At 47.1% G+C, this 57,671-nt stretch carries 56 protein-coding genes, 1 pseudogene and 1 riboswitch (2 of these 58 running past the window's edge); of the genes and pseudogenes, 26 read left to right on the forward strand and 31 right to left on the reverse strand.

Annotation, left to right across the window (positions count from 1 at the left end):
* Positions 1-430, forward strand: partial view of a hypothetical protein gene (locus tag KNP91_RS10700; RefSeq protein WP_012371779.1) — the 3' portion only. It extends 80 nt beyond the left edge of the window; the window shows 430 of its 510 coding nt (coding positions 81-510); its start codon lies off the left edge, out of view; its stop codon occupies positions 428-430.
* A 233-nt stretch (positions 431-663) separates the two neighbouring features.
* Here the strand turns inward: KNP91_RS10700 and KNP91_RS10705 are convergent, their stop codons facing one another.
* The 4 genes from KNP91_RS10705 to KNP91_RS10720 all read right to left on the reverse strand — a co-directional run bounded on the left by KNP91_RS10705 (position 664) and on the right by KNP91_RS10720 (position 4,580).
* Positions 664-2,157 carry a peptide MFS transporter gene (locus KNP91_RS10705; RefSeq protein ID WP_214767577.1) on the reverse strand — a complete coding sequence of 498 codons (1,494 nt, stop codon included), beginning with the start codon at positions 2,155-2,157 and terminating at the stop codon, positions 664-666.
* Between the two features lie 235 nt (positions 2,158-2,392).
* Entirely contained in the window at positions 2,393-3,028 is a 636-nt protein-coding gene (locus tag KNP91_RS10710) for an NAD(P)H-binding protein (protein WP_012371781.1), read from the reverse strand.
* Positions 3,028-4,254 (reverse strand): glutathionylspermidine synthase family protein, encoded by a 1,227-nt coding sequence (locus KNP91_RS10715; RefSeq protein ID WP_012371782.1) that lies wholly within the window; start codon positions 4,252-4,254, stop codon positions 3,028-3,030. The genes KNP91_RS10710 and KNP91_RS10715 overlap by 1 nt, the downstream gene beginning before the upstream one ends.
* Complete coding sequence (locus tag KNP91_RS10720) at positions 4,251-4,580, reverse strand: hypothetical protein (RefSeq protein ID WP_012371783.1); 330 nt, start codon at positions 4,578-4,580, stop codon at positions 4,251-4,253. The genes KNP91_RS10715 and KNP91_RS10720 overlap by 4 nt, the downstream gene beginning before the upstream one ends.
* 142 nt (positions 4,581-4,722) lie before the next feature.
* Between KNP91_RS10720 and KNP91_RS10725 the strand changes: the two genes are divergently transcribed.
* The 4 genes from KNP91_RS10725 (at position 4,723) to KNP91_RS10740 (ending at position 7,963) form a co-directional block, all read left to right on the forward strand.
* A complete protein-coding gene (locus tag KNP91_RS10725; protein ID WP_214767574.1) occupies positions 4,723-5,169 on the forward strand; it encodes a hypothetical protein in 447 nt (148 codons plus the stop codon).
* An 86-nt stretch (positions 5,170-5,255) separates the two neighbouring features.
* The gene (locus KNP91_RS10730) at positions 5,256-5,429 is read left to right on the forward strand and encodes a hypothetical protein (RefSeq protein WP_012371785.1); all 174 of its coding nucleotides are present in this window, start codon (positions 5,256-5,258) and stop codon (positions 5,427-5,429) included.
* 27 nt (positions 5,430-5,456) lie between these two features.
* Positions 5,457-7,013, forward strand: a complete 1,557-nt coding sequence (locus KNP91_RS10735) for an ABC-F family ATP-binding cassette domain-containing protein (RefSeq protein ID WP_012371786.1) — start codon at positions 5,457-5,459, stop codon at positions 7,011-7,013.
* A gap of 164 nt (positions 7,014-7,177) precedes the next feature.
* Positions 7,178-7,963 (forward strand): alpha/beta hydrolase family protein, encoded by a 786-nt coding sequence (locus KNP91_RS10740; protein ID WP_214850062.1) that lies wholly within the window; start codon positions 7,178-7,180, stop codon positions 7,961-7,963.
* Between the two features lie 14 nt (positions 7,964-7,977).
* On the opposite strand, the gene KNP91_RS10745 is transcribed toward KNP91_RS10740, so the two are convergent.
* From KNP91_RS10745 to KNP91_RS10755, 3 genes are read right to left on the reverse strand one after another with little or no spacing between them, the layout of a single operon-like run.
* Complete coding sequence (locus KNP91_RS10745; protein WP_012371788.1) at positions 7,978-8,553, reverse strand: ferric reductase-like transmembrane domain-containing protein; 576 nt, start codon at positions 8,551-8,553, stop codon at positions 7,978-7,980.
* Positions 8,541-9,431: an FAD:protein FMN transferase gene (locus KNP91_RS10750; protein WP_214850065.1), complete on the reverse strand. Its 891-nt coding sequence runs from the start codon at positions 9,429-9,431 to the stop codon at positions 8,541-8,543. Before KNP91_RS10750 ends, KNP91_RS10745 begins: the two co-directional genes overlap by 13 nt.
* 13 nt (positions 9,432-9,444) lie before the next feature.
* Positions 9,445-9,765, reverse strand: coding sequence for a hypothetical protein (locus KNP91_RS10755; protein WP_012371790.1), 321 nt, complete (start codon positions 9,763-9,765; stop codon positions 9,445-9,447).
* Between the two features lie 110 nt (positions 9,766-9,875).
* Here KNP91_RS10755 and KNP91_RS10760 point away from each other — a divergent pair, with 110 nt between their 5' ends.
* From KNP91_RS10760 to KNP91_RS10770, 3 genes are all read left to right on the forward strand, one after another.
* Positions 9,876-10,553: a response regulator transcription factor gene (locus KNP91_RS10760; RefSeq protein WP_214767566.1), complete on the forward strand. Its 678-nt coding sequence runs from the start codon at positions 9,876-9,878 to the stop codon at positions 10,551-10,553.
* Complete coding sequence (locus tag KNP91_RS10765) at positions 10,546-11,718, forward strand: sensor histidine kinase (protein ID WP_012371792.1); 1,173 nt, start codon at positions 10,546-10,548, stop codon at positions 11,716-11,718. The genes KNP91_RS10760 and KNP91_RS10765 overlap by 8 nt, the downstream gene beginning before the upstream one ends.
* 74 nt (positions 11,719-11,792) lie before the next feature.
* Positions 11,793-12,206 carry a DUF2231 domain-containing protein gene (locus tag KNP91_RS10770; RefSeq protein WP_012371793.1) on the forward strand — a complete coding sequence of 138 codons (414 nt, stop codon included), beginning with the start codon at positions 11,793-11,795 and terminating at the stop codon, positions 12,204-12,206.
* Positions 12,207-12,258: 52 nt separating this feature from the next.
* Here KNP91_RS10770 and KNP91_RS10775 read toward each other — a convergent pair whose 3' ends face one another.
* From KNP91_RS10775 to KNP91_RS10795, 5 genes are all read right to left on the reverse strand, one after another.
* On the reverse strand, positions 12,259-13,491 hold the full coding sequence (locus tag KNP91_RS10775) for a DEAD/DEAH box helicase (protein WP_012371794.1): 1,233 nt from the start codon (positions 13,489-13,491) through the stop codon (positions 12,259-12,261).
* Positions 13,492-13,593: 102 nt separating this feature from the next.
* Entirely contained in the window at positions 13,594-13,893 is a 300-nt protein-coding gene (locus tag KNP91_RS10780; protein WP_012371795.1) for a DUF3817 domain-containing protein, read from the reverse strand.
* A 77-nt stretch (positions 13,894-13,970) separates the two neighbouring features.
* Entirely contained in the window at positions 13,971-14,936 is a 966-nt protein-coding gene (locus KNP91_RS10785; RefSeq protein WP_012371796.1) for a ring-cleaving dioxygenase, read from the reverse strand.
* A 126-nt stretch (positions 14,937-15,062) separates the two neighbouring features.
* Complete coding sequence (locus KNP91_RS10790; protein WP_012371797.1) at positions 15,063-15,263, reverse strand: cold-shock protein; 201 nt, start codon at positions 15,261-15,263, stop codon at positions 15,063-15,065.
* Positions 15,264-15,528: 265 nt separating this feature from the next.
* Positions 15,529-17,913 (reverse strand): immune inhibitor A domain-containing protein, encoded by a 2,385-nt coding sequence (locus tag KNP91_RS10795; protein ID WP_012371798.1) that lies wholly within the window; start codon positions 17,911-17,913, stop codon positions 15,529-15,531.
* Between the two features lie 282 nt (positions 17,914-18,195).
* Between KNP91_RS10795 and KNP91_RS10800 the strand changes: the two genes are divergently transcribed.
* The 3 genes from KNP91_RS10800 (at position 18,196) to KNP91_RS10810 (ending at position 21,855) form a co-directional block, all read left to right on the forward strand.
* Positions 18,196-19,689: an HD domain-containing phosphohydrolase gene (locus KNP91_RS10800; RefSeq protein ID WP_214767226.1), complete on the forward strand. Its 1,494-nt coding sequence runs from the start codon at positions 18,196-18,198 to the stop codon at positions 19,687-19,689.
* A gap of 21 nt (positions 19,690-19,710) precedes the next feature.
* Positions 19,711-20,142, forward strand: coding sequence for a GyrI-like domain-containing protein (locus KNP91_RS10805; protein ID WP_012371800.1), 432 nt, complete (start codon positions 19,711-19,713; stop codon positions 20,140-20,142).
* A 177-nt stretch (positions 20,143-20,319) separates the two neighbouring features.
* Positions 20,320-21,855, forward strand: coding sequence for a M4 family metallopeptidase (locus tag KNP91_RS10810; protein ID WP_114596692.1), 1,536 nt, complete (start codon positions 20,320-20,322; stop codon positions 21,853-21,855).
* A gap of 98 nt (positions 21,856-21,953) precedes the next feature.
* On the opposite strand, the gene KNP91_RS10815 is transcribed toward KNP91_RS10810, so the two are convergent.
* From KNP91_RS10815 to KNP91_RS10830, 4 genes are all read right to left on the reverse strand, one after another.
* Positions 21,954-22,820 carry a hypothetical protein gene (locus KNP91_RS10815; protein ID WP_131973519.1) on the reverse strand — a complete coding sequence of 289 codons (867 nt, stop codon included), beginning with the start codon at positions 22,818-22,820 and terminating at the stop codon, positions 21,954-21,956.
* Positions 22,821-22,891: 71 nt separating this feature from the next.
* Positions 22,892-23,875, reverse strand: coding sequence for a YhdH/YhfP family quinone oxidoreductase (locus tag KNP91_RS10820; RefSeq protein ID WP_214767228.1), 984 nt, complete (start codon positions 23,873-23,875; stop codon positions 22,892-22,894).
* Positions 23,876-24,161: 286 nt separating this feature from the next.
* Positions 24,162-24,668 (reverse strand): hypothetical protein, encoded by a 507-nt coding sequence (locus KNP91_RS10825; RefSeq protein ID WP_214767230.1) that lies wholly within the window; start codon positions 24,666-24,668, stop codon positions 24,162-24,164.
* Positions 24,669-24,733: 65 nt separating this feature from the next.
* Positions 24,734-25,495, reverse strand: a complete 762-nt coding sequence (locus KNP91_RS10830) for a hypothetical protein (protein WP_214767232.1) — start codon at positions 25,493-25,495, stop codon at positions 24,734-24,736.
* Between the two features lie 146 nt (positions 25,496-25,641).
* Here KNP91_RS10830 and KNP91_RS10835 point away from each other — a divergent pair, with 146 nt between their 5' ends.
* A complete protein-coding gene (locus KNP91_RS10835) occupies positions 25,642-27,279 on the forward strand; it encodes a glycosyl hydrolase family 28-related protein (RefSeq protein ID WP_214767234.1) in 1,638 nt (545 codons plus the stop codon).
* A 46-nt stretch (positions 27,280-27,325) separates the two neighbouring features.
* On the opposite strand, the gene KNP91_RS10840 is transcribed toward KNP91_RS10835, so the two are convergent.
* The 3 genes from KNP91_RS10840 to KNP91_RS10850 all read right to left on the reverse strand — a co-directional run bounded on the left by KNP91_RS10840 (position 27,326) and on the right by KNP91_RS10850 (position 30,111).
* Positions 27,326-28,147, reverse strand: coding sequence for a DUF1028 domain-containing protein (locus KNP91_RS10840; protein ID WP_214767236.1), 822 nt, complete (start codon positions 28,145-28,147; stop codon positions 27,326-27,328).
* A gap of 110 nt (positions 28,148-28,257) precedes the next feature.
* A complete protein-coding gene (locus KNP91_RS10845) occupies positions 28,258-29,664 on the reverse strand; it encodes a YfcC family protein (RefSeq protein ID WP_012371808.1) in 1,407 nt (468 codons plus the stop codon).
* A gap of 165 nt (positions 29,665-29,829) precedes the next feature.
* Positions 29,830-30,111 carry a putative quinol monooxygenase gene (locus KNP91_RS10850; RefSeq protein WP_131503551.1) on the reverse strand — a complete coding sequence of 94 codons (282 nt, stop codon included), beginning with the start codon at positions 30,109-30,111 and terminating at the stop codon, positions 29,830-29,832.
* Positions 30,112-30,255: 144 nt separating this feature from the next.
* Between KNP91_RS10850 and KNP91_RS10855 the strand changes: the two genes are divergently transcribed.
* The 5 genes and pseudogenes from KNP91_RS10855 to KNP91_RS10875 all read left to right on the forward strand — a co-directional run bounded on the left by KNP91_RS10855 (position 30,256) and on the right by KNP91_RS10875 (position 36,526).
* Positions 30,256-30,741 carry a cupin domain-containing protein gene (locus KNP91_RS10855; protein ID WP_214767240.1) on the forward strand — a complete coding sequence of 162 codons (486 nt, stop codon included), beginning with the start codon at positions 30,256-30,258 and terminating at the stop codon, positions 30,739-30,741.
* Between the two features lie 94 nt (positions 30,742-30,835).
* On the forward strand, positions 30,836-31,726 hold the full coding sequence (locus tag KNP91_RS10860) for an aldo/keto reductase (RefSeq protein WP_251136010.1): 891 nt from the start codon (positions 30,836-30,838) through the stop codon (positions 31,724-31,726).
* A gap of 12 nt (positions 31,727-31,738) precedes the next feature.
* Complete coding sequence (locus tag KNP91_RS10865) at positions 31,739-32,671, forward strand: aldo/keto reductase (protein WP_214767242.1); 933 nt, start codon at positions 31,739-31,741, stop codon at positions 32,669-32,671.
* A 105-nt stretch (positions 32,672-32,776) separates the two neighbouring features.
* A pseudogene (locus KNP91_RS10870) lies at positions 32,777-33,211 on the forward strand (OsmC family protein); the annotation flags it as partial.
* A gap of 156 nt (positions 33,212-33,367) precedes the next feature.
* Positions 33,368-36,526, forward strand: coding sequence for a DUF3427 domain-containing protein (locus KNP91_RS10875; protein WP_214767246.1), 3,159 nt, complete (start codon positions 33,368-33,370; stop codon positions 36,524-36,526).
* Here KNP91_RS10875 and KNP91_RS10880 read toward each other — a convergent pair.
* Positions 36,501-36,908, reverse strand: coding sequence for a (deoxy)nucleoside triphosphate pyrophosphohydrolase (locus KNP91_RS10880; protein ID WP_012371815.1), 408 nt, complete (start codon positions 36,906-36,908; stop codon positions 36,501-36,503). The genes KNP91_RS10875 and KNP91_RS10880 overlap by 26 nt on opposite strands.
* Before the next feature lie 340 nt (positions 36,909-37,248).
* On the opposite strand from KNP91_RS10880, the gene KNP91_RS10885 reads away from it, so the two are divergent.
* Positions 37,249-38,436, forward strand: coding sequence for a class I SAM-dependent rRNA methyltransferase (locus tag KNP91_RS10885; protein WP_214850068.1), 1,188 nt, complete (start codon positions 37,249-37,251; stop codon positions 38,434-38,436).
* A 93-nt stretch (positions 38,437-38,529) separates the two neighbouring features.
* On the opposite strand, the gene KNP91_RS10890 is transcribed toward KNP91_RS10885, so the two are convergent.
* On the reverse strand, positions 38,530-39,525 hold the full coding sequence (locus tag KNP91_RS10890; RefSeq protein ID WP_214767250.1) for a zinc-binding dehydrogenase: 996 nt from the start codon (positions 39,523-39,525) through the stop codon (positions 38,530-38,532).
* A gap of 107 nt (positions 39,526-39,632) precedes the next feature.
* Between KNP91_RS10890 and pepT the strand changes: the two genes are divergently transcribed.
* Positions 39,633-40,868, forward strand: a complete 1,236-nt coding sequence (pepT, locus tag KNP91_RS10895; RefSeq protein WP_012371818.1) for a peptidase T — start codon at positions 39,633-39,635, stop codon at positions 40,866-40,868.
* A 102-nt stretch (positions 40,869-40,970) separates the two neighbouring features.
* On the opposite strand, the gene KNP91_RS10900 is transcribed toward pepT, so the two are convergent.
* A complete protein-coding gene (locus KNP91_RS10900; RefSeq protein ID WP_012371819.1) occupies positions 40,971-41,843 on the reverse strand; it encodes a prohibitin family protein in 873 nt (290 codons plus the stop codon).
* A 301-nt stretch (positions 41,844-42,144) separates the two neighbouring features.
* On the opposite strand from KNP91_RS10900, the gene KNP91_RS10905 reads away from it, so the two are divergent.
* Both KNP91_RS10905 and KNP91_RS10910 read left to right on the forward strand, forming a co-directional pair.
* Positions 42,145-43,770, forward strand: coding sequence for an ABC-F family ATP-binding cassette domain-containing protein (locus KNP91_RS10905; RefSeq protein ID WP_012371821.1), 1,626 nt, complete (start codon positions 42,145-42,147; stop codon positions 43,768-43,770).
* An 85-nt stretch (positions 43,771-43,855) separates the two neighbouring features.
* The gene (locus tag KNP91_RS10910) at positions 43,856-44,221 is read left to right on the forward strand and encodes an NUDIX domain-containing protein (RefSeq protein WP_214767252.1); all 366 of its coding nucleotides are present in this window, start codon (positions 43,856-43,858) and stop codon (positions 44,219-44,221) included.
* Between the two features lie 79 nt (positions 44,222-44,300).
* On the opposite strand, the gene KNP91_RS10915 is transcribed toward KNP91_RS10910, so the two are convergent.
* The 6 genes from KNP91_RS10915 to KNP91_RS10940 all read right to left on the reverse strand — a co-directional run bounded on the left by KNP91_RS10915 (position 44,301) and on the right by KNP91_RS10940 (position 49,991).
* Positions 44,301-44,759 carry an SRPBCC family protein gene (locus KNP91_RS10915; protein ID WP_214767254.1) on the reverse strand — a complete coding sequence of 153 codons (459 nt, stop codon included), beginning with the start codon at positions 44,757-44,759 and terminating at the stop codon, positions 44,301-44,303.
* 102 nt (positions 44,760-44,861) lie between these two features.
* On the reverse strand, positions 44,862-45,809 hold the full coding sequence (locus KNP91_RS10920; protein ID WP_214850072.1) for an ATP-grasp domain-containing protein: 948 nt from the start codon (positions 45,807-45,809) through the stop codon (positions 44,862-44,864).
* On the reverse strand, positions 45,806-46,864 hold the full coding sequence (locus tag KNP91_RS10925; protein WP_214850076.1) for an LLM class flavin-dependent oxidoreductase: 1,059 nt from the start codon (positions 46,862-46,864) through the stop codon (positions 45,806-45,808). Before KNP91_RS10925 ends, KNP91_RS10920 begins: the two co-directional genes overlap by 4 nt.
* 71 nt (positions 46,865-46,935) lie before the next feature.
* Positions 46,936-47,041: riboswitch (SAM riboswitch) on the reverse strand.
* Positions 47,042-47,149: 108 nt separating this feature from the next.
* Positions 47,150-47,788 carry a DUF975 family protein gene (locus KNP91_RS10930; RefSeq protein WP_214850078.1) on the reverse strand — a complete coding sequence of 213 codons (639 nt, stop codon included), beginning with the start codon at positions 47,786-47,788 and terminating at the stop codon, positions 47,150-47,152.
* A gap of 67 nt (positions 47,789-47,855) precedes the next feature.
* On the reverse strand, positions 47,856-49,121 hold the full coding sequence (locus tag KNP91_RS10935; RefSeq protein WP_214850080.1) for a DUF2325 domain-containing protein: 1,266 nt from the start codon (positions 49,119-49,121) through the stop codon (positions 47,856-47,858).
* Between the two features lie 90 nt (positions 49,122-49,211).
* A complete protein-coding gene (locus tag KNP91_RS10940) occupies positions 49,212-49,991 on the reverse strand; it encodes a DUF817 domain-containing protein (protein WP_214767264.1) in 780 nt (259 codons plus the stop codon).
* A gap of 150 nt (positions 49,992-50,141) precedes the next feature.
* On the opposite strand from KNP91_RS10940, the gene KNP91_RS10945 reads away from it, so the two are divergent.
* From KNP91_RS10945 to KNP91_RS10965, 5 genes are all read left to right on the forward strand, one after another.
* Positions 50,142-50,810, forward strand: a complete 669-nt coding sequence (locus tag KNP91_RS10945) for a YczE/YyaS/YitT family protein (RefSeq protein WP_214767266.1) — start codon at positions 50,142-50,144, stop codon at positions 50,808-50,810.
* 148 nt (positions 50,811-50,958) lie between these two features.
* The gene (locus KNP91_RS10950; protein ID WP_012371830.1) at positions 50,959-51,414 is read left to right on the forward strand and encodes a MarR family winged helix-turn-helix transcriptional regulator; all 456 of its coding nucleotides are present in this window, start codon (positions 50,959-50,961) and stop codon (positions 51,412-51,414) included.
* Between the two features lie 15 nt (positions 51,415-51,429).
* Positions 51,430-52,065 carry a nitroreductase family protein gene (locus KNP91_RS10955; RefSeq protein WP_012371831.1) on the forward strand — a complete coding sequence of 212 codons (636 nt, stop codon included), beginning with the start codon at positions 51,430-51,432 and terminating at the stop codon, positions 52,063-52,065.
* A 55-nt stretch (positions 52,066-52,120) separates the two neighbouring features.
* On the forward strand, positions 52,121-52,756 hold the full coding sequence (locus tag KNP91_RS10960; protein WP_012371832.1) for a nitroreductase family protein: 636 nt from the start codon (positions 52,121-52,123) through the stop codon (positions 52,754-52,756).
* A 75-nt stretch (positions 52,757-52,831) separates the two neighbouring features.
* On the forward strand, positions 52,832-54,142 hold the full coding sequence (locus KNP91_RS10965; RefSeq protein WP_214850082.1) for an NAD(P)/FAD-dependent oxidoreductase: 1,311 nt from the start codon (positions 52,832-52,834) through the stop codon (positions 54,140-54,142).
* 33 nt (positions 54,143-54,175) lie between these two features.
* Here the strand turns inward: KNP91_RS10965 and KNP91_RS10970 are convergent, their stop codons facing one another.
* From KNP91_RS10970 to KNP91_RS10980, 3 genes are all read right to left on the reverse strand, one after another.
* A complete protein-coding gene (locus KNP91_RS10970) occupies positions 54,176-55,621 on the reverse strand; it encodes a DEAD/DEAH box helicase (protein ID WP_214850085.1) in 1,446 nt (481 codons plus the stop codon).
* Between the two features lie 147 nt (positions 55,622-55,768).
* Positions 55,769-56,842: a dual-specificity RNA methyltransferase RlmN gene (gene rlmN, locus KNP91_RS10975; RefSeq protein WP_012371835.1), complete on the reverse strand. Its 1,074-nt coding sequence runs from the start codon at positions 56,840-56,842 to the stop codon at positions 55,769-55,771.
* A gap of 144 nt (positions 56,843-56,986) precedes the next feature.
* Positions 56,987-57,671, reverse strand: partial view of an ABC transporter permease subunit gene (locus KNP91_RS10980; RefSeq protein ID WP_214850088.1) — the 3' portion only. It continues 122 nt past the right edge of the window; 685 of the gene's 807 nt are visible here — the last part of the coding sequence; its start codon lies off the right edge, out of view; it ends in the stop codon at positions 56,987-56,989.

The raw sequence follows: 57,671 nt of genomic DNA on the forward strand, positions 1-57,671 counted from the left end.
GGCCTTAAGTGGAAATGAAGGTACTTATTTCTATTATACTCCTGCAGCATCTCCTGTTTATAAATCAAAAAGTTATGGTGCATGGAAAGCAGAATCCAAGACAATGCACGGTCCACAAAAAATGAGTATATCCGAGAAAGTAAAAACTAGCTGGAGTGTTACTGGAGCAGGTGAAATTTCAAGGGGTTCTATTAAGGGGTCTTTAGAAGGGTTCTTCGGTAAAGATAAAACTATAACGGTGAAGTCTGAAGAATACATTCCAAAAGGTAAAAAAGGTACTTTTAAGACGCGTGTTGTGTACAAAAACTATACACAGAAATACAATCAATGGTTTACCACAGATGGTCATCGTAGCAAAACAGGCAAAACAAAAACAATTAAAATCAAGAAAAAATATAATGTAGAAGGTAAAATCAGTATTACGAAATAACAGTTTACACAGAAAACTTATAAAACAACTCCAGTATGAATATGGAGTTGTTTTTTTATCTATTTTGGAAGTAAACTATTCATCACGAAAAATAAAAAATACCTACTATGACAGACAGTTTGATTGTTTCAACTGTCTGTCATAGTAGGCGTTATACAGCGCTACTTTTTTTATTTGTTCGATTGATTCTCATAATGAAAACAGACGGTTTTCCATACCTTATCAGTATAGGATCAACGGATTCCTTTCATAAGTACTTGGAGCTTTTTCGAAAAAACAAGCAGTAATAATCCGAAGAAAACGGCAACTAAGCCCGTGATACCAAAATACATTACTTCCGTATCACGATCATAAAACTTAACGATTTGGGCATTGACAGCCTGTCCAGTAGCATTTGTCATGAACCATAAACTCATGGTCTGTGCCGAAAATGCAGATGGAGCAAGTTTTGTCGTCGCAGATAAACCGACCGGAGAAAGGAGAAGTTCACCAATCACGACTAACAGAAAACTAAATACTAACCAAAGGGGACTGACCAACCCTTCCGTTCCGAACAATAGACCTGGAACCATCATGACGATGAAGGATAAGCCGGCAAATACTAAACCAAACGAAAACTTTTGAAGCGTTGTCGGCTGACGATCCCCAAGCTTAATCCATATACTTGCAAAGACTGGTGCCAGTGCAATAATAAACAGCGGATTGACCGATTGGAAAAGTGCCGGACTGAATTCATATCCGAAGAAACTTAACTCAGTGCGTTGATCGGCAAATTTAGATAACACATACGTTCCTTGTTCTTGAATGGCCCAAAAAATAACAGCCGCCAAAAACAATGGAATGTATGCATACAATCTTGATTTTTCGTCAGAGGTAATTTTAGGACTACGCAACATGAAATAGAAATAAAAGATCGGAATGATGACTCCAAGAATCGTTACAACAAACGAAAACGTATTGATTGTCAACCAACCAATTGTTGAAGCAATCCAGCCAAGAACTACAATACCAACTAAGGAAAAAGAAGCTACTTTATAAAAACGTACTCTTTCTTCTTTAGGCATCGGATTTAATACATACTGACCAGCTTGTCCGAGATTTTTTTTCTTCGTCAATACAAAAACAACTAATCCCAAAAACATACCTACTGCCGCAACAGCAAATCCAGCGTGGAAACCTGCCTGCAAACGTACTCCGTCTACGATAATTGGAGATAAGAATGCACCTGCATTGATTCCTGTATAAAAAATACTAAAACCGGCATCACGTCGATTATCCGTTTTACTGTACAGATCACCTACAATATTCGAAACGTTTGGTTTCAATAACCCTGTCCCAATTACGATTAAGCCCATTGAGAAGAACAGTGCTGTAGCACCTGCTGGTAAAGACAGAACAATATGTCCGGTCATAATCAATACACCGCCGTAAAATACGGTCCGTGATGTTCCGAGCAAACGGTCTGCTATCCATCCGCCGATGACACCAGACATGTAAACTAGTGATCCGTAGATCGCCATTATGGAAGACGCCATTTTCTCGTCGATTCCAAGACCACCATCTTTTACAGAGTAGTACATATAATAAATGAGGATGGCGCGCATCCCGTAGTAGGAGAACCGTTCCCAGAACTCTGTGAAGAAGAGCGTGAACAATCCTTTCGGGTTTCCGAAGAACCCTTTCTGCGGAACAGTCTTGTAGACCTGATCGCGATCAAAATCTGCCATAATGAAGGCTCCTTTCGTCTACCGTTGAATTCGTGCATGGTCTAAAATCTTTTTCCCGCTTTCCCCAAATGATAAGCGTCACTTAACCGATTAAAAGATTTGCACCATTTTGACTGAATTGTCTCACTTCTTTTTATATATGAGACAGCACTATATCATTCAACCGTAAATCATTTGACGAGTCAAATATTAATTTCCGCCCACAAAAAAAGAGTGACACGAAAAATCCGTTCACTCAGGTCTGCATCTCTTTTGATTCCACAATCGTCACGCCCGGCGGTTCATGCAAGGTATGATGAATCATTGCCTGTGCGACCTTTGCCGCTTCAATCGGTGCATACGGACTGCGCCGCAACAAGGGGCGTAATACGGTCGACACCCGGGCCGCCGCCTGTTCACCGAAGCGGAATTCGTCCCGATCTCCTAATAACAATGAAGGTCGGAAGATCAGCAAGGCATCATAGCCGAGCACACGTAATCCGTTTTCCGCATCGCCTTTGACACGGTTATAAAATGTTTTCGCATTCGGATGCGCACCAAGTGCTGAAATCAGGGCGAATCGAGTGGCTCCCAGATCAAGCAATTCCCGCCCTACTTCAATCGGATACGTGTAATCCACGAGACGAAACGCTTCTTGCGATCCGGCCTGTTTAATCGTCGTCCCCAGCGCACAGTAGACGTGATCCACTTCCGGTAATTCGATTTCCGTCACATGATCAAAATCAATTACCCATTCTTCGAGTTTTTGATGAAATCGATTCATCGGACGACGTACGAGAACATGTACTTCCTGATACGCATCATGCGCCAATAGTTGATCGACCAGTTCTTGCCCCACTAAGCCGGTCGCGCCTAAAATAGCTGCTTTCATCATCCATCCTCCTCTTGATTTTCACGTTGCCCGATCGGTAAGAAATAGGATCGATTGCCCGTGATCCGTTCACCTGCCCGCACCCCGACAGCACTTGGTCGCCCGCCAAGCACAAACACGCCAAACATGTATGCGACTTCTGTTCCATCTTCTAATGACCACATCGGTAATTCCTGATACCGTTGATACACGGCCGACTGATTGCTGAATGAACGTTGTTCGTTACTGAACAGAACCGTCCCGTCCCCTTGACGGACGGTCACGGTATCCCCTTCCCGTCCGAAGATCGGTTTTTCGACGAAAGCCTGGTGCTGACGTAAAAACGGCTCCGGACTCAAATAGGTCGGCAGGAAATATGCCGCAATGACCTCATGATCGTGTCCGGTCAAATAAGGATGATCGGTTTCATGCAGGAGCCAAATCAATGCCAGGACCGACTTCGCCTGCATCAGGAAAGCCGATGGTGGATTGATGATTTCAAGCAGTCCCATCTCGACGAGCTGAAGCAATAAACGTCCGAGCTCTGTTCCGTCTTCATCACGGTCGAGTAAAGCCATCTCGATCGGAAACGTCTGCCTGTAAAGAATATCGATTCGTCGTCCCTGCTGGTCATACAATCCATCTTCTGCCCGTATCTCAAGTTCGTCAAGAGGACAGTATGTAGCACCGGCAACAAATTGTTGCAGATACTCTGTCGTCCACCGGTCTTCGATGTTGTCTCCGTGTGAAGTAAACACGACATGCGGATTTTCGTGATGGATCCGGTGGCTTGCCGCCTTCACCGCACGATCAACGCTGTCCGCCAACTGTTTCGCCTGCCCGTCATTGTACGATCCCAATCCCACTTTCCGTGCAATCCGGTCGTTGACTTCAAAACATTCCTTGATGAACGTCGGCGTATCCGCATTCCATTCCATGACCGATATCCGATTGCCTGTGACAATGAAATCAAAACGGCTGATGACCGATAAAGGCCGCATCGTCTGTAACCGTAAAAAGGACAGGGCAGCTTTCGGAAAACCGAGTTCAATCAATCCGTCGTCATCCATTGTCCAAAGAATCGGAATCACTTTTTCAAAGATGGTATAGGCTTCCCGAGCCGCCGTGCGTAAGGCTTCGATCGTTTCTTTCGGAACAGGCATCACTTCTGCCAAGGCATACGTTTCACCGTCGAGCACATCCCAAAAAGCGTCAATATCCCCGTAGAGTTCCTGCCGTGTCCTCATCCGCCGAAGAAGCCGGACGATGATCCCGTCCCAAATCCTTTTGTCTTGCTGTTATAACTTTTGACGTCTTTTGACCGGGGTGTATACCCTTTCGTCCGCATCGCACTATGCATCAAGGCACGTGAAGCAAAATAACTTCCTCCCCAGTAAAAGAACCCGGAGTGTGTCGAGCTTGAATCATCGCAATACCAAACACCTTCATCATTATCATATTCATAATCGTCACAATCCGGATCATCCGGACGCTCCGCTTTTGCATTATCCGATCCACACCCGCTGAGCGTCGTTCCGACCAACAATGTAGCTGCAAGTGTCGCCTGTTTCATCCAACTCACATCGCATACCCCTTTCATCACAATTTGTTATTCTAAGTATACGCTTTTTCCAGCAAAAAAGTTTCTAAGTCGTTCCGGAACTTTTTTCGTTAATGCCAGTAGAATAACGAAGAAGACTTGAGGAGGAATTCAAATGTCACTTGCCTATTATGTCGAAGATCAAAATGAATTTAAATCCATTTATCAATACAGCCGTTTCGCCATTGATCCGGAAGAAATCATTGCGCATCAACTCTGCGAATTCCATATCATCGAAGGGCACTTATACGAGTTGCGGTCCAATGAAATGGACGGGGAATATGACCAGTTGATTGTCGATCATGTCGAGGCTTCCCCCCGTGATCCAGCGGACCGTGTCTATCCGCCGCACCAGATTCATCTCGAGTTCCGGCGCTTCCAGGCAGGCGGTTCACATCCCGTCATCAAGACAGTGACAGTCCCGAATCATATTCAGGCCATGCGCTTTTTGGTCAAAGATAAACTGAGTGTACCGGATCACGGGGTCTTTGAGCGAGACAGCTGTGAAGTCGATTTAGACCGAAACTGTTACGTGATTTATTTAGGTGAAGAAATCATTTAATGAGAGAATTAAGTATAGTTCGTTTTCAAGACACGTTTTTTTTGGCATACTAGAGGATAAGAACGAATTAATCGAGGTGAACACACATGAGCGAACAACCAAAAAAATTGTCTCTTCAAGAAGCAATGATTGAACAATTAAAAGCAAAAAAACAATCACAGACAAAACGTCCGACCGGTTTGCGCGGAACAGAAACAAAACAAATGACAAGCCAAAAAACGAAAAAAACGAACAACCAGAAAAAACGGACAGGCGTCTAATTGAATTCGTGAAATAAGGGAGTAACTATGAGTATTTTAACGGTATCAAACTTAAGCCATGGTTTTGGCGATCGTGCGATTTTCGAAGATGTCTCGTTCCGTCTGTTAAAAGGGGAACACATCGGTCTCGTCGGAGCGAACGGCGAAGGAAAATCGACGTTCATGAACATCATTACTTCGCAGCTTGAACCAGACGAAGGAAAAGTCGAATGGGCAAAACACGTTCGGGTCGGCTATCTGGATCAGCACGCTGTTCTTTCCAAAGGACTCACGATTCGTGATGCCTTAAAGGGAGCATTCCAATATCTGTTCGACATCGAACAGGAAATCAATGATCTGTATACAAAAATGGGCGAAGTCGAACCAGACGAACTCGAAAAAATGTTAGAAGAAGTCGGTGTCTTGCAAGACATCTTGACGAACAATGATTTTTATACGATCGATGCGAAAGTCGAAGAAATTGCACGCGGTCTAGGTCTTGATGAGATCGGTCTCGATCGTGATGTCCAGGAACTCAGCGGCGGACAGCGGACAAAAATTCTGCTTGCCAAACTGTTGCTTGAAAAACCGGATATCCTTTTACTCGATGAGCCGACCAACTACCTGGATGTGCAACATATCGAATGGTTGAAACGTTACCTTAATGATTACGAAAATGCGTTCATCTTGATTTCACACGACATTCCATTCCTGAACAGTGTCATCAACTTGATCTACCATATGGAAAACCAAGGACTTAACCGTTACGTCGGTGATTACGACAACTTCCTGACTGTCCATGAGGCGAAGAAGAAGCAACATGAGTCAGCCTTTAAACGTCAACAGCAGGAAATTTCCGAGCTGAAAGATTTCGTCGCCCGCAATAAGGCCCGTGTCTCGACACGTAACATGGCGATGTCGCGTCAGAAGAAGCTTGATAAGATGGACGTCATCGAACTCGCGCAGGAACGTCCAAAACCTGAGTTTCATTTCCAGACAGCCCGGACACCAAGTAAGTTGATGTTCGAAGCAAAAGGACTTGTCATCGGATACGATGAGCCGCTTTCCCGTCCGCTTGATTTGATGATCGAGCGCGGTCAAAAAATCGCGTTGCACGGAGCGAACGGTATCGGGAAGTCGACTTTGCTGAAAAGTCTGCTCGGAGAGATTCCTTCGGTTTCCGGTACAGTCGAACGCGGGGAAAATCTTCACATCGGCTACTTCGAACAGGAAATTAAAGAAAAAAATTCGAATACGTGTATCGAAGAGATCTGGGGTACATTCCCGTCTCTGACACAGCAACAGGTCCGGGCCATGCTCGCGAAATGTGGTCTGATGACGAAACACATCGAATCGAAAATCGAAGTGCTCAGTGGTGGCGAAAAAGCGAAGGTCCGCCTTTGTAAATTGATGAACACGGAATCCAACATTCTGGTTCTCGATGAGCCGACTAACCACTTGGACGTCGAAGCAAAAGAAGAACTCAAACGTGCGTTACAGGAATACAAGGGAACCGTTCTGTTGATTTCACATGAACCTGAATTTTATGAAGCCGTCGCAACGGATTTATGGAATTGTGAATCATGGACGACTAAAGTATTCTAAAGGCAAAAACGATTGGACGGAAGACGGAACCCGATTTTACATCGAGTTCCGCGTTCCGTCTTTTTTTGTGTTCTCATTTAATTCATAGACTTAATCATTGCCTTGTTCATCGATTTGTATCAAACTAAATGGCAGATGCAACTTTTTCTGAAGGAGTGGATGTCATGGAAACCATTACTAAAAAAGCCAACTTATCATTACTCGAACTGCCGAGCGGCGGAGAGGAGTCTTTATTTTGCCGGCTTTATTCCCCGGCACTCGCCGGTCCCGCTCCACTCATCGTTCTGTTCCATGGATTCCCCGGGAAACAATTGAACATGGATTGGGCCGTTCAATTACAAAACCTTGGTTTTCATGTCCTCGTGACGTCTTACCGCGGAACGATCGGCAGTCCGGGTGCATTCCGTTTCCGGCATGTTCTTGAAGACGCGACCGCCGTCATGCAACATGTCGTTTCTCCTGAATTTACGCAGGCACATGATATCTCAGCCGATCAGATTTCAATCGTCGGTCACAGTATGGGCGGCTTTGCCGGACTCCACGCCTTCATTGATGTTCCGGACATTGCCCATTACATTGGAATCTCTCCGTTTAACTTCGGTTTGATTGGTCAACTCGTACTCGACTATCCGGAACACGAAGAAGCGTTGCAGGGTGTGTTGAGTCGTGGTGCCACGTTCCTGTCCCATACCGACGGCGACATACTGCTCGACGAACTAAAACGACATCATGCGACGTGGAACCTGCTGTCACTGAAAGAACAACTCGGAACACGTTCCGCCTTGCTTGTGACGTCGGAACGTGATGAGACGTCCATCAAATCACTTCATCATGACTTGCTTCAGGATGCCAGTGCCTTTGAACAAATCATCGTGGACAGTGACCACAATTATATCGAAAATCGGGAAGATGCCTTCCGGGCTTGGACCACATGGTTAAGACGACGTTAAAAAAACGAGCGTCCTCATTTTATCAGTGAGGACGCTTGCTTTTTAGGTGTTGCTGTTTTCGGACGGACCTGCATCCGGTACAAAATCAGCGTGAACAGCGTTAATGTGGAACAGGCATACCAAATGGTCGTGAAAAGTGTTCCTGTATCCGTTCCGATGAAAATCCCGTGAAGTGTCATCAAGAGCCAGGCCGGCAGGACAAGCCAGTGCGTTAATTTCCATAATGTTTTTCCGAGCGCCTCTTTCAAGAAATCAGAAGTAACCAAGACAAAACCAAACAGGTACAGACTGATCGTTCCAAAGGCATTCCAAAGCGGCTCATAGGATGCCGTTCCCGGAATCAGAATTTCAAGCAAACTCAGAGGAGCATACGTATCGACGACGATCAGCGTCGCATGAAGCACAATCGCCAATAATCCGGCCCAGCCACTGTACAGGTGAATGTTATGCAGACGTGCCTTTTGTTTTCTCAATGCCGGGAATGAACCGAGTAGACCGGCTAACACCGATAGTGTCAAAAAGAAATGTCCGCCCAACCCGCTCAAACGAATCATCGTCCACGTTGAAAATAACCACTTTATCCAGTCCATATGGCTTGTCCTCCTTTCTCTTCCGCTACCATTTTTCCTGACTCATCCATCAATAGTAATCGTCCGTTCGGAAACCACTTGAACAGTTTGTTCTGTCGCTCGGATTCTGTCATCTGAAAAGCGAGTTTCGTCATCACTTCTGCCTCATAAAGTTGTGGCGCAGACGCCGTGATTTGGACGAATCGGCTTTCAATCGGACGCCCTGTCTTACCACTTAACAAATGATGGTTCGTCCTGTCGCCCACTTTCCAGGAACGATACATCCGGCTCGAGGTCGCGACAGCTCCTTGCCGTAACCGGATTTCTGCAATCTCAGTTTCTGTCTTCGGATCTGTGACGGCAATTTTCCACGGCTCGTCATCAGACCAGACAATGACGTCTCCTCCAGCCTCAATCAATCCGCGTGGCTGGTTCTTCCGTAAACGTTGGGCAACCATCATTGCCGCTGCTCCCTTGCCGATTCCGCCTAAGTCAATCGTTCCTCCCCCTACCCGCGTCACTTCACATCCTTCGACTAAAAACGGACTGATTTCAGGCGGCGGGATTGCTTCTGATTCAACGGCCTGTCGGAAAGGAAACGATCGGTCGTAACCGTTTGCGCGCTGCTGTTCAAGTAGGAAGGGCGAAAAGTAATGTTCGGTCTGTTCAAAATAATGGATTGCCCGCTGCAACAGTCGTGCAAGCGGTAACGATACCGTCAGCGTCTGCCCAATCAGCAGTTGATTCAACTGACTGACTTCGCTGGACGAACTGAATCGTGACCATTGCCGGTCCACATAATGAAAGAACTGCTCGATGTCCTGCCATTCCTTTTCTTCGATCCTTTGGTTCGTGATAAAACGAATGTTATTATGCATCGAATAGAGTTGCCGCTCCATTTCGTTTCACCTCCTATTTCGAATGACTGGACTGACCGTCACTTCCGCCGCTCGGTTGATTAAATCCGGAAGAATCGTTGCTTTGCCAATTACCGTCATCGTCGTCATCCTCTTCGTAGTAATATCCGTTGTCTTCATCTGACTCTCCCCATTCATCGTCATCACCGTTAGACGGCTGACTCGGGATTGTCGTCTCGTTCGAATAAGAATCTCCTGTATTGATGGTATTCGCCGGCTGATCGTTTGTCGCAACGGTCAACTGACCAATCGCAAGTCCTAAAAAGACACTGCTGCTCAGTCCCACAATCCATTTCGCGAACGGTTTCGGTTTCACATTTTTCCTCTCCTCTCGTTTCCTGTTATCTTTACTGTATCGATAAAAACTGACAACTAGCTGATGACAACTGTGGGATAATAAGAAAAAACAAACCGGGAGGAACAAGGATGCGGATTTTGATTGCAGAGGATGACAAGCGACTTGCCAAAATGCTGCGGCTTCATTTGGAACGTGCCGGCTATCAGGTAGATGTGGCTCATGACGGACTCGAAGCCATCGAGCGATGTCAGACTTTTCGTTATGATTTATTGGTCCTCGACTGGATGATGCCACATAAAAGCGGGATTGAAGTAGCGACTGAATTGCGCGGGGAACGCTTTGAAGGCGGGATTCTGATGTTGACGGCCCGTGATACGGAAATCGATTTGGTACACGGACTCGACAGTGGTGCCGATGATTATCTCGTGAAGCCCTTTCAGGCAAACGAACTGTTAGCACGCCTCCGCGCCTTGAGCCGGCGTCAGAAAAAGGCATTCGTCTCGACTGTTTCGTATCAGGAACTCGAACTTGATATCACGACTCAGACGATTTCCTATGCCGGACAGTTACTTGAGCTGACACGTCGTGAATTCGAATTTCTGTCGCTCTTGCTCCGCCGCCCGGAGCAGGTCATGGGACGTGAGCTGATCATTGAAGTCGTTTGGGGAATCGGCGCAGATATCACCGATAATGCACTCGACGCACTCGTTCGGCTCGTCCGGAAAAAGCTCGATGCTGCCGGTGCACCGGCTTTGATTCAAACGGTTCGCGGATTCGGTTATCGGCTCGGAGGTCCTCATGCTTGAAACCATTCGAAAACGGCTGACGCTACTATTCAGCGGAACGTTTTTACTGTTGTTGATTCTGATTTTAGTCGGTGTTTACTTCACGACCGCCCGGCTGCTCGATCAAACCGAGCTGAACCAATTAAAGTCAGTGTCCGACCGCGATCTGTTCGAACGGATCGAGCACGGCGAAGACCGGTTAATCCGCAATCCGATTTACTTTCAGATTATGAATCCGGACGGTTCAGTCCGCTTCACATCGCTTCCTGACGACTTACCGGCGAAGACCCTTCAGCGCTTTATGACCGCAGATGAAGAAACTCAAAAAGTCGAATTCGACGACCGGCACTATCTGCTTTATCAACGGGATAATGATGAACAGGGTATGATTGTTCTGATGAAAGACATCTCTGCCACACAGGATACACTCCAGCGCCTGATCGCCATGTTAGCCGGCATCACGATTTTGTCGACCCTTGTCTTGATGGGTCTCAGTTACGTACTCGCCGGTCGTTCCGTCGTTCCCGTTCAGCAAGCCTTTGACCGACAGCGCCGTTTTACATCAGACGCTTCTCATGAACTAAGGACGCCGCTGACGATTTTATACAGCGGCATCGAGTTACTCGAGACCGAGCCGCTCAGCACGGAAGGAAAAACAATCTTATCGGATTTGAAGGCAGAGACGGCCTCGATGCAGTATTTAGTTTCCGACTTACTGTTGTTGGCCCGGGAAGGTCAACCCGGATCCATGAGCCCGATTGATTTAAGTACACTCGTCACACAGACTTCTGAACGGTTTAAACATACGTTAGTCGACCGGACATTGGCCTTATCTGTCGCGCCCAATTTGTTGATCAAGGGCGATCCTAACCAGTTGATCCGTCTGTTGACGATCTTTCTAGAAAATGCCGCTGCCTACAGCGATGCTAATATTGAAGTTTACCTGCAACAGACGTCAACCGATGTTCGATTAACCATCGCTGATCACGGAATCGGCATTCCACCGGAAAATTACGATAAGATATTTGAACGGTTCTTCCGCGGTGATCACTCTCGCCATGGTACCGGAACCGGGCTCGGGCTCGCCATCGCCAAATCGATTGCCGATGCACATCAAGCCACTATCTTTGTTGAATCCACACCCGAAACCGGAACACGCTTCACGATTCTTTTTCCAATTTCTTAATGACCGTCAGCTAACTGTCAGATAACCCGGTTAAAGTAACAGTATGTTCCATTACTTATCAAGGAGGTTATCTTATGTTAGGTGGCGTACCGCTTCATCCCCTGCTCGTTCATGCACCGATTGCTCTTTTACTGTTCGCAACACTCTTATTACTGTTCAGTTTCAAATGGGTCCAGTTAAAATTATTTGTCCTCATCACGTTATTTGCCGGTCTGCTGTCCGGCGTCGCAGCGTATTTATCGGGTGACGGGGCTGAAGAATATGCAGAAACCAATCTGAGCAGTGCAACACACGCGGCCATCTCGAATCATGAAAATTTCGCCTTGTTCAGCCTCGTTGCCTTTGGAATTGCCTTTGTCCTCCTGTTGCTCGGCTACCGTTCCAACAAAAAAACAATGCTTATGCTAAGCCTGCTCGTCGCAATCGTCGGAAGCGGTTTACTCGCTTATACCGGTCATCTCGGCGGACAGATGGTATACGCCAAATAAAAAATCCCCTTTCCTCCAAATAATCCATGGAGAAAAGGGGATTTTCACTTACTTATTTATGATGATCACGGCCCGGACGGCGGTTGCTCGAGCGGCGTGTGTTACCGCGGCCTTCCGCCGGTTTTTTCGTTCCTTTGCTTTGATCGTGCTGTGCACGAATCATTTCATCCGAAAGTTCGACGACAATCGGTGTCACTTCGACACCCAGTTCGCGTTCCATATCACGGAAACTGCGGCCGTCGCGTGGGGTAACGATTGAAATCGCTACGCCGTCGTTTCCGGCACGGCCTGTCCGACCAATCCGGTGAACATAACTTTCCGCATCGTCCGGTAAATCGTAGTTGAAGACGTGCGTGACACCCGTCACGTCAAGACCACGTGATGCAACGTCTGTTGCAATCAGGAATGGTGTTTTTCCTTGATAGAACTTCGCCATCGCTTTTTCACGTTTCCCTTGTGTCAAACCACCGTGCAATTCATCCGTCGGATACCCTTGCATCTGTAATTCTTCATTCAGCTTGCTGACACGGCGTTGTGTCCGGCAGAAGATGATTGCGGCATACGGACGCATCTCGTCAAGCATCGTCCGGAGTGTCGCCTGTTTCCGGCGATCCGTCGTTTCGACGACGAACTGTTCGATGGCGTCGACTGTTACTTTTTCTGCCTCGACTTGGACTTCAATCGGATCACGCAAATACGTTTTCGCGAGTTGCTCGACTTTTTCCGGCATCGTTGCTGATAACATGACGAACTGACGATCAACCGGTGCTGCTGCGATGATATCTTCGATTTCCGGTAAGAATCCGATTTGCAGCATCTGATCCGCTTCATCCAGGACAAGCGTCTTCAATTCACTCAAATCAAGTGTTCCACGACCGACGTGATCCAAAATCCGACCCGGTGTCCCGATGATGATTTGTGGCATGCGACCGAGACGTTGGATTTGTTTGAAGACATCCTGTCCACCGTATACAGCCAGCGCACGGATATCTTCCATGTTCCGGATTAACTTGTGTGTTTCATCTGCAATCTGACGTGCGAGTTCACGTGTCGGTGCGACGATCAACGCTTGAACCGTTTTGCTCTCTAAATCGATTTGTTCGAGAATCGGCAGAAGAAACGCCAGTGTCTTCCCTGTTCCGGTTTGCGCTTTTCCTATTAAATCACGACCGGCGAGCAAATGCGGAATCGCCTGCTCTTGAATAGGCGTTGGTTGTTTGATGCCTTGTTTTTGTAATTTCTTGACCCATTGTTCTTGAATGTGTAGTGCTTCAAATGTTGACATAGTATCCTCCTAAAAATTATCCACAGAAAAAAGCTGTGGATAATCTGCTTCGAATCGACAAAAACAGTTATCCACAGCCGTGCTTTTTCTAGTATACACAATTTACGCGTTTGTTGCTTCCTGTTTTAACTTTCGATCGAGTACAAATGTCCCGAATGGAATGAACGAAGCGATAAAGGCGATTCCTGCTTTTACAAACGACCAACGGTATTTGAATTTAACGACAGCAAGCCATAGCGCATACATGACGAATAAAACACCGTGCATGGCTCCGACGACGGAAACGGCTTCCGGAATGCCTGCCATATACTTTAAGGGCATGGCAATCAACAGTAAGACTAAAAATGAAATACCTTCTAAAATCGCAATCAATCGAAATTGACCTAACGTAGTTCCTAACATCCCGTCACTCCTTTTTTCTGGTTCCTGTCTTTAGTATACGGGACGCCCGTCAGTCTGTGACCTGTGTCACAGGATTGTCAGATTTCGAGTGGGCGAAGACGGGCTTCAATCTCTTGGCGCTTTGGCTCAAGGAACGGTGGAAGTGCCAATGTCTCGCCGAGCGTTTCGACCGATTCATCCGTTGCGAATCCCGGTGTATCCGTCGATAATTCAAACAAAATATGATTCGGTTCGCGGAAATAGAGCGCCTGGAAATAGTGACGGTCGACTTTCCCTGAGTTTGGCAGACGGTATTCTTTCAATCGTTTCACCCATAAGTCATACTCTTCACTGTTCGGGACACGGAACGCTACATGGTGGACGCCGCCACGTCCGAGACGTTCCCGGTCGAGATCCGGACGAGCTTCGAGATGCACTTCTGCCCCGATTCCGCCTTGTCCCGTCGAGTAGACATCAATCTCCGCAAAATCACCGGCCAGCGATGGATAACTGCCGATTTTCTTAAAGCCGAGGACTTCCGTTAAGACAAGAGCCGTCGGTTCCGGATCATTGACGGTCAGCGTCACGGCACCTAAGCCGACGATGGCATGTTCAGCCGGAATCTCATCGTGTTTCCATGGCACACCTCCTGCGACCCCCTGTTCGCCGTCTTCTGCGACAAGAATCAACCGGGTTCCTTCCTGATCACGGAACGCCAGCGTCTGACGCCCCGCCCGTTCGACAATCGCATCATGGTCCACGCTTTGTTGTATAAAGCGGTCTCTCCAAAACTGAAGGGACGCTGTTGTTTTGACACGGAGTGATGTCGACGAAATGCTTGACGCACCGGGTACACCGGTCCCTAAATGCGGGATATCAAAAAACGTCAGATCCGTTCCCGGATTGCCTTCCGCATCTCCGTAAAAGAGATGATATGACGTCGTATCATCCTGATTGACCGTTTTTTTGATCAGACGCATCCCGAGAACCTGTGTATAAAATTGATAGTTGCGTTCTGCCATCCCCGTTAAAATGGATACATGATGAATACCGAGTAATTCCATGTTTGCCACGTCCTTTTCTGAATGAATAGTTTGTATCGTCAGTATAGCGCACATATATCTTGAATTCAAGATATTAACTCATTAAAAAAATCGCCCTTTCGAAAAAGGACGATTGAAAAGTTAAGATTAAAGTTTTACGACGTTAGCAGCTTGTGCTCCACGTGCGCCTTCAGTGATTTCGAATTCAACTTCTTGACCTTCGTCAAGTGATTTGAAACCTTCACCAGTGATTGCTGAGAAATGTACGAATACGTCTTCTCCGCCTTCAACTTCGATGAAACCGAAACCTTTTTCTGCGTTAAACCATTTTACTTTACCTGTGTTCATGGGAACAACCTCCAAAAATAAATTACTTAATACATATGCCGCGCATATGAAAGAAATTCATTATTGTCCCGAAATACATGGAGCGACGAAAAGATTGTTCGTGACGCAATGTGAATCAGTAGTGACAATAACAATATTAAGCTAACGTCAGTATAAAATGATTGCGCTTTAAAAGTCAAGTTGTCTGACCAATATTTTACCAATTGATTCCACTTTTCGAACTAAAAAAAACAGATTCGGATTGCTCCGAACCTGCTCCTTTTTCTTAACGGTGGATCCAGACTGCTCCAGCAGAGTTATCTTTCGCTTCACCGATGACTTGTACTTTAAGACCGTTGTTCGGGAGCAGTTTTCCTGCATCCGGAATCAATTGATCGATATACGATTTAGAATCATCAAACTTCGTTACGCCCGCAAGTCCTTTGTAATCGTAAAGACCACGTGATGGCGAATCGATGAGCCATGCTGGTGCTTTGTCGAAGCTGAAAGCCGCATCCGCGATTTGGTAACGTGTGCTTCCTGTGACGACTGGTTGTCCTTTGAGTGTTCCAACGATTGCTTTTGGATGCGAATCGACGACACCGAGGAATCCTTCACCCGGGTGAACGCCAACCCAGTTGTCTGTGAAGCTGCTATCGGCATACCAAACGACGAGACCCGTGTTGTATTTCACGCCACGTGCATGCTCAAGTGCTTTATCTGAGCCTGCATAGTTCCGCCATTCGAGGTAGTATGCGTTGTCCGCATAGCTGAAACCATCCGAAGCCACGAAACCGTCCAATTTAAATTTCGGAGTACCTTCTGCATCGTCTTCAAAGACGACTTTTCCGTCGACTGTCAGTTTTGCGTTATCAAGCGCAAAACCATCGAGGGCAAGACCGGCATCCCCTGTGTAGTCGAACGTTAATGTAACCTTTTTACCGGCAAATTCGCTGAGGTCATATGATTTGTCGACCCATGCACCTTTTGAAGATTCAGCGCGTTGATCGCCGTCCGTATCCTCGTCACCGATGACATCGATTACTTTTGATACGCCGCCAGCTGTTGCTGTGACTTTCAAGAAGTCATAATCGAATTCGACATCGAAGTATGCTTTGTAGTCAAACTTCGCAGATGTCGCAGCCGTCAAATCAAACTCCGGTGACGTCATTGACGTGTGGAGATCATTCCCTTTTGTGCTGTAGTAATACTTTTTACCGAAAGCTGGAGCGATTCCTTTAACCGGCTTTTTCGGTAAGTTCACTTTGATGATTCCAGGATTTTTTGATTTCGTGACACTTTGATCGAGGTATGAAGCCGTTCCCGCTTTTGAAAGTGAATCGAAATCAACGTTCTGGATGTTCGCCCAGTTCCCGCCCATGACGTTCTGGAAGAACTCTTTATTTTGTGGTGAGAAGCTTGTCGGTTCTGCTCCGGCAATTCTACCGTTCCAGCTACCGCCACTCATGATCGACCATGAAGCAACCGGCTCACCTTGACCTGTATACTGTGTATCATACTCATCCGGAAGTCCAAGATCGTGTCCGAATTCGTGAGCGAAGACGCCGACTGCACCGTCTTCCGGTTGAACCGTATAATCGAAGGCTGCCATCTTGCCGCCCCAGTTTGTAGAATTTGAAGTTGTATTCGCAACAGGATAAACTCCATCAAGTGTCCAACGGTGCGACCAGATTGCGTCGTCGCCGAGTGTACCGCCGCCTGCTTCTTGTCCTGTTCCGGCATGAAGAATCATCAAGTGATCGACGAGACCGTCCGGCTCATTCTGGTTGCCGTCACCGTCTAAATCGTACTGATCAAATTGATCATACTCTGCCAGGTTAATGCCGGATTTTACAGCTGCATTCAACGAATCTTTAACGAGACCGCGTGGTCCTTTTGCCCCCGGAAGGTTATCATTGCCGCCTTTCGGATTGTCTGAACCATAATCTTTTGCCGTCCCCGGTACTGTTAACCAGTTCGATACTTTCCCGTCGACTGAGTAGCTGCCGCCGGATTGTTCTTCGTAATATTGTTTGAACGTCTTGACCTTATCGCCGTTGAACAGCTCGAATTCTTTATCCCCGAACATCAGGTCTTGATAATGTTTTTGGTTAAAGTCGTTCGAATACATGTATCCCGGTTCTTGAACGACGTTGTTATGCTTGAAGTCGCTGTATTCGACAAGTAAGACGAGTACTTTGTCTGTGCGGGTAGCACCATTGTAAGCTGCTTGTTTGGCTTTATCGACTTTGACAAACCCATCTTTTTTACCTTTTTTGTAGTTATTGTGATTTTTAGCGAGTTGTTTCGCCAGTTGATCTTTCTGTTTCGTCAAGAAATCCTTTGTTTTTTGATCAAATTTCGCTTCTTTTTCCGTCTCATGATCATGATCGGCTTCCGGTTTCCCGTTTGCTTTTTTATCAAGATACTTTTGAACGGCTTTTTGTTTTTCTGCTGCAGATGCTGCTTTTGAGACGACCCCACGTTTTTCAAGCACTTTCAATAGACGTTCCTGATCAACCGTGTTTAAATCCATCGGTGCACCGGCTACTGCTTTTTCAGCAGCTTCAACAGATTTTACCTTCCCACCAGGTAAAACTGGACCAACGGCAAATGCGGCTGCCGTGATTCCGGATAAGACGGCTAAGCTAAGCTGTTTCTTTTTTCCCACGTGAACTGACCCCCTATGTAGTAGTGAAAAGCATGACTGAGATAACTTTTCTGAATATTCAAATCATATATTGTTTTAGTTGCTTAATCAATTACTTTTAGAACAATTAGTACTTTGTAACTATACCTATTTTTGGAATTTAGTTCATTTTTACGGAAATTGACCGATATTAATAATAAACCGTTCATCAATCGTTCCCCTCATTTTTTAAAAGAGAACAGATTGTCGGTTACGTATCGCGATACGCTACATACATGACTTAATTCAAAAAGGAGGCAACTCATGACACATCTCCAAAAATTCGAACGACAACTTTTGAAAAATTACTTGATTGGATCCTTTGTCGCTGTTTTCGGCGTCGGCTGTCTATTTATTTTCGAAACGTTGACATTCGATGCACGAGAACGTGTAACTTTGCTGACAATCATGTTTCTCTCTGTTGTTTTAATGTTCAGCTTCGAATATACGATCTATCGAAAACATATGCGTCCGCTCTATCAGTTCTTCCAGACATCGACTCCAAGCCAAGCACAACTTACTGCTGCTTTTCGGACGACTCACCGTTTTCCGTTACTGACCATCAAACGGATACTCGGACCTCATTTCCTGGGATTATCGATTCCTTCTTCTTCCTTAACGGCACTCGCCATTCATTTCCAATGGCTCGAAATGCCGTATTATCTGATCGGTCTTGCTTGCTTCGGTGCCATTCTCGTTGCCATCTTGCATGCTTTGATCGAATTTTTCTTAACGTATCGTGTCACGGAATCCATGTTGGCAGAATTAACGGTTCAATCGCAACAATATGGTCATGGTGAGCTTATCCTGACCAAAAAGGACTTCATCAGCCTCCGGCAAAAAATGTTAATCAGTACACTGATCATTGGTGTCTTCCCGATTTTATTGTTCGTTCTCGCTTCTGCCGTCCAGCTGACAGAGAACGAGAGCCTGCGCTCCTACTGGAGTTGGTCGACCTTAATCTTAATCGTCATCCTTTGTCTTGCGACATTTTGCAGTTTGCTTCTATATGAAAATATCCAAAAACCGATTTTGGCTTTGCAAGAAGGAGTTGCCCAGATTGAGTCGGGTCAGCTGAATACGATCAACAATCCTTTTTCCGATGAATTCTCTCAATTGGTTGGCGGCTTTAACCTGATGGTCGAAGGTATCCAAGGACGTGATCAGGAAAATGAGCAGTTACTCGATAGTTTGTTTACCTTGTTTGCTGCGACACTGGATGCCCGGGATCCTTATACCGCCGGACATTCCTTACGTGTTGCGGAATATTCGGTTGAGATTGCCCGGGCCGCCGGCTTGGCCGACGATCAAGTCGAGCTGTTGCGTAAATCTGCTCTTTTACACGACATTGGAAAAATCGGAATCCGGGATGATGTTCTCTTGAAGGAAGGACGCTTAACTGGTGAGGAATTCGATAAAATCAAACAACACCCCGTCATCGGCGTGCATATTTTATCGCAAGTTCATCTCCCGGAGAAGTTACAACCGATTCTTCCTGGGGTAAAGTACCATCACGAGCGTTACGATGGGAAAGGTTATCCAGAAGGTTTGGCGGGAGAATCGATTCCTGTCTTCGGACGGATCATGGCGATTGCTGATGCCTATGACGCGATGACATCCGATCGACCTTACCGGAAAGGAATGCCCGTTGCAAAAGCACTCGCCATTTTGGAAGAAGGTAGCGGGACACAATGGGATGCTTCCTTTACACAACTGTTTCTTGATTTGAAGAGACCTCCTGTCATCACTGCCTCTTGATTTTCATGAAAGGAGTTTCTTATGCACCCTAAAATTGTCGATCGTCACGAATTGTATGTTGTCGGACTTGGTTTGACATGCGAAGAAAATGAATTGCATACACTCATGCCGGAACTGTGGCGTGAATTTTCACGACGCTCGCATGAAATTCCCGCTGAACCGGGAAGTTATCCACTTGATTTGTCACTTGGACAACGCGGGACAAAACATATGCAGTGTATCGGTCTTCCGGTAGAATCGCTTGAGCATATTCCTAAAGGGATGAAAGGACATCACATTCCTCCTGCCCGTTATATTTTTTGGAAACATGAAGGGCCTGACATTGAGATTTGGAAATCGTTCGAGAAGATGCAGCGCTTTGCACAGAAGCAAGGTATTACACTGGATCCGCTGAATTTTAAAATTGACGAGACACGTGACAATACACATCATCTCTATCAACGTATCCTTTAAAACCGCTCTCTTGAGCGGTTTTTTTCTGTCATTCCTTATTTTTTTCTGTCACTTAACTATTCAGTCCGGGTATTAAGTACTATATTCAGAAAATTCTAATTAATGCGAACGGCTTATTCTCGTTTCATCCTTTCTTTGGCATAGTTAGACTCAACCCAAACAAGGAGGCGATTTATTTTGAAAAAGTTTCTCGCTACATCGCTTGTCGCAAGTGTACTTGTCGTTCCTACAGTCGTCGGAGCAGAAGGTCTTCAAGCCGGTAAACTGACGAAAGCATCATCAGAACCAGCTGCATCAATCGTTAAAGAGTACGTCAACAAAAAAGGTGATTTCTCTGTCCAAGATGTCCAAAAAGATGGATCATCTAACATCGTACGTCTCCAACAAGAAGTGGATGGCGTCCCGGTCTTCGGTAGTGTCGTCGTCGGTAACGTTGCGAAAGACGGTACTTTGAAAGCAGTCGTAAATGATGCAATCAACGTCAAAGGGAAACCTGGTCTCGCTAAAAAAGCATCACTCTCTGAGAAAAAAGCACTTAAACTTTATCAAAAAGCCATCAAAGCAACAGAATTCGAAGTGGCTCCTAAAGCAGAACTCGTCATCTATCCAGTCAAAGACGACGCGGTCTATGCTTACAAAGTCACATCAACTGTCCTCGCCGGCAAAGAGCCGTCACGCTGGACTTACTTCATCGATGCGAATTCAGGTAAAGTTCTTAATAAATACGACCAACTCGCTCACGCAAAACCGGTCAACACAGTTACCGGAACGACTTCTGTCGGTACAGGTACTACGGTTCTCGGAACTACTGCCACTTTCAACACAGTGAAGAGCGGTTCTTACTACTACTTACAAGATTCGACACGCGGTAAAGGGATCTACACGTACGATGCAAAAAACCGTAACACGCTTCCAGGTTCGCTTTGGGCGGATCTTGATAACCAATTCAATACAACATACGACCGTGCCGCTGTCAGCGCGCAAGTTAATGCAGTAAAAACGTATGATTTCTACAAAAACACGTACGGCCGCAACAGTTATGACAACGCAGGTGCTGCACTTAACTCTTCAGTCCACTATTCAACGAGCTACAACAATGCGTTCTGGGATGGAACGAAGATGGTCTATGGTGATGGAGACGGTTCAACATTCACATACCTCTCTGGCGCACTTGACGTTGTTGCCCACGAATTGACGCATGCCGTCACAGAATACACAGCTGGACTCGTCTATCAAAATGAGTCGGGTGCCATCAACGAAGCGGTTTCCGATATCATGGGAACAGTTGCTGAATACTCAGTCGGATCGAACTTCGATTGGCTTGTAGGAGAAGACATCTATACACCTGGTGTCAGCGGCGACGCACTCCGTTCGATGTCTAACCCGGCTGCTTACGGCGATCCGGACCACTACTCAAAACGCTACACAGGTACACAGGATAACGGTGGTGTCCACACGAACTCTGGTATCGTCAACAAAGCCGCTTACCTTCTCGGTAACGGTGGAACACACACTGGTGTCACAGTCACTGGTGTCGGCGTACCGAAACTCGGCGCAATCTACTACCGTGCCCTCAACGTTTACTTGACTCCGAACTCGAACTTCAGCTCGCTCCGTGCAGCAGTCGTTCAATCAGCGAAAGACCTTTACGGTTCAACAAGTGCAGAAGCAACGGCAGCAGCGAAATCATTTGATGCTGTCGGCGTCTACTAAGAAAACTTCCTCCCAAGGATTTTCGACCTCCTGAGTCCATGACTCGGGAGGTTTTTTTTACGAAAAAAAACGATCTGTCAAAGACAGACCGTTCCGGTTTATTTCCCTGGGTCACGCGCGAGACGAAGTCGCGTTGATCCATTGTCCGGGAAAGCTTTCAATTGTAATTTCTCACCCTGGTACCATGTACCGTAACTCGTTTCAACGACAGGTTCCCCTAAAGCCGACAGACCGGAGGCTGATGCATTCGTCCAGTCGATCGCTTCGACGATTCCGTCGGATACGACAAGCAGATAACCCGCATTTGAGAAGTGATACGTGTTGACGGCATCTTTTTGCGTATTCCCGAGCTTACCGTACTTCGCTTCGAATTTTTCGAGCGGCTGCCCGAGGTATTGTTCCGGCTTCTCGATTGGTTGATTGGCAACGACTTGTGATAATGTCTCAAGCAATGTCTTGTCTTTGACGGACGACGGAACATCCATCCGGACATCTGTTTCCGGAATATAACCTTCGACAGCATCACTCAATTTCAAGTGAACCATCCCGTTCTCCGCATCTAAAATTTCATAGACATCCCCTAAATCAGCTTTATAGATAACGCTACTCCGATTGGCATCCTGATAGACATCCGCAAAAGGACGCGTGACCCATGCAGCTTGGCTGATTTCTGGTTTATCCGTCTTTTTCTTGGCTTTCTTCTCTTTTTTCTTTTGCTCAGCCGACGCTGATTTTTTCGTATCTTTCGCTTCTTTCTCTTGTTCGCCTCCGGTCGTTTTCGGTGACTCGACGGTCGACGTCGCTTGGCTGGCATCATTCGTCGACACCATATAACCCCATCCGCCGACAATCAGGACAGTCGCCAAAATACCGCCCAACGCAACGCTCCGGCGATTCCGCTTTTGCTTCCGGCGTTCTTTCCGGGATAACCGTTCTTGTTCTTTCTGTTGTTCATTTTGACTCATCTATTGTTCCTCCTGAATTGACCTAGACACTTTTTTAATCACTATACCACCGAATGCTGTGCCGGCAGTGGTTAAATTTCGATGACAGTTCTGCCTTGATGGGTTCCGTCAAGAAGTGACGCGACGACGTTTGAAATCTCACTCAGGCTTTTTGTATCGACCCACTCCCGAATCGGCAGTTTCCAGTCATTCGCCAGTTGATGCCACAGACGCACCCGTTCAGCAATCGGAAGTTGAACAGCATCAATCCCGATCAACCGAACCCCCCGTAAGATAAACGGATACACCGTCAACGTCATCTCGGCGCCTCCGACATTCCCGCATGTCGTAACCAGTCCACCGTATTGAACAGAGCGAATGACGGAGGCAAGCAACGGTCCTCCGACCGTATCGATGATGCCGGCATATATACCTTTTTTCAACGGACGGGCCGTCTCATCCAAAAACGATTGCCGGGATAAGACTTCTGTCACGCCTTCCTGTTTCAACCGATCGACTTCCGCTTCTTTGCCGGTGACGGCATGGACGACGAATCCCAGTTTCAGCAGAAGCGCAACGGCAATGCTGCCGACACCCCCGGTCGCACCGGTCACGAGAACCGGTCCGTCCTCCGGCTTGACCCGTTGCAAAAGTTCGTCGACGGATTGAGCAGCCGTTAATCCTGCTGTACCGTAAGCCATTGCTTCAAAGGTCGTGAATCCGTCCGGCAATGGTGTGATCCAGTCCCCCGGAACACGTATGTATTCTTGAAAACCACCGGACGTATTCATCCCGAAATCAAATCCATTGACGACAACCGCTTCCCCTTCTTGAAACCGCGGATCAGTTGACGTGACGACATGTCCTGCTGCATCCACTCCCGGTATATGCGGATATTCTTTTGTCACTCCCCGGTTGCCCGTAACCGACAGTGCATCCTTATAATTGATGCAGGAATAGTCGACGTGGATCAAGACATCTCCTTCGGGCAAGTCGGCAATGTGCTTCGTTTCCAGTGTTCCTGTAAATTCCCCATCCTGTTCCCGAACAACAAATGCTTTAAATGTATCTTTCATATCCAAGTCCCCTTCCATGAATCACTTCCAGTAAGCTATACCCGAACACTGTCCCCGGCATACCTGTTCTTGTCCGATTCCCATGAAAAAAACCGCGAATGCCGAAGCATTCACGGTTTTTGGCGTCTGACGAAAAGAAACTGGTTTTCCGCAGGTAGTCACGGGTGACAGGTAAACATGTCATCGGTCATGGGTCATTGGTGTGCCGTGGCCGTCGAGATTCCCGATTGGAAGAGGTTTGTGTCAGAAGCGCCGTCCTTGATCAGGAGTCTCACCTGATCAAGGCTTACATATAACGTGTACCGTCAAAATCAATTTCCGTCCGGTAATTGGCGGCGTTGATCGCATTGGAAATCCGGTGCGCTGCCCGTTCAACTTCCTGTGCTTTGATCCGGTATGCATCCGGATCGTACAGGGCATGCCGAATGACCGTCGTTCCTTCAAATCCGTATTGGAATTCACGTTTCGGACGGGCCGCAAGTTCTTGGAACTGGGTTGCCTTTGCCCGAAGTTGCGTTGCCAATTCAATCGCTTCGACGAGAGGCATTTCACCTTCCGTCGTCTCGATCATGGTCGACAAATTCGCTGCGTACACTAACCGATCGAGTGTCCGCATATCCCGTCGGACTTCATCCATCGCTGACTCGACATCCGGCAGCGTGCGTTCCTGAGCGGTCGGCAAAGCCTCACCTTTTTCAAGATCAACAAACGCAATCCGGTCCACTTCCTCGACCAGCTGTTCGAGTTGCTTCCGTAAGATACTTTTTAGTTTCACAGCATCTGCTAAGTACATCTCTTCAGTCCCCCATTTCTTGATACCGTTCTTCTAACCAGTACGCCTTACCGGTCAGAAAAGTTTCACTTCAATTGTCCGAGATAGGCGGAAAAGTCTTGCTCAATGTCGGTCAGTACCGTTTTTGTCATCTCAGACGATCGATTCGGATCATAGCGGACCGTCTCGTACAGCTGTTGCAATTCAGGCGACGGCTGAAAACCGATCCGGGCAAACCATTCCCGGAACGACTCCGTTTCCCGGCGTTTCAGTTTTTGCGGGAGATGACGGTTGAACAGGACGACCTGTTGCCGGACCTGTTCAACCGGTAATGGTGGCAGTTCGTCTGCTGGATTCGTTTCTTCCAGGCGTTTTTTGATTCGAACCGAACGGGGGCTTATTCCCTCTTCCGCAGAGTTCCATTTCTTCCGTTTCCGGAAACGGCGTCCGATCAGAAACAGTAAGATCACCCCGGCAAGACCGGTTGCGACCAGCAAATACGGAAAGCCCTTTTCACCTTCTTCACCCTCGCCTTTTGCGAATGAGTGAAAGCCAAGAGAAATGAATTTTTCTTTTTCTGGTTTTCCACCGCCTTCTCCTGGTTCATCCGTCTCATATCCATATTTAATTTGTCCAGGCGGTAATTCTTTTTTCTTAAACAAGTACGACCACCAAAACGTCAACGGTTCAGATTCACAGTTGCTTACACAACTCGGCTGCTGACCACCACCCGGAAACACTTCGACGTTTTGTAAAGCACCGTATCCTGCCTCAGCCAATGGTTTTATGATGCCAAGTCCTAAAATGACCACACCTATCAAAATAAGCAATCGACTTCGAAAGCGCACGTCCTCACCTCGTTAATGTCATTTTTATCCATTATATACGAGTCTGACCCTAATTATCGGAATTTTTTGTTTTTTAAAGAAAAGAGCTTGAATCCGGAGTGGGACGGGAAAAGGAAAGAAGTGATTTTTAGAGAGGGGTTTCAAGTATGTTGAACTTAGATCATACACATGATCCATATCAAAACGGACAACTGATTGCAGAATATACCGAAACGAAATCAAATCAAGAGGCCGTCTTCCGGGCGGAGCAACTGATGAAAGACAGCTCATTCGTCGCGCCGCGCCGTACACCTCACCCGAGCCGGTATCTCCGGTCCTTGATTTCACCGCTCTTTTTGACGGATCGGGATAAACACATCCTTCCGTTGACGAAAGCGTTCGTCAGTGAACAAGATGAAGTCCGGCCCAGCTGGTTCGGACGGCTGACGTATGAATTCGAGCAATTGATCAGTAACGTCGAAAAAGTCGATGTCAAAGACTATGGGGCGGTCGGTGACGGCGTGACCGACGATACGCTCGCTTTTAAGGAAGCACTCGCGGACGGGCACCGGCAAGTCCACGTTCCGGCCGGCACGTATCTGGTCCGCGGCATCCGCCTGCCGAGTTACACGATTTTGACCGGGGACGGAAAAGGACAGACAATTTTAAAACTGCATGACGCGGCACCGAAAGGACGCCGGTTGATTACGAATCAAAATTACTTACTCGGCAATCATCATCTGCTCGTTGAACGGATGACACTGGATTGGAACATCGAGCGGATCGGTGACGCCAAAAAAAGTAGCACGTGGGGCAATCATTCGAGTTGCTTGACCTATGCGCACGTGACGTACGGGTGGGTCTTTGACGTCGATGCGGTCAATCCGGGATTACACTGCTTTGATATTTCAACTCCGTACTACAACTATAACGGTGACGGGGCACGGGCCAATCTCAGCAGTTCGTTCATCTGGTTCGACGGTCTGACCGGATCCGGATTTGGTGATGACGGGATTACGACCCATCACAGTGACCATCTGTTCATCTCGAACTGTTTCATGCATGATCCGAGCGGACGCGCCCATGCGGCCGGCTTCTCGAACTCAAACGGGATTGAGATCGATGACGGTTCCCGGGATGTCTGGTTATTTAACAATGCGACGACCCGTTGCTTCGGCGGTCTTGAAATCAAGGCGCACGCGACGTCATCTGCCGCATCGACCGTTAAAATCGTCGGGCATCTGTCTGTCGATGATCACCGGTCATTTAACTTCCGTCATATCGGTCATCATCAAGCAACGGATCCGACGTCCCAAACGGCATACAACATCATTGCGACCCGGCTGATTGCCCAGACACCGCTGTATACGCCCCTGTATCAAAACTCGAAGCCGCGTGCTCTTATCGTCTCTGCCTATCGAAATGTCGTCATTCACGATTTCACGGTCCTCGGTGATCCGTATTATGATTATCAGGAACAGCCGATGATCGGGATTCAATACAAAGCCCGAAACGTCACATTGAGTCAGGTCAAGATGAGCGGCTTCCGTCAGGCGAAAACGGATATCCAGGTCTTCGGCGGAGACAACCGGGCAGAAGACGTCCGGCTGATTGATGTCCGGATTGAAGATTCAGCCAAACACGGCATCACGATTGGTCCGAACATCGAACACGTCCGGTTGACAAATGTCGCCATTAAGGGCGATGGAACAGTCGGTCTGAACGCCAAGTCTGAGCCGGAACTGGAACGGTTTATTGCGACCGGCTACAAAGTACCGGTCCGGACACACGCTACATTAAGTTGATTCACGAAAATAAGGCTGCTTCGACTCGTGTCGAAACAGCCTTATTTCATTGTGCCCGTAAATAGGCGAGGACCCGCGTATCAATCGACCGATCCGTCTGTTCCCGCATCTCGAAGTTTTCCGTATGCAGATACGTCCGGAACGCTTCTGCAAACGAACCGCGGTATCCGAGTTCAAGCAGCTTATCCATCAACTCCGATTCGAGCGCATCATCAATCGGTTTAATTTCTTCCGGCTTACTTGGTTGTAAATAGAGTGTATGCAACTGATAAATCCGCTCCAGTTCCTGAATCGGACTCGCATGATCATCGACACGCAAATCAATGTACCGGTCATTAAAACCACCGTAACCGCCGCCTTCTTTGACGACTAACAATGCTGCAGACTGCATGCCCCGTGAATCTCCGCCTGCTGCCTGACCGGCCGCAAGTGCCCGAAGCAACCGTTCTGCCAGTGGTCCTTCTGTCGTCTCAAACACACGCGCCATTTCCTTGACCGTATTGCCGTCGACGAGAATATTCCCTTGTGCCGCAAAGTGTTTTCCAGCGATGCCGCCGGCCCAGTCGTTGCATCCGTCACCTGTGAACGTCGCGCTCTTACCCGATGCATCCACGATTCCGACTTGGCGATCGGCCCGTCCTTCATCCGCTTCCGTCAAGCGTTTTAAGACTTCGTCCGCCGACTTACCTTCTTCAATCATTCGCAACCCTTCCGGTCCATAGGCTGTATTCGCAAACGATTGTGTCGCAATTGCGCCAACACCGGCTTTCGCAAACGGTACGGCACTGCCGACTGCTAAAAATTTAGATTGAACCGCTACACCCCAAGCCTGTTCTTTTTCACAATACCCAACGATTGAATATGTCATCTGTCTAAAATCCCCCTTGATTGTCATACGTATCCGTTCGTCGTAGGAATTCCCGTTTCCTGCATGTGAAAAACCTTCCGTTCATTTCGAACGAAAGGTTTGAAACGTACTTATTGAATTCCGAGGACGACTGCAAGCAGTAATGCACCACATGCCAGGACAATCCAGATTGCAAACAGTTTCCAGACGAATCGTAACCATTTTTCGTACGGAATACCGGCAATCGCCAGGAACGCCATCAAGTGCGCACTCGTCGGGAAAATCATATTCGTCAAACCGTCACCGTACTGAAAAGCGAGAACTGCGACTTGCCGCTCAATTCCGAGCAAGTCGGCAAGCGGCGCCATGATTGGCATCGTCGTTGCTGCTTGACCGCTTCCGGACGGGATAAAGAAGTTCGTAATCAATTGGACGACGTACATCCCGATGACGGCAAGGGACGTCGGTAACTGACCGACGGCATTCGACAAACCGTAAATCACGGTATCGATGACCCGACCATCTTCTAAAATGACGACGATTGCCCGGGCAAAACCAACGATCAAGGCACCAAACGTAACGGCCTTGGCTCCGTCGATTAAACTTTCGAATGTCCGGTTGACACCCATCGTCACGATTCCTGCGAGCAAGCCGATAATCAGGAACGAAGCCGTCAGTTCCGTCAAATACCAGCCCCACTCAAAGATGCCGATGACGTTTAGCGTGATTCCGCCAACAAGCACAACCAAAACAAACAGATGTTTTTTCGAGAATTGAGAAAAAGTTGCTGTTGTTTCTTGTTTCCGATGTTTCTCAAGGTCATGCACAAGACTCTGTTCCGGATTTTTTTTGACTTTCTGCGCATAGTTCATGACGTAAAGAATCGTCACGACTAAAAAGACAAGATAGACCGCCGTCCGGTAACCGAGTCCGCTGAACAACGGAACTTCCGCAATCGACTGCGCGACTCCAACCGTAAACGGATTCAGCATACCTCCAGCAAATCCGACGGCGGCACCGAGACTGACGATCGCCGCTCCCGTCATCGCGTCATAACCAAGGGCACGTGCCAACATGATGCCGATTGGGACGAAGATAATGGTTTCTTCCGCCATTCCAATTGTCGCACCGGCAACGGAAAAGACGAACATCGTCATCGGGATCATGATATGCCCTTTTTGACCGAACCGATTAATCAATTGATTGATGCCGGATTCAATCGCGCCCGTTTGCCGGATGATTCCAAACACACCACCGACCAAAAAGATGTAAAAGATAATGGCGGCACCTGCCTCCATCCCTTTTGGAATGGCTTCAAACAAACCGAAGAAATTGACGGGTGCAGATTCAACTGCACGATACGTCCCATCAATGACGACCGTTTGTCCGTCCTGCTTTTCGCGATCAAACTGACCGGCCGGTAATGTATACGTCAAGATGACTGCAATCAGTAAAATTCCCATGATAATCGCGTACGTATGAGGCATCTTGAAGAAGGAGCGCTCCGAAGCATCTGCCTGTGGTTTTCGTTCATTCATCCATTTGCCTCCTGACATACCTTTAATTTTTTAAGTCTCTTCAAAGATAATGCCCTATTTTTGGAAAAAATAACAGTCTATTTCGTCATTTAATTTTTTTGTAATATATTAAATCAATGAGAAAAACAAAAAAACCCGACCGCAGTCAGGTTTTTCGGATGTAATTTACGCGTTAAATGATTGAACATCAAGCGGTTTCGCAAGCGCTGTTTGTGCAAATGCCACGAACTGCCCGAAATGTGCGCTCGTGTTATGGGATTCGATTGCTGCCTGATCTTCCCATTTTTCAATCATCATGAAGACATTTTCATCTTCCGTGCTTTGGAACAGGTCATAGCTGATATTGCCCGCTTCCAAGCGTGATCCTTCGATCAACGTTTTAGTAGCTTCTAAAAACTCTTGACGTTTTGCTGGTTGTACTTCTAATTTTGCTTCAATGGCGATCATTGGAAAGCCTCCTCTAAAATTTCATTAACTCAAGTATCGTAGCACCTTCCTTTCCCATTCTCCATTAAGATGCTCGGACGATTAAGGAAGTTATATTTCGGGTAAAAAAATGTATCATTTTTACGTCAGAGAGGAGTTCATTTTATGAACGTCGAGACTTTTTATTTTGAGGATGACGGCGAAATCCCCAACAACCCTAATTTACCTGTACTTATTTATCGACATGTTTTTGACGATCCTTCTTCTATTGAAGAGACGTTTCATACCCACAACTGGCAGAACAGCTGGGTGGACGGGATTTTTGATTTTCACCATTATCACAGTGTCGCCCATGAAGTCATCGGTATTCTCGAGGGACATGCGAGCATTCAATTAGGCGGACCGCTCGGAAAAACCTTTACGTTGACGGCCGGCGATGTCGTTATCCTTCCTGCCGGTACGGGCCACAGGGCTTTACACACAAGCCGGAAGTTTCAAGTCGTTGGTGCCTATCCTAAGGGACAGGACTACGATACCTTAACCGGTGATCCGTGTGAACGACCGGATAACCTGAAGCGGATTGCCCAGGTTGAACGTCCCGAGACAGATCCTGTTTATGGCCAACATGGACCGTTACTCGAGCACTGGTAATGGCGTCTGCTTTCCTTTAATCGGAAAGCAGACGTTTTTTTCTGTTACATCAGTGGTAAACCCTACTATTGTGCTTTTTAAAGGAGGAATTGAGATGAATGAGACAGAACGGACCGTCATACTGGCGGCACTGAAACAAAAGACCGTCACGCTTCCGGATCAGACACATGTCCGGGCACTTGGTCAAGGAACATGGCGAATGGGAGAAGATCAAAGTAAACGCCAAGCTGAAATCGAAGCGTTGCATGTCGGACTCGACAGTGGGATGGAATTGATCGATACAGCGGAAATGTACGGGGAAGGAGCTTCCGAACAACTGATTCGCGAGGTACTGAAAGAACGACGTGACGATGTGTTTCTCGTCTCGAAAGTCTACCCGCATAATGCCGGCGGCGAAAAATTACGGGCTGCATGTGAACAGTCGCTCAAAAATCTCGGAACGGATTACCTTGATCTCTACCTCTTGCACTGGCGCGGCAGCATTCCGCTTCAGGAGACGGTCGACGGGCTCGAGCAGTTAAAGGCAGAAGGTAAAATCCGCCGCTGGGGAGTCTCAAACTTCGACGTCTCTGATATGAAGGAACTGTTGTCACTTCGTAACGGCGATCAGTGTGCCGTCAACCAGGTACTGTATCACCTCGGTTCACGTGGCATCGAATACGAATTGATGCCGCTGTTAAAACAACACGGAATTCCTGTCATGGCGTACTGCCCGCTCGCGGAAGGCGGCGATTTACGGGAACAACTGCTGGATCATCCGACCGTCGAACGTCTTGCAGAAGAACACGGTGTCAAACCGGCACAAATTCTACTGGCCTGGGCGATTCGCAGCGGCGATGTCATCGCGATCCCGAAAGCCGGACAGGCTAAGCATGTCGAAGAAAACGGAAAAGCAGCGCTAGTTGAGTTAACGGACGAAGAATATGCAGCGCTCGATGAAGCATTCCCGGCACCCACTAAAAAAGAACCACTTGATATCGTCTAAGGAGGAACAGTCATGAACAAATCAGTCAAACTTGGAAAATCCAATTTAACGGTCAATCCAATCGGTCTCGGAACGAATGCGGTTGGTGGACACAACCTGTACCCGAACCTCGATGAGCAAGCCGGTCGTGATCTCGTCCGTGTCGCTTTGATGAACGGCATTAACTTCCTCGACACGGCTTATATTTATGGTCCGGAACGTTCGGAAGAATTGGTCGGCGAAGTGTGGAGCGAAACCGTGGAACGTGAAGAAGTCATTCTCGCGACAAAAGGAGCCCACCAACTGGTTGACGGAAAAGTTGTCATGAACAACTCACCCGAATTTTTGAAACAAGCGGTCGAAGACAGTCTGAAACGTCTGCGGACAGATTACATCGATTTGTATTACATTCACTTCCCGGATGAAGATACACCAAAAGATGAAGCCGTCGCGGCGCTTGCTGAGCTGAAAGCAGAAGGGAAAATCCGGGCAATCGGTGTCTCAAACTTCTCGCTCGAGCAATTAAAAGAAGCCAATAAGGACGGTCATGTCGACGTCTATCAAGGCGAGTACAATCTATTTAAACGTGACGCTGAAAAAGAGATTTTACCGTATATCCGCGAACATGGCATTTCATTCGTACCGTACTTCCCGCTTGCTGCCGGTCTGCTTGCCGGAAAATATGATGCCGAAACGAAATTTGATGACCTTCGGAAAAATGATCCGCTCTTCCAGGAGGATGTCTTTAAAGATAACCTGGCAAAAGTCGACTTGTTGCGTCCGATTGCAGAAGCAAAAGATGCCGAAGTCGCACATATCGTCCTTGCCTGGTACTTGGCACAGGACGGCATCGACGCCATCATCCCGGGTGCGAAACGGGCCGAACAGGTCACGGATACCATCCGGACACTTGATGTCGAACTGACGGAAGACGAGATTCGTCAAATCGATCACATCTTCAGCTGACACCACAACACCACGCCAGTTCGACTTGGCGTGGTGTTGCTTTGAGCAGATTAAGCGAAAAATTGAAGAATGGCTCGTATGATGAAGAAACAGGAGGCGATTACTATGAAACATCATTTTCACCTGACAGCAGATTGGCCGGGCAACCGCAATGACGTCGGTCAAATCGAGACCGGTGAATTAAAAACGAAGATTTCCATTCCGGACGCCATGGACGGTCCCGGGGTCGGTACCAACCCGGACGAAATGTTACTTGGCGCGGCAGCAACCTGTTACATCATCACACTTGCTGCGATGCTGGAACGGAATGACATTCCGAAAGTATCCCTGACGATGGAATCGGAAGGAATCGTCGACGTCACGAACGGGGTCTTTACGTATGATGCGATCATTCACCGCCCGACACTGATTCTGCCGGCAGAGACCACCGAAGCGAACCTGACAAAAGCACGCCGGCTGGCTGAAAAAGCAGAAGGATCGTGTATGATTACGCGGGCACTGGCCGGTAATGTGAAGGTTTCGTTAGAGGCGGTCGTGGAGTTGGAAGCCTGTGGATTCTTTTCGATGTATGCTGATACAGTACGACTTCATTTCTTTATTGAAATGAGGTCTTTTATTTTTGATTAGATTCTTGCTGCACAATTTTCAGTTCCTTCGTATACTGAACTTAGTTTGGAATTTACTGGAGGTCATCAGATGTCATCGTTTCAAGAAAAATTACGCAGTCAAAACACTGAATCTCATCCTTTTGAAAAAAGCTCTCCGATTCAGCCGGCAGATTATACCGCCGAATTACTGACACACTTAAATGAGCTCTTCTATAAATCGATTGTTGAACTTCAACGCAATCAACTGACCGGGGAAATGATTGAAACCACAAACCGTTGGCTCTCTGCATTAGATGAGCCGCTTTTGGTTGCGCCCTTGCATCGTGAATTAACATCTTCTACTACGACATCTGTATATTATGAAAAATCATTAAGAGCATGGGATTTAATTGCACCGGGACAGGAAAATCAGGAAAAACTGTTGCATCACTTGATCGATGAATTATCAACAGCCCAATCCGCCGACTGGATGGTCAGCTTTACACGCCATTCCGGAATCCAAGCACTCGTCCCTTCATTTCAAGAAGCGGAACGAATCAATAAACCGATTCGTATTTTAACTTCATTTTATATGAACATTACAGAAGCCAAGGCATTACGTACCCTGATGCAGTTTAAAAATATCGAGATTAAAATTTACGAACCGATCAAAAAAAATCAGGCTTTCCATCCAAAAGCTTATTTATTTACGCGGGAAACTAATTTACATAGTGCGATTATCGGTTCATCCAATTTATCAAAGTCTGCTTTAACCAACGGACTCGAGTGGAATGTTCGAATTCCCCATTCTCCTCTCACGTCTTTAGTTTCTCAAGCACAAACTCTGTTTAATAATCTCTGGAACAGTAACGAAGCCATTCCCTGCACCTCAGCAATTTTAGATCAATATGAACAACACCATTTAGACGCTCCGAAAATCAAACAGTTTATCGTCAATGACCGCGTTGCAGAGCCTCCTGTTGAATACGAAGTAATTCAGCCAAATGAGATGCAGCTTCCGGCTTTGGAACAATTACACCGTTTACGGTTAAAGCAACAAACAAAAGCCATGGTCATTGCAGCAACGGGAACAGGAAAAACTTATTTGGCTGCCTTTGATGTGAAACAGTTTGATGCCAAACGTGTTCTATTCGTTGCCCATCGTGGAAAACTGTTATCTCAAGCTGAAGAAACATTCAAAAAGATTTTCACAGATGGCGATGCTACTTTTGGTCGTTATCAAGCAAATCAAAAAGATCTTGATAAACAATTTATCTTTGCGACAATCCAAACGTTTTCAAAAGAAATTCATCTGGAGCAGTTCGATCCAAACACATTTGATTACATTATCATTGATGAGTTCCATCATGCCGCTTCAGAATCGTATCAAAAAATTCTCAACTACTTTACACCGCAATTTTTACTCGGAATTACGGCAACGCCGGAACGAATGGACGGTCTCAACATCTTTAAGTTAGTGGACCACAATATCGCGTATGAAATTCGATTATATGATGCTCTGGCCCAAGACTTATTAACACCGTTCCATTACTTTGGTATTCAAGATGATGAAGCGATTGATTATGAAGCCATTCCACAAAAAAACGGTTTATACATTGAAAAAGATTTAGTGGAAGCACTCGAACGTTCATCTCGAACAGAGTATATTCTTGAGATGATGACTAAGTTTGGTCACAGCGGCGCAAATCAAGTCGGTCTCGGCTTTTGTGTCAATATTGATCATGCCGAATACATGGCTGCTGAGTTTAACAAGCACCAGATCGAGTCACTGGCTATCACAAGTAAACAAACGGAAGCAGAACGGGAATACGCCATTCAACGGCTGGAAGATGACCGGGATCCGCTATCGTTTATCTTTACCGTTGATCTTTTCAATGAAGGTGTCGATATCCCTAAAATCAACGTCATGCTGTTTTTACGTCCTACGGAATCGCCGACGATTTTTATCCAGCAACTCGGTCGCGGTCTACGGAAACATGAATCAAAAGAGTACGTCACCATTTTAGACTTTATCGGCAACAGCCAACGCGCTTTTGTGGCACCGCTTGTGTTATCCGGCCAACAATCTTTCCATTCGATTGACCGTTATCATGTCGCAAACGCGGTTCAAAACCATTTCCCGATTTTGCCTGAAGGTTCCTTGGCAATTTTGGATCGTGTGACAGAGTCCTTTATCATTGAACAAATGAAAAAAATCGAGTTTTCGGCCAGTAAACAGTTACGTGAAAGCTACCAGCGTCTGATAACTATGATTGGCGACACTCCATCCTTAAACGATTTGGTGACGCATCCGGACGCCCCCGCAATCGAAACGATTATTCAACAGTGGAAAAGTGTCCTGCGGTTAAAACAGCTGGAGAAAGTGGCGACTGATGAAGAACTGGCTCTGTTGCTTAATCCGGATACACGACGTGTGCTCCAACATATCGAAAGTTGGTTCCCGATTCGCGAACCTTTCAGCTTATTGATGATTCAATTACTTCTCAATCAACAAACGATTTCAGCTGATGATGTCATTCAAGCGACTGCCACTCGCTTTGCCGTTTCACCAGAGGTCTTGGCACATCGTTTATCTTTGATTCAGCATCTATTTAATCGCTGGTCTACGTCTTTAACACATGACCGGATTGTATTGCTTGTTGAATCTGTTGCCGGTGAATACACATTCTCGGAAGAAGTGACACGTATTTTAGCTTCGTCGCCAACACTAGTCGACTATTTGCAGGAGCTGATGCACGCTGGGCTTCACTCCTTTGAGCAACTTTCTGGAGGAGAAAACTGGTTGACCGGTTCTCAATCGTTTATTTCGAGAATGACGTACAGCCGGGCTGTCATCCAACGATTATTACAATCTCCAAGCCAGGAAGGATCCTGGCGCGAAGGAGTCGCTCAAGCCGGGAATGATTATGTATTATTCGTCAACTTACACAAAAATGAATCGATTGAAGATCAATTAAATTACCAAGACTACTTTATCGATAAAGACCATTTCCACTGGCAATCGCAAAGTATCGCTACAGCAACCGGGAAATCTGGTGAACTTTACCGCCAACATGAAGCACGCGGAATCAAAATTCATCTCTTTATTCGAAAAGCTGACAAGGAACAAGGTCGCTCCCTGCCCTTTACATACTTCGGTGAACTGATTCACAAAAGCAGTCACGGATCAAAACCGATTAATGTGGAGTGGATTTTAAAAGAACCTTTAACAAGCGAAGAATTTATTTCGTGGAAAAAGCTTTCATGATTTTTTTAACAGCCGGAATGTCTGCCGGAGCCCAGTCTAAAGAATCCAACTGTTTGACGGGTACCCATCGTAATTCGGCATGTTCCAGTGCTTGAGGTTCACCTGATACAACCGTCGATTGAAAAGTCGATAACTCAACAATTACTTTGTCGTATTCATACCGCGTCGTTTCGATGTGATTACCTACTTGAATCGTACAATTTAACTCTTCCAGAATTTCGCGGCGGAGAGACTCTTCCGGACGTTCACCCGGTTCGATTTTCCCGCCCGGAAACTCCCATAAGTTCGGTAATGACATGACAGGACTGCGAAGAGCACACAGAATTTCGTTTTTTGAATTATTCACTACTGCACCTACAACGGAAATTGTCTTTTTTGACATGCTGTTCATCCTCTCTTTAGTCAATCATTTATGTTTATCCTAAACTACGACTCATGAAAAAGGATCACTTCTTTCATACGACTCCTACAGGAAAAAGCGCAGGAATCTGCGCTGTCAGAGACAAATAAGACCCGATGCTCGATTCCATGGAATTGAGCATTCTGGCTTATGTCTCGCCTGAGGAAAGCGCATGGAAAAGAGGTGACTCTTTTTTTACAAAAGTTATCCACACCAACAGCTATTTGCCTCAATCATTTTTTATTCAAATTATCCACATGTGGATAACTTTCAATATGCTATACTTTTACTACTTATCCACAACTAGAAATGAGGAAATCGTGTGCCACGTGAAATCTATCCGGTTGTCGTCAAAGCGACAGCCATCGAACAAATCAAAGACGGACAACCGCTTCTGTCTAAAGAACTGTTCCAAAAGACCAACCATCTTAAAGAAGCCGGTGCCTTGCTCCGGTTGACAACAGAAGATAAAGAATACCTTGCAACGGGTTATTTTGGCAAGCAGGAAAAAGGGATCGGTTGGTTACTGACGACTGATGAACTGCAAGACATCGACGAAACCTTCTTCAAAGAAAAAATCGAGGTTGCCCTCGATCGTCGAAATGATTTTTTTGAGAGTGATTTGATTGATACGTTCCGGGTCTTTAACGGTTCAGGAGACGGAATCGGCGGCCTGACAATCGATTGTTTTGATCACCATTATCTGATTACCTTTGAAAACGAAGGGATCTATTCTTTTAAATCTGATATCATGTCTGCCCTTGAATCCCTTATTCATTTTAAGAGTATTTACGAAAAACGGGCTTTCCAGATTGATGGACAACCCGTCAAAGGCGACGATTTCTTAGCCGGTGAACGCGGTGATTTCCCGGAAGTCTTGCAGGAAAACGGAATCCCTCTGCTGTATCATCTCGATGCCGGCATGCGCACCGGTCTTGATATTCAGCAGCGTGAACTCCGTTCCGTCGTCAAAGAACATGCTGCAGATCGATGTGTCCTGAATCTGTTTTCGGATACCGGTACGTTAACAGCGGCTGCCTTACTTGGTGGTGCAACCGAAACAACAAGCGTCGATTTCTCGACACGGAGCCGCAACAAAACGATCGAACAACTTGAATTGCATCAGCTGGATGCAACGACACAGACGATTCTTGTACAGGACGCGTTTGACTATATGGATCAAGCCGATAAGAAAACACGCTTTGATTTCGTCATCGTGCATCCGCCGACATTCGTCAAAACACAAGCCCGTCATTTCCGGGCGGAAGTCGATTTACCTGCTTTGATTCAACAAACGATCCACATGACACATCGCGGCGGTTTATTGCTGATTACGACAGACTGTCCCTTATTCGACCAAGCCCGCTTCATGAAGATGGTCGATCAAGCATTTAAAAAGCTACGTCAAACGTATGAAATCGTTTGGGAAAGTACTCCTTTAGAAGACTTCCCGGAACATACTTCTTTAAAAGAAACAGCTTCAAAATCCGTCTTAGTCCGTCGTAAATAAGCATATGATTCATGATTCTGCTGATGAAAAAACCATCAGCAGAATTTTTTTGGGATTAAAAGGAAAAGTAAAATGAATATCGAATCATTATTCTTAGGAAAAATCAGTTACGATGCTGATTTTTCCAAAATGTGACCGCTGATCAAAGGTTTGATAGGCTGCATTCAACGCATCAAGTTGACGTGGTACACGCTCTTCGATGACGAGGTCAATGACTCCATCCGCGATGAGTTGTGCGACTTCCGCCAGATGCTGCTGTTGACGTACCATTTCTTCCTGTTTGTTTTTCAATAAAGGAAGAGCAACGAAAACAGCTTCGAGCGTCAATGCTTTACTGTGCATCGGTGTCAAATCCTGTGTCGTCCGGGTGGCGATTGAAATAATTTTCCCGCGTTCCTTCGCAAGGATGAACGACTCCTGCAAATGACCTCCGCCGACGGTATCAACGATGACATCGAATCCATCATGACCAAGACGCGCTAATAATTGTTCGGCTGACTCATCCCGATACCGGTGCGGGCGAATACCGTGTTCTTCTAACCACGTTGCCTTCTCATCACTTGAAGCACTCGCTGTCACGTCACATCCATAATGTTTAGCCAATTGTCCGACAAGATGGCCGACCCCACCCGTTCCACCTGCTACATATAATCGCATACCGGATTGAACGGCTGCCCGTTCCTTCAGCACTTCCATCGCTGTCAGACTGATAACCGGCAGGCAACCTGCTGCAGCAATATCTAGATTCTCCGGTCTGAGTACAGCCATCTGTTCAGGAACCAGCATTTCCTCCGCTAGTGCGCCGGACCGGTTGCCGAGTCCACCGCCAAATGCGATGACGTGATCGCCGACGGAAAAAGACGTCACACTCTCTCCGATTTCAATGATTTTCCCCGTAACATCGCCCTGGAGAATTCCAGTTGACGGAGCTGCTGCCACATGACCAAAAAACATTTTTGTGTCCAGTGGATTTAGGCTCGTACCCTCCACTTTAATCTTTAAATCGTAGTTCCCCGTTTGATTAAGTGTGACGTCTCTTTCTGTTAGTGCAGCGTCTTTTCCGTACTGTTCGACGACATAAGCTTTCATAAAAAATCCCCCTTTTTTCAAATCAGTTTATCCTGTTTCAGAATACTCTAACATTCGTACTTCATGCTATGATGAAGCTACCTTAACTCAGAAAGGACGTTTTTTCTTTGAAACATGATTTGATTCGTCGTTTGACTACATATGCGAAAATCGATACACAGTCTGACTACGCAAGTACGACCGTTCCGACAACAGACGGACAATGGACGCTCGCTCGTCTGCTTGTTGACGAACTGAAGGAAATTGGCATGAGTGATGTGACCGTTGATGCAAACGGATATGTCATGGCGACCCTTCCTGCCAATACCGATGCGGATATTCCGACAATCGGATTTTTAGCCCACTTGGATACGGCAACTGATTTCACGGGAACAAACGTCAATCCGCAAATCGTCGAAGCTTATGATGGAGAAGACTTGGTCCTCAATGCGACACTTCCTGTCATCCTGTCACCAAAGGATTTCCCAGCACTTAAAAACTACGTCGGACATACGTTGATGACAACAGATGGTACGACATTACTCGGTGCAGATAATAAGGCCGGCATCGCTGAAATCATGACAGCGATGCATCACCTTATCACCCATCCGGAAATCAAACACGGCCGGATTCGTGTCGCCTTCACACCGGATGAAGAAATCGGGCGCGGCCCGCATCATTTTGACGTCGCTGCTTTTGATGCAAAATTCGCCTATACGGTCGATGGAGGTCCGCTCGGTGAACTCGAGTATGAGAGTTTTAATGCCGCTGCTGCCGAAATCATTTTCCATGGCACGAACGTCCACCCGGGTACGGCAAAAGATAAGATGGTCAATTCGCAAAAACACGCGATGGCTTTCCAGAACCGGTTGCCGGGCGACGAAGCCCCTGAATTCACGGATGGATTCGAAGGATTCTACCACTTGATTTCGTTTGAAGGTTCGGTCGAAAAAACGACGGTCCAGTACATCATCCGTGATTTTGACCGTTCTAAATTCGAAGCCCGGAAACACTTCCTGACAGCTTTGGTCGAAGAATGGAACAAGAAATACGGGGCAGGCAGTGTCGAAATCAAACTAAATGATCAATACTACAACATGCGTGAAAAAATCGAACCACACATGGAAATCGTTGATATCGCCCATGCGGCGATGGAATCACGTGGTGTCACACCAATCATCAAACCAATTCGTGGCGGGACGGACGGTTCGCAACTGTCGTACATGGGACTCCCGACACCGAATATCTTCACCGGTGGCGAAAATTACCACGGAAAGTTTGAGTTCATCTCTGTTGATAATATGGTGAAGGCAACGGAAGTCGTTGTGGCAATTGCTGAACGATTCGCTCAGTCAGCTAAATAAGACGGTATAACGAAAGCAGATTCTCGACATGAGAATCTGCTTTTTTTCATGGTCTATATGGTTTCTCTAGACGATAGATACGCGTTCTGAAACCAAATGGATTTACTTTTCTTCTGTTGTTGTTTGCTGATCCGGAATCGGTAGTTGAACCATGCTGCCGGATCCGCTGACGAGTGGTGATTTTCCATCCCACTTCTTGACGGCTTCGTACTGAATCATCTCTTCCGTCAACGTTTTTTGTAGTTCTTTTTGCGCTTTCGCGAGACCCTGCGCTTCAATGAGTCGGGCATCCGCTGCTCCCTTTGCTTCTACGCGCAATCGTTCTGCTTCTGCTTTCGCAATCGCAAGATCTGTCTTCTTTTTATCCAGCTCTTGTGACGCTTTGACACGCGCATCAATCGCTTCCTGGGTTTTCGCATCCGGTTTCGGTGCTCCAAGTGCCACGTCTTCGATGATGAAACCAATCTTTTTCACATCTTCGGCAAACTGTGTCTGAATACTCGTCGAGACATTTCCAGACTGTTCCCCGAATAACTCAAGGACGGTGACTTTCGAAATCTGTTCACGGGACGCATCATAAAGGCGTTGTTTTAAGTAACCGGCTGCAATCTCATCAATTTCAATCGGACCAAACTTATTAAAGACTTCCGTCACCTGATCCGGTGAAACCGAAAAACTGTACGTAAAGTCGACGACGATGTTTTTCCCGTCCTTTGTTGCGAGTGTCATGTTGTCGAGCGATTTCGTCTGTGTCCGGATCGGATATTCAGTGACACGTGTGATCGGCGAAACGATATGCCAGCCTTGCGACAGGGTCTCGTCCTGGACACCGCTTGACGGTTTATAGACGACCCCGACCTGTCCGGGTTCAATTTGTTCGACGATGAATGGTGTCATCGCAAGCAGGGCGACGACGATCACACCTGCGATGATCATCGACGGCCTGATACGTTTTTTCGGTTTGATTTCTCTCATTTTGAGTCTCCTTTATCAATTTTATCTTGGATATACTTATACAGTTCAATGGCCAGCAAGACGATCAGTGCAAAAAATAACAACGTAAAAAGTGTTGCCACGCCGTCCTCCTCCTTCATGAATGTTGTACCTACTCTTACGCTTCAGATTGGAAAATGTTTCATTTTGTTTAAAACCACGGTTGCTAAATTTTGCAATCCGGTCTAAGATGTAAAGAACTTTGTCCTTGAAACGAGACGTATCATTTTGTGGTACACTCGTAACAGCACATCACACACTAGAAACGAGGGTTCATCTCTATATGATTACAGTACAAAACGTCGGTCTCCGCTTTGCGGACCGTAAATTATTCGAAGACGTCAACATCAAGTTCACACCGGGCAACTGCTACGGTCTCATCGGTGCAAACGGTGCCGGTAAATCAACATTCCTTAAAATTCTTGCCGGTGATATCGAAGCCCAGCAAGGAGACGTCATCATCACGCCGGGCGAACGCCTTGGTGTCCTTCGCCAGAACCACTATGAATATGAAGAATTCCAAGTCATCGAAACGGTCATGATGGGGCATAAGCGCCTTTATGAAGTCATGAAAGAAAAAGATGCTATCTATATGAAAGAAAACTTCTCGGACGAAGACGGCATGCGTGCTGCCGAGCTCGAAGGTGAGTTCGCAGAAATGAACGGATGGGAAGCAGAGTCGGAAGCGGCAATGCTTTTACAAGGTCTTGGTATTAAAGAAAACCTGCATACGAAAACAATGGCTGAATTAACAGGCGGAGAGAAAGTTAAAGTATTGCTTGCCCAAGCCTTGTTCGGTAAACCAGACATTCTGTTGCTCGATGAGCCTACCAATGGTCTTGATCTGAAAGCCGTTAAATGGCTTGAAGAGTTCTTGATCGGGTTTGAAAATACGGTCATCGTCATTTCCCACGACCGTCACTTCCTCAACAACGTGTGTACGCATATGGCCGATCTCGATTACGGGAAAATCCAACTGTATATCGGAAACTATGATTTCTGGTATGAGTCAAGTCAGCTCGCTTCACGTATGGCAGGCGATCAAAACAAGAAAAAAGAAGAAAAAATCAAAGAACTTCAAGCCTTCATCGCCCGTTTCAGCTCGAACGCTTCCAAAGCGAAACAGGCGACATCACGGAAAAAGTTGCTTGATAAAATTACACTCGACGACATCCGTCCGTCGTCACGCCGTTATCCGTTCGTCGGCTTCACACCGGAACGTGAAATCGGAAACGATCTGTTGATCGTCGACGGCATTTCGAAAACAATCGATGGTGTCAAAGTCCTTGATAATGTCCGTTTCTCGTTAAACAAAACGGATAAAGCCGTCTTTATCAGCCAAAATGACATCGCGATCACGACACTCTTCAAAATTCTGATGGGTGAGATGGAAGCGGACAGCGGAACATTCAAATGGGGCGTCACGACGTCACAATCTTATCTGCCAAAAGATAACTCCGCTTTCTTCGAAGGTTCGGACAAAACGATTCTCGATTGGTTGCGCCAGTATTCGCCGGCTGACGAGAGCGATACGTTCCTCCGTGGTTTCCTCGGCCGGATGCTCTTCTCCGGTGAAGAAGTCATGAAAAAAGCGTCTGTCTTATCCGGGGGAGAAAAAGTCCGTTGCATGTTATCAAAAGCGATGCTCAGCGGCTCAAACGTTCTTGTCCTCGACGATCCGACGAACCACTTGGATCTCGAATCGATCACGGCACTCAACGATGGTTTGATCGCTTACAAAGGCGCGATGCTCTTCAGTTCGCATGACCATCAGTTCGTTGAAACGATTGCAAACCGGATCATCGAATTGACACCAAACGGTATCGTCGATAAAGAAACAACATACGATGAATACCTCAACAACGAGTCTGTTCAACAACAATTGTCTACGTTGTACGCAACAAACTAATGCAGTCTACAAGAGACCTGTCCTAACGGATTGGGTCTCTTTTTTGTACACTAAACGTATGAATCGGAACAGAGGAGGAAATCATGTGCGTCACCGTGCCTGCGCAGCTTTGATTAAGAACAATCAGATTTTGATGGTCCGTCTTGAGACAAACGATCGAAGTTTCTGGACATTACCCGGAGGGGGGCTCGAGGAAAATGAAACCTTCGAACAAGCGGTCATTCGGGAGGTGCAAGAGGAAGTGAATCTCGCCATCCGCATCATCAAACCTCTTTACTCAGAAACTCACGCAAACGGACAAGAGATCTGCTTTTTAGTCAGACAGATTGATTCACGCGAACCGATTTTAGGATATGATCCAGAACGTTTAGAGGGAAATCAAGTTCTGACCGGAGTGAGATGGACGCCACTTTCGGAGATGACCGCCGATCGACAAGTCGCAAAAATTTAACGGCTTTGGGATATGACATACTCTTTTTGTAAAACCAAACGAAAGGCATCTGCTCCAGTCGAGTAGATGCCATTATTGATCATGTACGCAGTTGACTTGCCTCTTCTTCCACACGTCGGAGCAATTCCTGCACGATTTTTTCTGTTTCCCGTTCGCCGCCAAGCGAAAGCAGGCTTCGTCCGACGAAATTCGCCCCTTCGTTTTTCCCCGTATAAATCAGCTGACAACTTGTTTCGTCAAGCCGCTTTAACGTAAACGTCATTTCGAGTTTAAAGATTTTGGCAAGCGTAAAACCAATCGTATTTTGTTTGAAATCCGGTTGATTTGTATAGGCAAGATCCGTCACGATATATGTCTCGAGGCGATTCCCTTGCATATACGTTTGCCGGTATGTCGAACCGACGACACCCGGTTTCCGTTCGATCACCTCGTGCTGGACGACACCTGGAATCAGGCGTTGTAACCGATCGTGATCAAAGATATGCCAGGCTTCCTCGATTGGAACATCCAGTCGCTTTTCTTCATGCCACGTTACCACCCGAACACCTCCCTTTACTGAAAAATACCCTGATGCGTGCAGTTCTAACTTCAGACTGCACACATGCAGGGTATTTGGCCTATTTTAATCGGTCCGTGATGATTATTTTACGGTCTGACGTTCGAGGGCCGCACCAAGGAACTTCGCCAGTTCGAGCATTCCGAACTTACCGGCGGCCGCTTCCGCATCCGAGTTGTAGTTCGTATTCGTGTTGACGTCATACGTATAAATCGTTCCATCCGCATCCTTGATGAACTCGATGCCGGCGACGGCAATCTGATTCGCTTGCAGGAATGCTTCGTACTTTTGAATGATTGGATCATCAAATCCGTCAACGACTTTAAATTTCATCGGTGTTTGCGGTGCTTCTTCCCCGACCGGGCAGAATAAGTCATCGATCACACACGCATCCGCCGGGCACAGTTCAAAGCCTTCTGATGTATCAACTTGGACAGCGTAAACGAATTTTCCACCGACGAATTCACAGCGTGTAATATACGGTTCCGGTGCCTGGATATACTCTTGGATCAACGTGATTCCGTCGACCGGCTCATCAAACGTCGGACCGTCAAGATACGTCTCGAGTGCTTCAATCGAGTGGAACAACTGGACGCCGAGCCCTTTTCCGGCACGGTTGTGTTTTGTGATGAACGAAGATACGCCGATATTTTTCGCCGCTTCAACAATCTGATCACGTCCGACGGCAGCCGTCGTTTTCGGAACCCGGATACCGGCTTTTCGAAGAGCCGTATACTGATTGATTTTACTGACTTCCAGTCGCAACGCACGTGTTCCGTTGAAGACCGTCCGGTCGTGTTCCTCGAGCCACGCGAGCACCCCTTCCGTCAGTTCCGGCGCGTAGCGGTGCCCGCGCGTATGCGAAGACGCACTCATCCGGCTGTAGAAGACGCCTTCCGGCGGGATTTCATCAAGCGGTACCTGTCCTTCATCGAGATGCCACTGTTCGTACGGCAGTTCCAGTTCCTCCAGTCGTTTGATCAGATGATCCGTCCATTCCTGATTTTCGTGTAAGATATGAATTTTTGTCATTTGATTTGACCTACCTTTCGTTTTTCTTCGACGAGCGGCATGACGTCGCGCGCGAAGCGTTCCATTTCTTCCAGTTGCGGTGAGAATTGAAGGAGCAACAGAGTAACGCCGACGTCTTCAAAGGCAAGAATCCGCTCGGCAATCTGTTCCGGTGTCCCAATTAAATCAGGACGGAGTCCGCGGTTCGAGACCGAATAGTCATTCCGTTTTACCTGTTGTTCGAGTTGCGATTTACTGACGAAGTCATCATACCCGGCGTACCCGGCACTGTCTTCCTTCACATCCGTAATCCGTTGCCACTCGCGCACCGCCTCTTCTTCCGTATCGCGGCAGATGATATAAGCTGCCAGTCCAAAACTTTCAAGCGGCGGTTGCCCTGTCGCTTGTCGGCGCGCCTTCATATCCTCAATCTTAACGGACACTTCTTCCACTGTTCCGCCGTGCATGACATAGGCATCACAGTGGTTGACGATGGTTTGCTTGCCGGCTTCACTTTCTCCACCTGCATACAATTTGATGCCCGGGCGTTGCGCCGGTTTTGGATGTAGTTGTGTCTTCTCGAGCGTATAGTAGTTACCGTCAAAGCTGTACGGGGAAGCATCTGCCCATAACCCTTTCATGATCGTGACAAACTCTTCCGTTCGGGCGTAACGTTCGTCGTGAGCCGTGAAGATCCCGTTGTACTGCCGGGCTTCTTCTTCCCACCAGGCGGAGACGACGTTCAGCGTAAAGCGCCCGTTGCTGAGTTGATCGATGTTTGCTGCCATCTTCGCGGTCGTCGCCGGATTATGGAATCCCGGACGGACGGCTGTCATGATTTCGAGACGCTCCGTCGTTGCGGCAATCGCCGCTGCTGTCGTCCAGGCTTCGAGACTTGGTGCTTCAAGCCCTTTGATGTCATTTAAGTTTAATTCCGCAATCAGTGTCGTCGAAAACCCGATTCGTTCTGCCGTTTGCGCGACCTGTTTCGCATAGTCGAACGTCGCCGGCATCTGTTCGTCTTCAACATTTCGTAACCATCCGCCAAAAATCGGTAACCAAAATCCATACTCCATCCGTTATGTCCCCCTTATAAAAAAATCGCTCTTCTCGAAAATCGAAAAGAGCGACGGATTGATCATGTCTGCTCTTATCTTCAAAGGAAAAATTCCTTTTAGGAAGTAGCACCTTCCGCTACGCGCGGGGTTGCTGAAGTGTCTTCGGGCCGTTCCCTCGACTTCTCTTGATAAGAATTATTGGAATTATCGTACACTTTTTAGCAGAGTAAAGCAACCATTAAACCTTGTTTTCCAATCGGAATTAAAAAAGGACGAGAGCTTGGCTCCCATCCTCTTCTCAAATTAATATGGTGCTACAAACGTTGATTGTTCACCAGGTGCTTCTTCTCCGCGGATCCGGTCGTAGAATTTCGCAAGCGTGACGCTGAAATAAGGTCCGACCCATAAGAAGGCGATTCCGATTGTAATTAAACCAAGCAGGAACCAGCCGATGAATGAAAGAACAAGCATGAAGGCTTCCATCTTATGTCCATCCATCATTTGTCGCGAACGTGTAATGGCGTCCAAAATACCGATTGACGGCTCATCGCGTAAAATGTAGAACGTCAAGAGGTATGAAAATGACTTGATGATTCCCGGGATGATCAGTAGTAAGAACCATAAACCAAGAAAAATACTTTGAACAATCGAAAGACCGACTGCTTTTAAGAAGATTTTGTACGGCTCAAACAAATCAACGATTTTCGCCTGTTCTTTCCGGGCGACAGACATCGCAAGCCATGTCCAGCCAATTGCTAGGGGTAGCAAAAGAATATTCAGTAAGAAACCGATCAAATCAATGGCTTGGATATCTTCATTCGCATCAGAAGAAAACATCGTTGGAATACCTTGAATGATGAGAAACAGTAAAAACATAAGTGCCATGAAGACCCAGCGACCACTGAGCGCTTCACGGGCGGATAATTTTAATTCTTTAATCATGAAGATCCTCCTCAAAATAAGTTCTATCTCTATTTACGGCTAATTAGGAGAGGAGTTTCATCTTTTTTCAGGATTTTCCTGTTTTCAACTGATTTAAGCGGGCTTTTTCAAGTTGGCGCTGGCATGCCGTATACAAAGAACGCCGCCCATCCAGCCGTTCCATCGCAAAGGGGATGTCATGTTTTTTCGCCTGGGCGATGACGTGTGCAGAAGCCGCATGAGATACCCGGCTTGTGACGACGACGATGGCATCGGTCTTTTTGGCAAGACCGGCGATTTTCTTCGCAGATTGAGCATCACCCGACAGATGAATCAGTTCGATTCCAGTTTTTTCGAAAAACGTCCGGTAGACCGGAGCTTGCTGTTCATTTCCGACGATGACGAGCCGCATGCCTTCGAACGATGCAAAATCGAGTGGTTCCTTATCAACGAAGTCAATCGGTTGTCCCGGTAGCGACGTCGTCACAAGCGGTGTCAACGGTTCGGATTTCTTTTCACGAATTCGGCGTGTCTTCCGTTCCTGTTTGACTTTCGACTTGCGTTTCATTTGTTTCAGATAGCGTTCCGATTTTTTGACGGCTGATCCGTGAGTCGGTTCAACTGACGAAGGTCCTGATGTGGTTGGACTGTTCGACGTTTCTAACAGTTGTACCGTCGGTTCTTCATATTGGAACGGATACTTCCAAGCAATCGTCAGTGTTTCCGGACGACCTTTCCACATGACGAGATCGACGAGCTGTCCTTCTTTCAGATGGAAGAATCGCATGTCTTCAACCGGTGTGGCGTAATAAAAGGACTTACCCGTCTCATCCTTTAATGGTCCTTCGACCGTCGATTCAATGATGCCATGATTTTTAACGATACATTTTTCAAAAACGATTCGTTCAGACAGTGGCTTCATCCGGTCAGTCGCGACAACAGCCATCACTTCAAGTGTCGTCCGGCGGGAGTCCTGATGTACGACTTGGACACGGATTTCCATTCCATGTTCAAGGTTCCATTGCCGGATTTCTGTTTCCGAGATATGACTGTTCGGCCATTCCCGTAAAGAACCACCTTTTAATTCCCGCACAAACGTATAGGCGTAACGTTGTTCGATGACAGGATTGATCTGTGCAGGAGGAATGACAGATTGTTCGAATGTGACCTCTTCTTCTGGTTCGCTCCACGCGATGTCCGGTTTTGCGGAGGGTGTATAGTAACGCGACATCTGCACCCATTCATCGATTCCCCGGATTTCCTCGAGCAGTAAGTCCCATTCTTCCACCGTTTCGACTACTTTCATTTTACCGGCGACTAACGTCTTCGCCTGCTCTACGATTTGTTGCATCATCTTCGACAACCCCTTTGCTTTTTTTCCAATATAGCAAGGGGCTGTCGGTTAGGTTGCTCAAAAAAAGACCAGGTTATTTTTTGTATATGGTTAGGATTTTATTTCGATTGAAGGATCACCGAGCCGGTATTTTTCGACGGAGACAATCAGAATCGTGATGATGACAAGTAAAAACCAGGACGATAACTTCCCGAAGTCGACCAGTTCCCATCCATCCTGCTGATTCGGATACACCCATCCTTTAAAAAAGGTCACGATGTTTTCCGCCAGCCAGATGAACCAGGCAATCAACCCAAACGAGAGGGTGAGCGGCATTCGGTAGACCGTTTCATCCAGACGGAAATAGACCCAGGACTTATAAAAGACGAGAGCAACAAGTCCCATCAAAATCCAACGGAAATCAAACAACCAATGATGGGTAAAGAAATTGACGTATACAAGCAGACCGGTCGCTAGAGCAAACAGAGGCCGGGGAAACTGTGTGATACGGAGGTCAAACCGGCGGAAGGCCTGACAGATATAACTGGCGACGCTCGCGTACATGAAGCCGGCATAAAGCGGTACACCCAACACCTTGCTGAAGGCATCTTCCGGATAACTCCAGGATCCGAATTGGACTTTAAATAACTCCAGTCCGAGTCCAATCGCATGAAAAATTAAAATCAATTTAAACTCTTCTTTCGTTTCATAACGCGTGACGAGTAAGACGATTTGAACGACGAGGCACCAGATCAGGAGCAAATCGTAACGGGCAATCGGTTCCGCCGGTAGATAACGGGATGCAGCAAGTGCCAGGAAAATCGCGACCGGAAACACACAACAGATGGCCTCAAGGTATGTAAAACGGAAAAAATGACGGATTTTTTGCATGGACGGACCTCCTTTTCATTAGTATACGGATCAGAAGAACAGATTCCCTCCATCTCAAGATGGAAAATATCGGATTCGCTTTAGTTTCTTTCGTCAAACATGGTACAGTTAATGAATCAATTTTATTTTGAAACGAGGTGTCTCTCATCCATGAAGCAGACCATTCAAACGTCTTGGCTGTTCCGTTCCGTTCTGAAATGGGCATTATTCTTATTCGGTCTTTTTTTACTCGCTGTCGGTTCATCAATGATGATCACGGCACAACTCGGCGTCTCGACTTGGGACGTTCTTCACCTTGGTCTGCAAAATAAAACGCCGTTTTCCGTCGGGACGATTATTCTTCTCGTCGGCCTGTTGTTGGTGTTCGTCAAATACTTGCTCGACCAGATTACACCGCAGGTCGGCACACTCGTCAACGCGATTTTTGTCGGCGTATTCATGAATCTCGTTCTCGGTTCAGGCCTCCTGCCCTCTTTCTCCTCGCTTTGGCAGAATACACTATGGTTGATTGCCGGCATCTTCATCATCGGGATGGGCGCGGGACTGTACGTCGCTGTCGGCTACGGAGCCGGACCGCGGGACGGACTGACCCTGACGCTCGCCGAGCGATTTGGTACATCCATCCGGATGATGCGGACGTTCATGGAAATCACCGCTTGCGGGATCGGTTGGTTGCTCGGAGGACCCGTGTTCTTCGGAACGATTTTATCGATTTTCCTGATTGGTCCGTTCCTGCAGTTTTGGTTGGGACATTTCCGCCGGATGATTGCAGCGATTGATGCCGGTACGATTCCCCGTAAACAACAAAAAATCAGTTAAGTCGTCTGACTCGATACCATTTCATCTGAAATGGTATCTTTTTTGTGGATGAAGCATATTAGTTGCGGCATGAAAGCAGACACGTTATATTCGTTTACATATCAATCTTTGATACGTCAAGGATTTTTCGAACGAAGGGAAGGATGTGATGAACTTGAGTATTTCCTGTACTGAAAAAGGACGACTGATTTATGCGCTCGTCTCCGTCAATAAGACGATTGCTCAAAAATTCGATCTCTGTACGGACGGCTTCAGCCAAACCCGGATGGACTTATTAGCACAACTCGAGGTTGACACGACCATCAGTCAAAAAGAGTTGCAACAACGCGTCAACGTTGATAATGCAGCCGTGACACGACATTTAAAACACCTGGAAACGAAGGGTATGATTGAACGTGTCCGTTCCGCAACCGATAACCGTGTCATTCTCGTTTCGTTGACGGCAGAAGGCGCCACACGAATCACCCGGTTACGTCAGCAAAAAGATGAATTCCTCGAACAACTGCTTGAAGGATTCACGGCAGACGAACAGCACCAGCTGACACAAATGATTCAACGGATAGAAACAAATGCCCTTACCTTACCTAAAACAACTGTTACTTAAAAAGGAGACTTTCAAATGACTACACAAACTGCAACTGATTTTATGGAGATCGTTAAAGGACGCCGCTCGATCCGCAACTACGACACAAACGTCAAAATCTCAAAAGAAGAAATGACACAAATTCTTGAAGAAGCGACGCTTGCTCCGTCTTCTGTCAACATGCAACCGTGGCGTTTCCTCGTCATCGACAGCGAAGAAGGAAAAGCAACACTCGCCCCGCTCGCTAAATTCAACCAGGTGCAAGTCGAGACATCATCTGCTGTCATCGCTGTCTTTGGTGACATGAAAGCAATCGATCAACTTGAAAACATCTATGATACAGCCGTTGAAAAAGGACTGATGCCGCAAGAAGTCCGCGATCGTCAAGTACCTGCCATTCAAGGAATGTATGAAAATGTACCGGCCAGTGCACTGAAAGACAGCATTTTGATCGACTCAGGTCTCGTCTCGATGCAATTGATGCTCGTTGCTCGTGCACACGGTTACGATACAAATCCGATTGGCGGTTATGAAAAAGACCAAATCGCTGAAGCGTTCGGCATGGAAAAAGATCGTTACGTACCGGTTATGCTTCTTTCAATCGGGAAAGCCGTCGACGCTGGTTATCCGTCAGTTCGTCTGCCGATCAACGATATCGCAGACTGGAAATAAGCAGTACCCGTATCCATCCAAAAAATAGAGAACAAAGAAAAGGGAGATTATTACTATGACAACTCAAACAACTACAGACTTTATGGAAATCGTTAAAGGACGCCGCTCGATCCGCAACTATGACACAAACGTTAAAATCTCAAAAGAAGAAATGACACAAATTCTTGAAGAAGCAACACTCGCTCCATCTTCTGTCAACATGCAACCGTGGCGTTTCCTCGTCATCGACAGTGCAGAAGGAAAAGCGACGCTTGCTCCACTCGCTAAATTCAACCAAGTGCAAGTCGAGACATCATCTGCTGTCATCGCTGTCTTCGGAGACATGAATGCTGTCGACAGCATCGAAACCATCTACGACATGGCTGTTGAAAAAGGATTAATGCCGCAAGAAGTCCGCGATCGCCAAGTACCTGCCATCAAAGGCTTCTACAGCCCGGAAGATACGGATACGCTTCGTGACAGCATCCTGATTGACTCAGGTCTCGTCTCGATGCAATTGATGCTCGTCGCCCGTGCACACGGTTACGATACAAACCCGATCGGCGGCTACGAAAAAGATCAAATCGCTGAAGCTTTCGGTATGGATAAAGACCGTTACCTTCCTGTCATGCTCCTTTCCATCGGAAAAGCAGTTGACGCCGGGTACCCATCTGTTCGTCTGCCGATCAACGACATCACAGACTGGAAATAATCGTTTGAAAGCTCCGGATTCCTACTTCAGGAATCCGGTTTTTTTGTATACTGACAAAAAGGAGCTGATCCAACGATGTATGATGTGACGATTATCGGTGCCGGTGTCGCCGGAATCTTTCTGGCACACGAACTGATGGCACAAGGTCAGACGGTCCTGTTGATTGACGCCGGAAAGTCGCTTGAACAACGGACAACAAAGGAAGCCTATCTCGGCTTTGGCGGGCTCGGAAAATCGGAAGGAAAATACAACTATTCTGCCGGATTCGGTGGTGAACTCGCTGAGAAGCTGGGAACAGAGACGACGCTTCGTCTGATGCAACAAGTGGACGATGTCCTTTGCCGTTACGGCGCGGACGAGGCCGGTACCTATTCGACCTCCAATCCAGAGCTAGCAGCTCAGGCGCGTGCTGCCGGTCTTGATACGATCGAAACGACGGTCCGTCATTTGGGAACCGGATTATCAGAACGTGTCTTACAGCGCTTCGAAGCCGCCCTTCAGAAGCAGGTCACCTTTCGTTACGAGACGCTCATTGAACGCATAGAAAAACAGCCACACGGATTTCAGCTGACAACGGCCCGCGAAACATTTTTAAGTCAGCGCGTCGTCTTCGCAACTGGACGTTCCGGTACGGACTGGATGCAGACACAACTGCGAATGCTTGGACTCACTCAAGACAAAACACGCCTTGATCTCGGGATTCGAATTGAGCTGGAGGAAACGGCCTTCCGAACGCTGTTACAAGACACGTTTGAAACGAAGCTCGCCTATACCTCAACCGCCGGAACGGCAGTCACGTACTGCATGAATCCAAAAGGACGAATCATCCGCAAGCATCAGGAAGGTCTTGTGATGCCGGACGGTCAGAATTTCCGGGAACAGGCGTCCGGAACGACCAACTTGAACTTTACGCTGTTTTTACCCCGTTATTTTGCAACACTTGCCGAAGCAAATCATTATGCCGCTTCCGTCATCGGACGGATCAATCAGGGAACAGACCGGATTGTCGTGCAACGACTGGGGGATTTGCGTGCTGCCCGTCCGACTTCCCCGACTGATCTTGCCGAAAACAACATCAGACCGACTTTGGAAGCGGCTGCCGGTCACCTGATGGAGGAAGTACCGGAAACCGACATGACCGTTCTGTTGGAATTCCTGAATCGACTCGAGCGGCTTCTCGAAACACCGCTCTCTCCGGATACGCTGCTGTACGGGATGGACGGAAAATTTTATGCACCGGTGCTGTCGACGTCCCGGGTCTTCGAAACAGATCTCAAGGGGCTCTATGCAATCGGCGATTGCTCCGGTGTGACCCACTCCCTGTCGCAAGCGGCAGCGAGCGGACTTTATCTCGGACAACACCTGACAAAAAAACAGCCGTCTTAAGAGAATAAGATCTCTTAAAACGGCTGCTTGTGCTTATTTTTTAAACGCTTCGTATACTTTCAGCTGTTTGCCCTTAACTTTTGTTGTCTTCATCGCCCGCAGGACGAGCGGACCTTTTCCGTTCAGGATTTCCACGTACGTGACCGTATCCTGAATCGTGATGATTCCGATATCCTGCGCAGTCATGCCTTCGATTTTCGCAATCGTTCCGACGAAATCAACGGCACGCAGTTTCTTTTTCTTGCCGCCGTTAAAGTACAGTTTCATGATATCGGCGTTGAGCTGCTCCGTTTTTGAAGCCCGGACATCAGCTGTCGTGATTTTCTCTTCAAATGCATCAGCTGTCCGGATCAGTTCCCGTTCAGTCGGTGCTTGGCGTCTTTCGATCGCCTCACCGCGGTACTGTTCGACTTCACGGAGACGACGCATATCCGACTCCGTCACTAAGCTGATGGCTTTTCCGAGTGCTCCGGCACGTCCTGTCCGGCCTGTCCGGTGGACGTAACTTTCTTTTTCAACCGGCATATCGTACTGGATGACGTGTGTGATGTTTTCAATATCAATCCCGCGGGCTGCGACGTCCGTCGCAACGAGGTAACGGAACTCACCGGCCCGGAAGGCTTTCATGACGGCGAGACGCTCGTCCTGTTCCATCCCACCGTGAATTTTTTCGACCGGATAATCCATCGATGACAGTCCTTGGGCGACGAAATCAACATGTTCTTTTGTCCGGCAGAAAATCATGCAACGGTCCGGGTTTTCAACGACGGTAACGTCTTTGAGAACGGCAAACTTCGTTTTATCCGTGACCTTGATATAGCTGTGTTCGATTTCTGCGATTTCCGTTGCCTTCGTCGTAATTTCAACTTGTTTCGGTGACTGCATGTAACGGTCGCTCAACTGATGAATATCTTGCGGGAACGTCGCTGAGAACAGCATCGTCGTCCGTTGGTTCGGCAATTGTTTTAAAATCGTATCCACTTGATCGAGGAAGCCCATGTTCAGCATTTCGTCCGCCTCGTCAAGGACCAGATATTTCACTTTTTCAAGCGATAACGTGCCGCGCTCCAAGTGATCGAGCACACGACCCGGTGTCCCGACGACGATGTGTGTCTTCTGTTTCAGTTCTGCGATCTGTCCGCGGAACGGTTGTTTCCCGAAGACAGCTGTTGCTTTAATCCGTTTATAACGGCCGATGTTCATGACATCTTCCGTGACTTGCAGAGCCAGCTCGCGCGTCGGTGTTAAAATCAATGCCTGCGGTTTGTTTTCTTCCCACTCGACGAGTTCGCAAAGGGGGATCCCGAATGATGCTGTCTTTCCGCTGCCGGTCCGTGATTTAACGATGATGTCTTTTTCCGACAAGGCGACCGGAATGACGGCTTGCTGGACATCGGTCGGTGTATGATAACCGAGCTGTTCGATTGCTTCTAGAATCGGTGTACTGAGTTGAAAATCAGTGAATGGTTTTTTGGACATAAGAATACCTCATTTATTTTTATAGTTTTATTTTTATAGTTTATGTGTTGGTTCGATGAATGGATCAGACGTGACCTCTCATTATGCGCTACTTTCAGCAGGACGTCAAAAGAGCTTCCCGTCAGAGTGACAGGAAGCTCCACTTGCTTATTTTGCTGCGACTGTATCTTTTTTGATTTGTTTACTGCGGAGCTGACCACATGCAGCATCGATATCCGTACCGTGCTCAAGACGGACACCACAGTTCAGACCGTTCTTTTTCAATGTGTCGTAGAACGTTGAAATGTCTTCCGACGTACTGCGTTGGTATTGACCGTGCTCGTCGACCGGGTTGTACGGAATCAAGTTGACGTACGTCAAATGACGTTTGTCTTCGAACAATTTCGCAAGCTCGATCGCTTGGGCTTTTTGGTCGTTGACGCCACGCAAGAGAATGTACTCGATCGTGATTTTCCGGTTCGTCGTCTTGACGTAGTAATCGATGGCAGGCATCAATTTCTCGAGCGGAATCGCACGGTTGATTTTCATGATTTGTGTCCGGAGTTCGTTGTTTGGCGCGTGTAATGAAATCGCCAAGTTAACTTGGAGTTTTAAATCTGCGAATTTGTAGATTTTGTCTGCGAGTCCACTTGTCGATACCGTGATGTGACGCGCACCGATTGCAAGACCGTTATGATCCTTGATGACGTTCAGGAAATCGACCATGTTGTCGAAGTTATCAAACGGCTCACCGATACCCATGACGACGACGTGGCTGACACGCTCTTCTTTACCGACAGCATCGAGGTGATGCTGAACGTTCATGATTTGCTCGACGATTTCTCCGGCCGAGAGATCACGGCTCTTCTTGATCAAGCCACTGGCGCAGAAGCTACAGCCGATGTTACAGCCGACTTGCGTCGTGACACAGACAGACAGACCGTACTTATGACGCATCAGAACCGTTTCGATCAGGCTGCCGTCATATAATTTGAAGAGGAACTTGATCGTTCCGTCTGCTGATTCTTGTTTAACGGCTTGCGTCATTGAATCAATCGCAAAACTCTGATCTAACAACTCAAGGCAATCCTTGTTGACATTCGTCATTTCTGCGAAAGTAGTGACACGTTTACGATACAACCAATCCCAGACTTGTTTTGCTCGGAACGGTTTGTGACCTTGATGCGATAACCATTCAGTCATCTGCTCAAGTGTTAATCCATAAATGGATGGTTTATTCATTAGTGAGACCTCATTTCTTTTTCCAGAACTATAACATTCCTTTATCTTAGTAAAAATCAGCCGCTTACGCAACGTTCAAATCCTAAATGTTCACTTTCTGTAAATTTTCATGTCCACTTTGGCTTGTTTTCCGGTCTAGTTGTGTCAAATCGACAAACTGCGCTTACGGAAACTGACAAAGGCACCGAGATGGAATAACAAACTGATACTTGCCAGCAGCAGGAGATGCCAAAAGAAGTGGTGGGTTCCTTCCAATAGTTGTTGGGTGTTGAACAAACTGAAAATCGATCCGTAACGCATCCATTCCGTTTTTTCGCTGAGACCGGAGCCGATCGTCAGGACGATTGACAGCACAAGCACACCGCCGGCAATCGAAAAGGCTCGTCGTTCATCATCAAATAGCGTCGCAATGCATAAGGTAAATCCACCGATCGCATACAGCAAGAACAGCGCGTTTACTTGAAAGCGGACGAGCGTCATCCCGTCAATCGAAACTCCGGAAACAAACCAGTCGGCCATCAATAAAACGAAGGTATTACATACTACCAGGCATGTACTGGCAAGAAACATGACAATCATCGCCGATGCTGTATATTGATGACGCGTAATCGGAGCTGCCAAGTATAAAATCAGTTCACCGTTATCAATCGGCCGTGCCAGTAAACGCGCAGCAAGTGACAATAAAAATAAAGACGCGATGATTTGAAAAATCAGCCCGTAATAATTGCCGCCCAGTAAATCAAGCACATTATCAAAACCGGTGATCTTATCGTACTGGAAAGCTTTCAAGACTTCCGGCGGCAGTGCCTGCAGTTTCGCTTCGAGTAAC

It is taken from the genome of Exiguobacterium sp. s138 (genome assembly GCF_018618775.1).
In the GTDB taxonomy this organism is placed as follows: Bacteria; Bacillota; Bacilli; order Exiguobacteriales; family Exiguobacteriaceae; genus Exiguobacterium_A; species Exiguobacterium_A artemiae.

Bases quoted from the DNA above. Each gene is read 5' to 3' on its own strand.
- KNP91_RS10880 (WP_012371815.1), bottom strand. From the start codon at position 36,908: ATGTCAAAAAAGACAATTTCCGTTGTAGGTGCAGTAGTGAATAATTCA.
- KNP91_RS10800 (WP_214767226.1), top strand. From the start codon at position 18,196: ATGACACATCTCCAAAAATTCGAACGACAACTTTTGAAAAATTACTTG.
- KNP91_RS10925 (WP_214850076.1), bottom strand. From the start codon at position 46,864: ATGGAGTATGGATTTTGGTTACCGATTTTTGGCGGATGGTTACGAAAT.
- KNP91_RS10940 (WP_214767264.1), bottom strand. From the start codon at position 49,991: ATGCAAAAAATCCGTCATTTTTTCCGTTTTACATACCTTGAGGCCATC.
- KNP91_RS10875 (WP_214767246.1), top strand. From the start codon at position 33,368: ATGTCATCGTTTCAAGAAAAATTACGCAGTCAAAACACTGAATCTCAT.
- KNP91_RS10730 (WP_012371785.1), top strand. From the start codon at position 5,256: ATGAGCGAACAACCAAAAAAATTGTCTCTTCAAGAAGCAATGATTGAA.
- KNP91_RS10960 (WP_012371832.1), top strand. From the start codon at position 52,121: ATGACAACTCAAACAACTACAGACTTTATGGAAATCGTTAAAGGACGC.
- KNP91_RS10955 (WP_012371831.1), top strand. From the start codon at position 51,430: ATGACTACACAAACTGCAACTGATTTTATGGAGATCGTTAAAGGACGC.
- KNP91_RS10945 (WP_214767266.1), top strand. From the start codon at position 50,142: ATGAAGCAGACCATTCAAACGTCTTGGCTGTTCCGTTCCGTTCTGAAA.
- KNP91_RS10890 (WP_214767250.1), bottom strand. From the start codon at position 39,525: ATGAAAGCTTATGTCGTCGAACAGTACGGAAAAGACGCTGCACTAACA.
- KNP91_RS10720 (WP_012371783.1), bottom strand. From the start codon at position 4,580: ATGAAACAGGCGACACTTGCAGCTACATTGTTGGTCGGAACGACGCTC.
- KNP91_RS10735 (WP_012371786.1), top strand. From the start codon at position 5,457: ATGAGTATTTTAACGGTATCAAACTTAAGCCATGGTTTTGGCGATCGT.
- KNP91_RS10780 (WP_012371795.1), bottom strand. From the start codon at position 13,893: ATGTTAGGAACTACGTTAGGTCAATTTCGATTGATTGCGATTTTAGAA.
- KNP91_RS10920 (WP_214850072.1), bottom strand. From the start codon at position 45,809: ATGACAAAAATTCATATCTTACACGAAAATCAGGAATGGACGGATCAT.
- KNP91_RS10760 (WP_214767566.1), top strand. From the start codon at position 9,876: ATGCGGATTTTGATTGCAGAGGATGACAAGCGACTTGCCAAAATGCTG.
- KNP91_RS10835 (WP_214767234.1), top strand. From the start codon at position 25,642: ATGTTGAACTTAGATCATACACATGATCCATATCAAAACGGACAACTG.
- KNP91_RS10965 (WP_214850082.1), top strand. From the start codon at position 52,832: ATGTATGATGTGACGATTATCGGTGCCGGTGTCGCCGGAATCTTTCTG.
- KNP91_RS10865 (WP_214767242.1), top strand. From the start codon at position 31,739: ATGAACAAATCAGTCAAACTTGGAAAATCCAATTTAACGGTCAATCCA.
- KNP91_RS10790 (WP_012371797.1), bottom strand. From the start codon at position 15,263: ATGAACACAGGTAAAGTAAAATGGTTTAACGCAGAAAAAGGTTTCGGT.
- KNP91_RS10775 (WP_012371794.1), bottom strand. From the start codon at position 13,491: ATGTCAACATTTGAAGCACTACACATTCAAGAACAATGGGTCAAGAAA.
- KNP91_RS10750 (WP_214850065.1), bottom strand. From the start codon at position 9,431: ATGGAGCGGCAACTCTATTCGATGCATAATAACATTCGTTTTATCACG.
- KNP91_RS10815 (WP_131973519.1), bottom strand. From the start codon at position 22,820: ATGAGTCAAAATGAACAACAGAAAGAACAAGAACGGTTATCCCGGAAA.
- KNP91_RS10705 (WP_214767577.1), bottom strand. From the start codon at position 2,157: ATGGCAGATTTTGATCGCGATCAGGTCTACAAGACTGTTCCGCAGAAA.
- KNP91_RS10825 (WP_214767230.1), bottom strand. From the start codon at position 24,668: ATGTACTTAGCAGATGCTGTGAAACTAAAAAGTATCTTACGGAAGCAA.
- KNP91_RS10860 (WP_251136010.1), top strand. From the start codon at position 30,836: ATGAATGAGACAGAACGGACCGTCATACTGGCGGCACTGAAACAAAAG.
- KNP91_RS10745 (WP_012371788.1), bottom strand. From the start codon at position 8,553: ATGGACTGGATAAAGTGGTTATTTTCAACGTGGACGATGATTCGTTTG.
- KNP91_RS10710 (WP_012371781.1), bottom strand. From the start codon at position 3,028: ATGAAAGCAGCTATTTTAGGCGCGACCGGCTTAGTGGGGCAAGAACTG.
- KNP91_RS10770 (WP_012371793.1), top strand. From the start codon at position 11,793: ATGTTAGGTGGCGTACCGCTTCATCCCCTGCTCGTTCATGCACCGATT.
- KNP91_RS10900 (WP_012371819.1), bottom strand. From the start codon at position 41,843: ATGAGAGAAATCAAACCGAAAAAACGTATCAGGCCGTCGATGATCATC.
- KNP91_RS10845 (WP_012371808.1), bottom strand. From the start codon at position 29,664: ATGAATGAACGAAAACCACAGGCAGATGCTTCGGAGCGCTCCTTCTTC.
- KNP91_RS10850 (WP_131503551.1), bottom strand. From the start codon at position 30,111: ATGATCGCCATTGAAGCAAAATTAGAAGTACAACCAGCAAAACGTCAA.
- KNP91_RS10805 (WP_012371800.1), top strand. From the start codon at position 19,711: ATGCACCCTAAAATTGTCGATCGTCACGAATTGTATGTTGTCGGACTT.
- KNP91_RS10950 (WP_012371830.1), top strand. From the start codon at position 50,959: ATGAACTTGAGTATTTCCTGTACTGAAAAAGGACGACTGATTTATGCG.
- KNP91_RS10740 (WP_214850062.1), top strand. From the start codon at position 7,178: ATGGAAACCATTACTAAAAAAGCCAACTTATCATTACTCGAACTGCCG.
- KNP91_RS10715 (WP_012371782.1), bottom strand. From the start codon at position 4,254: ATGAGGACACGGCAGGAACTCTACGGGGATATTGACGCTTTTTGGGAT.
- KNP91_RS10785 (WP_012371796.1), bottom strand. From the start codon at position 14,936: ATGGAATTACTCGGTATTCATCATGTATCCATTTTAACGGGGATGGCA.
- KNP91_RS10820 (WP_214767228.1), bottom strand. From the start codon at position 23,875: ATGAAAGATACATTTAAAGCATTTGTTGTTCGGGAACAGGATGGGGAA.
- KNP91_RS10765 (WP_012371792.1), top strand. From the start codon at position 10,546: ATGCTTGAAACCATTCGAAAACGGCTGACGCTACTATTCAGCGGAACG.
- KNP91_RS10970 (WP_214850085.1), bottom strand. From the start codon at position 55,621: ATGTCCAAAAAACCATTCACTGATTTTCAACTCAGTACACCGATTCTA.
- rlmN (WP_012371835.1), bottom strand. From the start codon at position 56,842: ATGAATAAACCATCCATTTATGGATTAACACTTGAGCAGATGACTGAA.
- KNP91_RS10725 (WP_214767574.1), top strand. From the start codon at position 4,723: ATGTCACTTGCCTATTATGTCGAAGATCAAAATGAATTTAAATCCATT.
- KNP91_RS10905 (WP_012371821.1), top strand. From the start codon at position 42,145: ATGATTACAGTACAAAACGTCGGTCTCCGCTTTGCGGACCGTAAATTA.
- KNP91_RS10840 (WP_214767236.1), bottom strand. From the start codon at position 28,147: ATGACATATTCAATCGTTGGGTATTGTGAAAAAGAACAGGCTTGGGGT.
- KNP91_RS10855 (WP_214767240.1), top strand. From the start codon at position 30,256: ATGAACGTCGAGACTTTTTATTTTGAGGATGACGGCGAAATCCCCAAC.
- KNP91_RS10930 (WP_214850078.1), bottom strand. From the start codon at position 47,788: ATGATTAAAGAATTAAAATTATCCGCCCGTGAAGCGCTCAGTGGTCGC.
- KNP91_RS10935 (WP_214850080.1), bottom strand. From the start codon at position 49,121: ATGATGCAACAAATCGTAGAGCAGGCGAAGACGTTAGTCGCCGGTAAA.